The organism is Mesorhizobium sp. L103C119B0 (assembly GCF_000502235.1).
GTDB lineage: Bacteria > Pseudomonadota > Alphaproteobacteria > Rhizobiales > Rhizobiaceae > Mesorhizobium.
This window is the reverse complement of record NZ_AYXE01000015.1, coordinates 54,728-109,786: the sequence shown is the minus strand read 5'-3', so window position 1 is coordinate 109,786 and position 55,059 is coordinate 54,728. Positions and strand designations below refer to the sequence as shown.

At 64.0% G+C, this 55,059-nt stretch carries 57 protein-coding genes, 1 tRNA gene and 1 pseudogene (2 of these 59 only partly in view); 33 read left to right on the top strand and 26 right to left on the bottom strand.

The window, feature by feature from the left end:
* Positions 1-363, bottom strand: partial view of a DMT family transporter gene (locus X728_RS143560; RefSeq protein ID WP_023818505.1) — the 5' portion only. The gene continues 528 nt to the left of window position 1, outside the view; only the first 363 of its 891 coding nucleotides appear in the window; the start codon lies at positions 361-363; the stop codon falls past the left edge of the window.
* 101 nt (positions 364-464) lie between these two features.
* On the opposite strand from X728_RS143560, the gene X728_RS143565 reads away from it, so the two are divergent.
* Positions 465-950, top strand: a complete 486-nt coding sequence (locus X728_RS143565; RefSeq protein ID WP_023672979.1) for a MarR family transcriptional regulator — start codon at positions 465-467, stop codon at positions 948-950.
* Between the two features lie 4 nt (positions 951-954).
* Here X728_RS143565 and X728_RS143570 read toward each other — a convergent pair whose 3' ends face one another.
* The 4 genes from X728_RS143570 to X728_RS143585 form a co-directional block, all read right to left on the bottom strand.
* Positions 955-1,380, bottom strand: a complete 426-nt coding sequence (locus X728_RS143570) for a DUF1178 family protein (protein ID WP_023672980.1) — start codon at positions 1,378-1,380, stop codon at positions 955-957.
* Entirely contained in the window at positions 1,377-2,243 is an 867-nt protein-coding gene (locus X728_RS143575) for a carbon-nitrogen hydrolase family protein (RefSeq protein ID WP_023672981.1), read from the bottom strand. The genes X728_RS143570 and X728_RS143575 overlap by 4 nt, the downstream gene beginning before the upstream one ends.
* An 86-nt stretch (positions 2,244-2,329) precedes the next feature.
* Positions 2,330-2,611, bottom strand: a complete 282-nt coding sequence (gene grxC / locus X728_RS143580) for a glutaredoxin 3 (RefSeq protein ID WP_023672982.1) — start codon at positions 2,609-2,611, stop codon at positions 2,330-2,332.
* 22 nt (positions 2,612-2,633) lie between these two features.
* A complete protein-coding gene (locus X728_RS143585) occupies positions 2,634-3,392 on the bottom strand; it encodes a ComF family protein (protein WP_245259891.1) in 759 nt (252 codons plus the stop codon).
* A 99-nt stretch (positions 3,393-3,491) separates the two neighbouring features.
* On the opposite strand from X728_RS143585, the gene X728_RS143590 reads away from it, so the two are divergent.
* The gene (locus X728_RS143590; RefSeq protein WP_023832520.1) at positions 3,492-4,364 is read left to right on the top strand and encodes a methyltransferase domain-containing protein; all 873 of its coding nucleotides are present in this window, start codon (positions 3,492-3,494) and stop codon (positions 4,362-4,364) included.
* 12 nt (positions 4,365-4,376) lie between these two features.
* Here X728_RS143590 and X728_RS143595 read toward each other — a convergent pair whose 3' ends face one another.
* The 5 genes from X728_RS143595 to argJ form a co-directional block, all read right to left on the bottom strand.
* Positions 4,377-4,559 carry a Flp family type IVb pilin gene (locus tag X728_RS143595; RefSeq protein ID WP_023672984.1) on the bottom strand — a complete coding sequence of 61 codons (183 nt, stop codon included), beginning with the start codon at positions 4,557-4,559 and terminating at the stop codon, positions 4,377-4,379.
* Positions 4,560-4,686: 127 nt separating this feature from the next.
* On the bottom strand, positions 4,687-4,995 hold the full coding sequence (locus tag X728_RS143600) for a hypothetical protein (protein WP_023694000.1): 309 nt from the start codon (positions 4,993-4,995) through the stop codon (positions 4,687-4,689).
* Positions 4,996-5,092: 97 nt separating this feature from the next.
* A complete protein-coding gene (mutT, locus tag X728_RS143605; RefSeq protein WP_023685791.1) occupies positions 5,093-5,509 on the bottom strand; it encodes an 8-oxo-dGTP diphosphatase MutT in 417 nt (138 codons plus the stop codon).
* Entirely contained in the window at positions 5,506-6,255 is a 750-nt protein-coding gene (locus X728_RS143610; RefSeq protein WP_031195769.1) for a GNAT family N-acetyltransferase, read from the bottom strand. The genes mutT and X728_RS143610 overlap by 4 nt, the downstream gene beginning before the upstream one ends.
* A gap of 29 nt (positions 6,256-6,284) precedes the next feature.
* Positions 6,285-7,526 carry a bifunctional glutamate N-acetyltransferase/amino-acid acetyltransferase ArgJ gene (gene argJ, locus X728_RS143615; protein WP_023822807.1) on the bottom strand — a complete coding sequence of 414 codons (1,242 nt, stop codon included), beginning with the start codon at positions 7,524-7,526 and terminating at the stop codon, positions 6,285-6,287.
* Positions 7,527-7,695: 169 nt separating this feature from the next.
* On the opposite strand from argJ, the gene X728_RS143620 reads away from it, so the two are divergent.
* Positions 7,696-8,925 carry a caspase domain-containing protein gene (locus X728_RS143620; protein WP_023832519.1) on the top strand — a complete coding sequence of 410 codons (1,230 nt, stop codon included), beginning with the start codon at positions 7,696-7,698 and terminating at the stop codon, positions 8,923-8,925.
* 139 nt (positions 8,926-9,064) lie between these two features.
* The gene (locus X728_RS143625; RefSeq protein WP_023694003.1) at positions 9,065-9,652 is read left to right on the top strand and encodes a TetR/AcrR family transcriptional regulator; all 588 of its coding nucleotides are present in this window, start codon (positions 9,065-9,067) and stop codon (positions 9,650-9,652) included.
* Between the two features lie 46 nt (positions 9,653-9,698).
* Here the strand turns inward: X728_RS143625 and X728_RS143630 are convergent, their stop codons facing one another.
* On the bottom strand, positions 9,699-10,619 hold the full coding sequence (locus X728_RS143630; protein ID WP_023686683.1) for a peptidylprolyl isomerase: 921 nt from the start codon (positions 10,617-10,619) through the stop codon (positions 9,699-9,701).
* Positions 10,620-10,863: 244 nt separating this feature from the next.
* On the opposite strand from X728_RS143630, the gene secA reads away from it, so the two are divergent.
* On the top strand, positions 10,864-13,596 hold the full coding sequence (gene secA, locus X728_RS143635; RefSeq protein ID WP_023672992.1) for a preprotein translocase subunit SecA: 2,733 nt from the start codon (positions 10,864-10,866) through the stop codon (positions 13,594-13,596).
* A gap of 223 nt (positions 13,597-13,819) precedes the next feature.
* On the opposite strand, the gene X728_RS143640 is transcribed toward secA, so the two are convergent.
* Entirely contained in the window at positions 13,820-16,408 is a 2,589-nt protein-coding gene (locus tag X728_RS143640) for a LuxR family transcriptional regulator (protein WP_031195767.1), read from the bottom strand.
* Positions 16,409-16,651: 243 nt separating this feature from the next.
* Here X728_RS143640 and X728_RS143645 point away from each other — a divergent pair, with 243 nt between their 5' ends.
* From X728_RS143645 to X728_RS143675, 7 genes are all read left to right on the top strand, one after another.
* Positions 16,652-16,924 (top strand): DUF4242 domain-containing protein, encoded by a 273-nt coding sequence (locus X728_RS143645; protein WP_023685308.1) that lies wholly within the window; start codon positions 16,652-16,654, stop codon positions 16,922-16,924.
* Entirely contained in the window at positions 16,902-17,207 is a 306-nt protein-coding gene (locus tag X728_RS1000000169365; protein WP_081732473.1) for a hypothetical protein, read from the top strand. The genes X728_RS143645 and X728_RS1000000169365 overlap by 23 nt, the downstream gene beginning before the upstream one ends.
* A gap of 163 nt (positions 17,208-17,370) precedes the next feature.
* Positions 17,371-17,871 (top strand): hypothetical protein, encoded by a 501-nt coding sequence (locus X728_RS143655; protein ID WP_023731048.1) that lies wholly within the window; start codon positions 17,371-17,373, stop codon positions 17,869-17,871.
* 260 nt (positions 17,872-18,131) lie between these two features.
* Positions 18,132-19,535, top strand: coding sequence for a lipopolysaccharide biosynthesis protein (locus X728_RS143660; RefSeq protein WP_023818495.1), 1,404 nt, complete (start codon positions 18,132-18,134; stop codon positions 19,533-19,535).
* The gene (locus tag X728_RS143665) at positions 19,535-20,815 is read left to right on the top strand and encodes a GNAT family N-acetyltransferase (RefSeq protein ID WP_023731050.1); all 1,281 of its coding nucleotides are present in this window, start codon (positions 19,535-19,537) and stop codon (positions 20,813-20,815) included. Before X728_RS143660 ends, X728_RS143665 begins: the two co-directional genes overlap by 1 nt.
* A 76-nt stretch (positions 20,816-20,891) precedes the next feature.
* Positions 20,892-22,043, top strand: coding sequence for a YncE family protein (locus X728_RS143670; RefSeq protein ID WP_023686687.1), 1,152 nt, complete (start codon positions 20,892-20,894; stop codon positions 22,041-22,043).
* Between the two features lie 139 nt (positions 22,044-22,182).
* A complete protein-coding gene (locus X728_RS143675) occupies positions 22,183-22,758 on the top strand; it encodes a cation transporter (RefSeq protein ID WP_023704303.1) in 576 nt (191 codons plus the stop codon).
* A 187-nt stretch (positions 22,759-22,945) separates the two neighbouring features.
* Here the strand turns inward: X728_RS143675 and X728_RS143680 are convergent.
* A tRNA-Leu gene (locus tag X728_RS143680) sits at positions 22,946-23,030 on the bottom strand.
* A 205-nt stretch (positions 23,031-23,235) separates the two neighbouring features.
* On the opposite strand from X728_RS143680, the gene X728_RS143685 reads away from it, so the two are divergent.
* Positions 23,236-23,820 (top strand): YqaA family protein, encoded by a 585-nt coding sequence (locus X728_RS143685; protein ID WP_023673756.1) that lies wholly within the window; start codon positions 23,236-23,238, stop codon positions 23,818-23,820.
* Between the two features lie 62 nt (positions 23,821-23,882).
* Positions 23,883-24,401: a disulfide bond formation protein B gene (locus tag X728_RS143690; protein ID WP_023832516.1), complete on the top strand. Its 519-nt coding sequence runs from the start codon at positions 23,883-23,885 to the stop codon at positions 24,399-24,401.
* 266 nt (positions 24,402-24,667) lie between these two features.
* Here the strand turns inward: X728_RS143690 and X728_RS143695 are convergent, their stop codons facing one another.
* Entirely contained in the window at positions 24,668-25,225 is a 558-nt protein-coding gene (locus X728_RS143695; RefSeq protein ID WP_008874122.1) for an HNH endonuclease, read from the bottom strand.
* A gap of 128 nt (positions 25,226-25,353) precedes the next feature.
* Entirely contained in the window at positions 25,354-25,995 is a 642-nt protein-coding gene (locus X728_RS143700; protein ID WP_023711735.1) for a DNA-3-methyladenine glycosylase, read from the bottom strand.
* Between the two features lie 74 nt (positions 25,996-26,069).
* On the opposite strand from X728_RS143700, the gene gluQRS reads away from it, so the two are divergent.
* The gene (gluQRS, locus tag X728_RS143705) at positions 26,070-26,945 is read left to right on the top strand and encodes a tRNA glutamyl-Q(34) synthetase GluQRS (protein ID WP_023832515.1); all 876 of its coding nucleotides are present in this window, start codon (positions 26,070-26,072) and stop codon (positions 26,943-26,945) included.
* Here gluQRS and X728_RS143710 read toward each other — a convergent pair whose 3' ends face one another.
* A complete protein-coding gene (locus X728_RS143710; RefSeq protein WP_023671677.1) occupies positions 26,946-27,233 on the bottom strand; it encodes a hypothetical protein in 288 nt (95 codons plus the stop codon).
* A 218-nt stretch (positions 27,234-27,451) separates the two neighbouring features.
* On the opposite strand from X728_RS143710, the gene X728_RS0135935 reads away from it, so the two are divergent.
* Positions 27,452-28,327, top strand: a complete 876-nt coding sequence (locus X728_RS0135935) for a DMT family transporter (RefSeq protein ID WP_031195766.1) — start codon at positions 27,452-27,454, stop codon at positions 28,325-28,327.
* On the opposite strand, the gene X728_RS0135930 is transcribed toward X728_RS0135935, so the two are convergent.
* Positions 28,324-29,175 (bottom strand): YihY/virulence factor BrkB family protein, encoded by an 852-nt coding sequence (locus X728_RS0135930; protein WP_023671675.1) that lies wholly within the window; start codon positions 29,173-29,175, stop codon positions 28,324-28,326. The two genes, X728_RS0135935 and X728_RS0135930, sit on opposite strands and share 4 nt — an antisense overlap.
* Before the next feature lie 60 nt (positions 29,176-29,235).
* Here X728_RS0135930 and X728_RS143715 point away from each other — a divergent pair, with 60 nt between their 5' ends.
* The 7 genes from X728_RS143715 (at position 29,236) to X728_RS143745 (ending at position 34,662) form a co-directional block, all read left to right on the top strand.
* Positions 29,236-30,102 (top strand): SDR family oxidoreductase, encoded by an 867-nt coding sequence (locus tag X728_RS143715; RefSeq protein ID WP_081732471.1) that lies wholly within the window; start codon positions 29,236-29,238, stop codon positions 30,100-30,102.
* A gap of 24 nt (positions 30,103-30,126) precedes the next feature.
* Entirely contained in the window at positions 30,127-30,318 is a 192-nt protein-coding gene (locus X728_RS143720; RefSeq protein WP_023671673.1) for a twin transmembrane helix small protein, read from the top strand.
* Positions 30,319-30,337: 19 nt separating this feature from the next.
* A complete protein-coding gene (locus X728_RS143725) occupies positions 30,338-30,919 on the top strand; it encodes a cob(I)yrinic acid a,c-diamide adenosyltransferase (protein ID WP_023671672.1) in 582 nt (193 codons plus the stop codon).
* 29 nt (positions 30,920-30,948) lie between these two features.
* Positions 30,949-31,749: a rhomboid family intramembrane serine protease gene (locus X728_RS143730; RefSeq protein ID WP_023832514.1), complete on the top strand. Its 801-nt coding sequence runs from the start codon at positions 30,949-30,951 to the stop codon at positions 31,747-31,749.
* A 214-nt stretch (positions 31,750-31,963) separates the two neighbouring features.
* On the top strand, positions 31,964-32,713 hold the full coding sequence (locus X728_RS143735; protein WP_023685322.1) for an electron transfer flavoprotein subunit beta/FixA family protein: 750 nt from the start codon (positions 31,964-31,966) through the stop codon (positions 32,711-32,713).
* Between the two features lie 20 nt (positions 32,714-32,733).
* Positions 32,734-33,663, top strand: a complete 930-nt coding sequence (locus tag X728_RS143740; RefSeq protein WP_023685323.1) for an electron transfer flavoprotein subunit alpha/FixB family protein — start codon at positions 32,734-32,736, stop codon at positions 33,661-33,663.
* A gap of 120 nt (positions 33,664-33,783) precedes the next feature.
* Positions 33,784-34,662: a 3-hydroxybutyryl-CoA dehydrogenase gene (locus X728_RS143745; protein WP_023671668.1), complete on the top strand. Its 879-nt coding sequence runs from the start codon at positions 33,784-33,786 to the stop codon at positions 34,660-34,662.
* Between the two features lie 27 nt (positions 34,663-34,689).
* Here X728_RS143745 and X728_RS143750 read toward each other — a convergent pair whose 3' ends face one another.
* From X728_RS143750 to X728_RS143760, 3 genes are all read right to left on the bottom strand, one after another.
* Positions 34,690-36,624, bottom strand: coding sequence for a PAS domain S-box protein (locus X728_RS143750; RefSeq protein WP_050589957.1), 1,935 nt, complete (start codon positions 36,622-36,624; stop codon positions 34,690-34,692).
* A gap of 201 nt (positions 36,625-36,825) precedes the next feature.
* Complete coding sequence (locus tag X728_RS143755) at positions 36,826-37,464, bottom strand: NrsF family protein (RefSeq protein WP_023671666.1); 639 nt, start codon at positions 37,462-37,464, stop codon at positions 36,826-36,828.
* Position 37,465: 1 nt separating this feature from the next.
* Complete coding sequence (locus tag X728_RS143760) at positions 37,466-38,017, bottom strand: sigma-70 family RNA polymerase sigma factor (protein ID WP_023832512.1); 552 nt, start codon at positions 38,015-38,017, stop codon at positions 37,466-37,468.
* A 204-nt stretch (positions 38,018-38,221) separates the two neighbouring features.
* On the opposite strand from X728_RS143760, the gene X728_RS143765 reads away from it, so the two are divergent.
* The 3 genes from X728_RS143765 to X728_RS143775 all read left to right on the top strand — a co-directional run bounded on the left by X728_RS143765 (position 38,222) and on the right by X728_RS143775 (position 42,034).
* Complete coding sequence (locus X728_RS143765; RefSeq protein ID WP_023698702.1) at positions 38,222-39,229, top strand: iron ABC transporter substrate-binding protein; 1,008 nt, start codon at positions 38,222-38,224, stop codon at positions 39,227-39,229.
* Positions 39,230-39,383: 154 nt separating this feature from the next.
* Complete coding sequence (locus X728_RS143770) at positions 39,384-40,955, top strand: iron ABC transporter permease (RefSeq protein WP_023685328.1); 1,572 nt, start codon at positions 39,384-39,386, stop codon at positions 40,953-40,955.
* Positions 40,952-42,034: an ABC transporter ATP-binding protein gene (locus tag X728_RS143775; protein ID WP_023686694.1), complete on the top strand. Its 1,083-nt coding sequence runs from the start codon at positions 40,952-40,954 to the stop codon at positions 42,032-42,034. The genes X728_RS143770 and X728_RS143775 overlap by 4 nt, the downstream gene beginning before the upstream one ends.
* Before the next feature lie 35 nt (positions 42,035-42,069).
* Here X728_RS143775 and X728_RS143780 read toward each other — a convergent pair whose 3' ends face one another.
* The 4 genes from X728_RS143780 to ugpB form a co-directional block, all read right to left on the bottom strand.
* On the bottom strand, positions 42,070-43,131 hold the full coding sequence (locus tag X728_RS143780; protein ID WP_023832511.1) for a sn-glycerol-3-phosphate import ATP-binding protein UgpC: 1,062 nt from the start codon (positions 43,129-43,131) through the stop codon (positions 42,070-42,072).
* A 7-nt stretch (positions 43,132-43,138) separates the two neighbouring features.
* Positions 43,139-43,987 carry a sn-glycerol-3-phosphate ABC transporter permease UgpE gene (ugpE, locus tag X728_RS143785; RefSeq protein WP_023694018.1) on the bottom strand — a complete coding sequence of 283 codons (849 nt, stop codon included), beginning with the start codon at positions 43,985-43,987 and terminating at the stop codon, positions 43,139-43,141.
* 9 nt (positions 43,988-43,996) lie between these two features.
* Entirely contained in the window at positions 43,997-44,881 is an 885-nt protein-coding gene (gene ugpA / locus X728_RS143790; RefSeq protein ID WP_023685330.1) for a sn-glycerol-3-phosphate ABC transporter permease UgpA, read from the bottom strand.
* Positions 44,882-44,951: 70 nt separating this feature from the next.
* Positions 44,952-46,262, bottom strand: coding sequence for a sn-glycerol-3-phosphate ABC transporter substrate-binding protein UgpB (gene ugpB, locus X728_RS143795; RefSeq protein ID WP_023685331.1), 1,311 nt, complete (start codon positions 46,260-46,262; stop codon positions 44,952-44,954).
* A gap of 185 nt (positions 46,263-46,447) precedes the next feature.
* Between ugpB and X728_RS1000000170500 the strand changes: the two genes are divergently transcribed.
* Together X728_RS1000000170500 and X728_RS01000000167125 are read left to right on the top strand one after the other, a co-directional pair.
* The gene (locus tag X728_RS1000000170500) at positions 46,448-46,594 is read left to right on the top strand and encodes a hypothetical protein (protein ID WP_023685332.1); all 147 of its coding nucleotides are present in this window, start codon (positions 46,448-46,450) and stop codon (positions 46,592-46,594) included.
* Positions 46,595-46,741: 147 nt separating this feature from the next.
* Positions 46,742-49,145 (top strand): annotated as a pseudogene (locus X728_RS01000000167125) (EAL domain-containing protein).
* Positions 49,146-49,244: 99 nt separating this feature from the next.
* Here X728_RS01000000167125 and X728_RS143800 read toward each other — a convergent pair.
* Entirely contained in the window at positions 49,245-49,937 is a 693-nt protein-coding gene (locus X728_RS143800; RefSeq protein WP_023734604.1) for a TlpA disulfide reductase family protein, read from the bottom strand.
* A gap of 34 nt (positions 49,938-49,971) precedes the next feature.
* On the opposite strand from X728_RS143800, the gene argH reads away from it, so the two are divergent.
* From argH to lysA, 3 genes are all read left to right on the top strand, one after another.
* Positions 49,972-51,372 (top strand): argininosuccinate lyase, encoded by a 1,401-nt coding sequence (argH, locus tag X728_RS143805; RefSeq protein ID WP_023735182.1) that lies wholly within the window; start codon positions 49,972-49,974, stop codon positions 51,370-51,372.
* Between the two features lie 68 nt (positions 51,373-51,440).
* Positions 51,441-51,647, top strand: a complete 207-nt coding sequence (locus X728_RS143810; protein ID WP_023673325.1) for a hypothetical protein — start codon at positions 51,441-51,443, stop codon at positions 51,645-51,647.
* An 80-nt stretch (positions 51,648-51,727) separates the two neighbouring features.
* Complete coding sequence (gene lysA, locus X728_RS143815) at positions 51,728-52,996, top strand: diaminopimelate decarboxylase (RefSeq protein WP_023832510.1); 1,269 nt, start codon at positions 51,728-51,730, stop codon at positions 52,994-52,996.
* Between the two features lie 20 nt (positions 52,997-53,016).
* On the opposite strand, the gene X728_RS143820 is transcribed toward lysA, so the two are convergent.
* Complete coding sequence (locus X728_RS143820) at positions 53,017-53,319, bottom strand: metalloregulator ArsR/SmtB family transcription factor (RefSeq protein ID WP_023694025.1); 303 nt, start codon at positions 53,317-53,319, stop codon at positions 53,017-53,019.
* Positions 53,320-53,369: 50 nt separating this feature from the next.
* On the opposite strand from X728_RS143820, the gene X728_RS143825 reads away from it, so the two are divergent.
* Positions 53,370-54,311: a threonine/serine dehydratase gene (locus tag X728_RS143825; protein WP_023832509.1), complete on the top strand. Its 942-nt coding sequence runs from the start codon at positions 53,370-53,372 to the stop codon at positions 54,309-54,311.
* Positions 54,312-54,447: 136 nt separating this feature from the next.
* Positions 54,448-55,059 carry the beginning of a TIGR02302 family protein gene (locus X728_RS143830; RefSeq protein WP_023832508.1) on the top strand. The gene runs 1,977 nt beyond the window's last position, so only the first 612 of its 2,589 coding nucleotides appear in the window; it begins with the start codon at positions 54,448-54,450; its stop codon lies beyond the right edge, outside the window.

Below are 55,059 nucleotides of genomic sequence, written 5' to 3'. Positions count from 1 at the left end.
CCGTCGAACGCCGAGCAGGATCGAAAACACCAGTGTGATGACCGGCGACAGCGTGAACATGATGCCGGTATAGCCGGCGCCGAGATGCGGGATAGCCGAAAACATCAGCAGATTGGGCACGGCGTAGGACACGGCGGCGGTGATGAAGAAATAGCGCAGTCTGTGCGAGGTGAGCCGCATGCGCTCGCCGTTCGCGAGCAACGCGCACAGCAGCACGCCCCCGGCGCCGAACGAGATGACGAAGGCCCAGACCATGGCCGGAACGCCGACAGCCGTCGCCAGCTTGCCGAACGGCAGGGTCAGGCCGAGCAGGCCGCCGGTGACGACCAGCAGGCCAAGCGCCGATTCCCAGAGAAATTTCATCGGATGGTCCCGTCACTCACTTGCGGCACTGGGTCGAAACTGTATCTTTAGGTAGCATACCACAAAGATTCTTAACGTCAAGATACTTAGCGGTGAGACAGATGGATCGCGCGGCAAAGGCGGTGGAGCAATGGAAGCGGGAACGGCCGGACCTGGAGGTGTCGCCAATGCTGGTGCTTGGGCGGCTGAACGAAGCCTCGTCGCTAATCGCCCGCGAGCGCCTCGCCCCGCTGTTTGCCCGTTTCGGACTGCAGGCCGGCGAATTCGATGTGCTGGCGACGCTGCGCCGCTCCGGCCAGCCCTACGCGCTGACACCGACCGCTCTATACGAGGCGACGATGGTGACCTCCGGCGCCATGACCAACCGGCTCGACCGGCTTGAGAAGGCCGGACTGATCCTGCGCGGCCCGCACCCCAACGACCGGCGTGGCATTGTCGTGCAACTGACCGAAAAAGGTCTGGCCTTGATCGACGAAGCCCTGACCGCCCACGTCGCCAACGAGCATGAAATCCTCGCCGGGCTCACCGGCACGGAGCGGGGGGCACTGGCTCAGTTGCTTGGCAAATTGATCGATAGCGCCAGCTGATCGCTCAATTGCGCTCCTCGGGAAAACTCGGGATCGGCATGAAATCGATGCCATCCTCGGCCAAGCTCTTGGCTTCGTCCAACGTCGCCTCGCCATAGATGCCGCGCGCATCGCTCTCGCCGAAATGGATCTTGCGCGCTTCTTCGGCAAACTTGTCGCCGACATAGTCGGCATTCTCGCGCACCTTCTCGGCCATCGCCTTCAGTTGCGCCAAAGCCTGCTTCTGGGTTTCGCCCATGGCCAGCGCAATTGTTTCCTGCTTCCGCGCGGTGGAGACGGCTGGCGCCATCAGCGCCTTTTGCACCTTGTGCGAGCCGCAGCTCGGGCAATCGACGAAGCCGCGCTTCTTCTGCGTGTCGAAATCGTCATTGCTGCGAAACCAGCCCTCGAATTCGTGCTCGTGCTCGCAGATCAGGGCAAAGCGGATCACGAAGCCGCGCCCCTGAGCCGCGGCGCTTCCACTGCGCCGGCATTGACGGCAAAATCACGCGCGTTCTTGAGATTGGGGATTTTCTTACGCGCGGCCGACGACTGCGCCGTGTCGATCTCGGCGATGATCACCTCCGGATCGTCATGGTCGGCCTCGGCGAGAATTCGACCCCATGGGTCGACGATCAGCGAATGGCCATAGGTTTCGCGGCCATCCTCATGCAGGCCACCTTGTGCTGCAGCAACCACATAGGCGCCGTTCTCGATGGCACGGGCTCGCAGCAGCACATGCCAGTGCGCCTCGCCGGTCTGGCGGGTGAAGGCGGCAGGCACCGACAAGAGGTCGGCGCCGGCCATCGCCTCGGCGCGGAACAGCTGTGGAAAGCGTAGATCGTAGCAGACGGCAAAGCCGAGACTAGCGCCGTCGATCTCGGTGACGACGGCCTCGGTGCCCGGCTCATAGGCGGCGGATTCGCGCCAGCTCTCGCCATTGTCGAGGTCGACATCGAACATGTGGATCTTGTCGTAGGTGGCAAGGGTGGCGCCGTCCGGCCCAAACAGCAGCGCCCGGTTGGCGAGCTTGCCGTCGGTGCGCAGGATGGCGGTCGAGCCGATGTGCAGGAAGACGCCGAGTTCGCTGGCGAGCTTGCGCGCGGCCGCCACGACGATGTCCTTGTCTTCCAAGGTGAAGGAAGCAGCCCTGGCTTCCTTGTCGCGGATCAGCGCACCGGTCATTTCCGGGGTCTGGATGTAGGTTGCACCGAGGCCTGCCGCTTCGCGCACCAGCCGTTCGAGATCGACCGCGTTGCGCTCGGGGCTCTCGCCCGAACGCATCTGAATCGCCGCCGCCTTGAAAATACCCATCGTCACGTCCTCTTTGAGCAATTCCAGGAAAAGTGTGTAACGGTTTTCCGTCCGGAATTGCGTAAAAACAAAGACATAGAGCGGCGCTACGAACCGCTCTTTGTCGTCGAGCCGTTGGCAAGCAGCCTATCCAGCTGCCCCCGTGCCTCCAACTCGTGGAGGTCGTCGGAGCCGCCGACATGCGTGTCGCCGATGAAAATCTGCGGAAAGGTCGAGCGGCCATGCGCCCGCGAAATCATTTCCTGGCGCAATTCCGGCGAAAACGAAGCGTCATGCTCGGTGTAGGCGACGCCCTTGCGGTCGAGCAACCGCTTGGCCGCTGCGCAATAGCCGCACATCATACGGGTGTAAATCGTCACATCGAGCATCGGTCCGTGCCTTTCTTTGACCTTATATAGTCGCGGACTCGTCGGCCCGAAAGTCCCCCGGCAGGACACGCGCAAAGGTCAGCACATCGACCGCTCCGGCGCCGCCCTTCTTCAGCGCCTTGGCGACCGAGCGCACGGTAGCGCCGGTGGTGTAGACATCGTCGACCAGAAGCACGCGGCGCCCAGTGATCTCGATTTCGGCTTCCGCAGGCACACGGAAGGCGGCGCGCACATTGTCCTCGCGCTCCTGCCGCTCCAGCCCGACCTGCTGGCGCGTGAGCTTGACGCGCCGGACCGCCGAGGGCGAGAAAGGCAGCCCGCTAAGCTGCGCAACCGCCCTTGCCAACTCCGCCGACTGGTTGAACTGCCGCCGAAAGAAGCGCCGCCAGTGCAGCGGCACCGGTACGACGACATCGGCGTCTGCAATTACCTCAGCGCCGGCGCGCAGCATCCAGCGCGCCATCCACGGCGCCAGATCGGTGCGATCCTGGTATTTCAGACCTTGCACCATCTGGCGGGCGACACCTGAATAGGCCACGGCCGCCCGCGCCCGCTCGAACGGCGGCGGATCGGCGATCGCCTCGGCCGACAGGAATCCCTCGCCCATATCGTGCGTGAATGGCGTGCCCATCACCGCGCACCATGGCCGCTCCAGCAGCCTGAGTTTCGGCCAGCAGGCACCGCACAAAACGCCGGGTTGCGAGACGTGCCTGCGACAGCCGGCACAGACCGGCGGGAACAGCATCCGCGCCGGCCAGTCCAACATGGCCAGTTTCAACATGGTTTGAGCGAGGCTCTTGATCTCCATCACCGGATCGGCCACGTGGTTTTGTCGTCCGCGCCAGGATATCACTAGACGGACAAACAGGGATGTCTACCGTTGCCGCCGATCATCGATACTGAACTTTGGCTGGTGCGCAAGCGCAGGGCGCTGGCCCACCCCGTAGCCGGCGCGGATTTTCTGATGCGGCGGGCGGCGGAAGACCTTGCCGACCGGCTCGGCGCGGTCGAGCGGAAATTCGGCAAGGCCGCGGTGCTGTTTTGCCAGACGCCGGACGCAACGGACGTGGTCGCTGCAAGCGGCAAGGCAGCGGAGATCGTGCGCGTCGAGGCAGATCCAGCGTTTCTGGACGGCCGGCCAGGGCTGATAGCACCGCTGGAAACAGTGCCGTTCCAGCCGGAAAGCCTCGACCTCGTCGTTTCACTTCTGTCGTTGCAGGCGATGAACGACATTCCCGGCATGCTGGTGCAGATCCGCCGCGCTCTGCGGCCCGACGGGCTTTTCCTCGGCGCCTTTGCCGGCGCCGGCACGCTTTCCGAATTGCGCGAAAGCCTGCTCGCCGCCGAGACCGAACTCTGTGGCGGCGCCAGCCCGCGTGTCATCCCCTTCACCGATGTTCGCGACGCCGGCGCACTGCTGCAGCGCGCCGGACTGGCGCTGCCGGTGGCCGACGTCGAAACGGTGACCGTCCGCTACGATACCCTCTTCGACCTCATTGCCGATCTCAGGGCGATGGGCGAAACCAGCGCGCTGACTGATCGCAGCCGGCGACCGGGAGCGCGAAAGCTTTTTACCCGTGCCGCCGAAATCTATGCCGAACGCTTTTCGGACGCTGATGGCCGCATCAGGGCAAGCTTTTCCATCGTCTGGATGTCGGGCTGGGCGCCCGATGCCTCGCAGCAAAAGCCCTTGAAACCGGGTTCGGCGAAGGTCTCGCTGAAGACGATACTGGAAAACCCCGGCGGGCGGTGACGGCGCTCCGGATCAGTGCTCGGCGAAGGCGTTTGCGAGCCTGCTGTTGTTGTCGCTGAACAGAAACTGGATCGCATTGCTGGCCTTGCCGACACCCCCGACGATGGCAAGCGACAGCACCGCAACGATCAGGCCATATTCAATGGCCGTGGCGCCTGTTTCGTCCTGCAAAAATCGGCGCAGCAATGGCTTCATGATCGTCGATCCCTCTCATCCCCGACCATATCGCCGACCTGTTAAGAAAGGTTAACGGCACAAGCTTAACAGGCTGTGAAATGGGCCTGCGTTGAGGAAGTTCTCAAGCTGGTGTCGACCTTGTTGGTCAGCAGTCGCCGCTGCGTTGGCCGTCGGCGCGGATGATGCAGACTGAGCTCGGTGAGGGCTGCAGCACGCTTCTGCGCAGAGTATAGGTGGCCCGCGAGCCGATCGAACCCGTGCTCATCGGGTCGAGACCGCCTGCAAGAGCATCGCGGCTGGATGATCGCGTCTGGTTGTCCAGCACGGGGACCGCGATCAGCGCCAGCGCCACTGCGGCCGAGCCGAACAACAGCGTGACGCGCAATAAGCCGACGCCGGCGGCGCGAAAGCTGCGATCTGGCCGGATCGAGTCCCATTCCCTGTCGAGGCTCATGCAATCGCTCCCCGCGAACCCGCTTTGCCGCAATTTTTCACGACGAGATAAATCTTCCATTAACGCTGGCTAGATCAGACCGCGAAATGGCTTTGTATCACAACAGGTCGATGAGGAACTGGATTAGCGGCGCGTCGGCCGGCGGCATGGGATAGTCGCGCATCTGCTTTGGCCGCACCCATTTCAACGCCTGCCCTTCCCTGGGCTGCGCGATGCCGCGGAAGCGGCGGCAGACGAACAGGGGCATCAGGAGATGGAAATCATCATAGGAATGGCTGGCGAAGGTGAGCGGCGCCAGGCAAGGAATGTCGGTCTCGATGCCGATTTCTTCCTGCAGTTCGCGGATCAGGCATTGTTCCGGCGTCTCGCCTGGCTCTACCTTGCCGCCGGGAAATTCCCACAGGCCGGCAAGCTGTTTGCCCTCGGGCCGCTGCGCCAGAAGCACGCGGCCATCGGTATCGACCAGCGCGCACGCGGCGACCAGCAGCAGGCGTTTGCCGGTGATCTCGCTCATGCGCCCGGCGGCCGGCGATAGTGGTAGCGATAGACTTCGTCGAAGCCCAGCGAGTGATAGAGCGCCAGCGCCGGCGCATTGCTGGCCTCGACCTGCAGCCAGGCTTCGCGAGCGCCACGCAGCCTCGCCCACTTCAGCGCCGACAGGATCAGGTTGCGGCCATGGCCCTGATTGCGCGCCGACTTGGCGGTGGCGATCTCAAACAGGCCGGCAAGATCGCCGTCATGGACGCAGATCAGCACCGCCAGAGGGTCGGCCCCTTCCTCCAGCGCAAACAGCCCGACTTCGGGTTGGATAGCGCCGATGATTTCCGAAAGACCGGGCCGCAGCGATGCATCCGAGCCGCTGACCTTGAGCGACGCGCCGAGAAAGCGGCTGATATCCTTCAGCGGAATCTGGTCCATGGCCGGCGCCAGTTGCGCGTCCGCCAGCGGCAGCCGCATCACCAGGGATTCGTCGAATGTGCTCCAGCCCTCATTGTCGAGATGCTTGGCCAGGTCCGGCCCCGACAGCGGCGAGATGCGGAAGGTCAGCGGCCTGCCATAGGCGTCGAAGCGCCGGCTGGCGCGGCCGATGCGCTCGGCAATGTGCTGGGTGTCGCCGGGATCGAGCGGGTTGACCGAGTTCAGCCGCTTGGCCGGATGGCCGGCTGTCAGCCGCACCACCCAGGTGCCGTCATAATGCACGGCCGCCGCCGGCCAGGCGCGAAACCCCGCAGCCTCGTAGCGGCGCACGATGGCCAGCATGCTTGCCGGATGCCTGGAAGCCAACTCCATCAGCTCCGGTAATCGCCATTGATGGCGACATATTCCTTGGTGAGGTCGCAGGTCCACACCGTCGCCTTGCCGCGGCCGATACCGATATCGGCGCGGATGCGAATGTCGTCGCGCTTCATATAGGCCGAGGTCGCTTCCTCGGAGTAGCCCGGGTCGCGTTCGCCCTCATGCGCCAGACGGTTGTCGCCGAACCAGATCGACAGCCGGTCGCGATCGGCCGGCTCGCCGGCCTTGCCGACGGCCATGACGACGCGGCCCCAATTGGCGTCCTCGCCGGCAACCGCCGTCTTGACCAGCGGCGAATTGGCGATGGACAGCGCGATGCGCTTGGCCGAGCGCGCCGATTTGGCGCCGGTAACGGTGACTTCGACCTGCTTGCGGGCGCCCTCGCCGTCGCGCACCACTTGCAGCGCCAGCGATTTGAGCACCTTGCCCAGCGCCCGGCGGAACGCGCCGAGACGCGCATCCTTGGGATCGCTGATGGCGGGCGCGCCGCGCTCGGCAGCGGCTCCGGTGGCGAACAACAGCAGCGTGTCGCTGGTCGAGGTGTCGCTGTCGACGGTGACGGCGTTGAAGGTCTTGGCCGTGCCGCGCGACAACAAGTCCTGCAGCACGGGGGCGGCGATCGGCGCATCGGTGGCGATGAAGGACAGCATAGTCGCCATATCGGGCGCGATCATGCCGGCGCCCTTGGAGATGCCATTGATGATGACGTCGGTGTCGCCAAGCTTGACCGTCGCTGTCGCCACTTTCGGATAGGTGTCGGTGGTCATGATGGCCTTTGCCGCCTCGGTCCACAGATCCGGCTTGCCGTCCTTGACCAGTCCGGCCAGCAAATGGCTGAATTTGGTGGTGTCGAGCGGCTCGCCGATTACCCCGGTAGAAGCGAGGAACACTTCGCCTGGCGTGCAGCCTGCGGCCTTGGCCGCGGCCTCGCCGGTCAGTTGGGTGGAGGCGCGGCCCTTCTTGCCGGTGAAGGCGTTGGCGTTGCCGGAATTGACCACAAGCACCCGCGCCTTGCCGGCGCCAAGGTTCTCGCGGCAGAAGTCGACCGGCGCCGAGGGGCATTTCGACTTCGTGAACACGCCGGCAACCGCTGTGCCGGCATCGAAGACCATGGCCAAGAGGTCGGTACGGTTCTTGTACTTGATCCCGGCCTCTGCGGTGGCGATGCGCACGCCCTCAATGGCAGGCATTTTGGGATATTTCTTCGGCGCGAGCGGCGAAATCGTTGCGGACATTGGGGACCTCGGGCGACGGAAAAACGCTAGGCGAAGGCCGGTTTGCCCGATAGCACGGCCCGGCGCAAGGGCGTTTTCTTGGCCGCCGCTGTGGGCAAGCCACCAGGGATTAAGCTTGCATTTCAAATCCGTTGGCGTCGGCGGGGCCCATGGCGTTATGATATCGGCCATGGGCAGGCTGGTGATCTTGGCGGTGGCGTTTATGGGGCTTTTGCTCCTGAGCGCCGATGCGCAGCCGGAACGGCGCGTGGCGCTGGTCATCGGCAATGGCACCTATGCCGAAGCCGGCACGCTCACCAATCCGGTCAACGATGCGCTCGATATTGCCGGCAAGCTGCGCTCGATCGGCTTCCACGTCATCGAGGGCAACGATCTCGGCAAGCGCGAACTCGAGCGCAAGATCGGCGAATTTTCCGATGCGCTGGAAGGTGCGGGCGTCGGGCTTTTCTATTACGCCGGCCACGGCCTGCAGGTGGAAGGGCGCAACTACATCGTGCCGGTCGACGCCCGGCTCGACATGCCGGTCAAGCTGCAGCTCGAAGCCGTGCCGATCGACGAAGTCCTCGACATCATGGAGCAGCAGACCAAGGTCAGCCTGGTTTTCCTTGACGCCTGCCGCAACAATCCCTTTGCCCGCAGCCTGAGCCGCACCGCCACCACGCGCTCGGCAACGGCGCTTGCCGGTCTGGCGCAGTTCGATTCGACGCGCGGCTCCTTCATCGCCTTCTCGACGGCGCCAGGCGCTGTCGCCATGGACGGCACCGGGCGCAATTCGCCGTTCGCCGCCGCCCTGCTGCGACACATGGCCGAGCCCGGCCAGAGCATCAACGACATGATGATCGCGGTGCGCCGCGACGTGGTCTCCGAAACCCGCGAGGGACAGCGCCCATGGGAACAGGGTTCGCTGCTCGAACGGTTTGAGTTTGTGCCCGGCGGCGAAACGGTTGCACAGCCGAAGCCCGCCGTCCCCCCGGCGCCCGAAACAAAGGTTGCGGCACTCGAACGGTCTGTAGGCGACGACAAGACCGCAATCGAGAAATTCCTGCGCGACGACTATCTTGCGCCCGATGCCGCGGCGATCGGCGAGACCGTCAAGCGGCTCTATGCGCCTTCCGCCACCATCTTCGGCACGCGCTATGACAGCGACGCCGTCGTCAAGCTCAAGACGGACTGGTTCGCGCAATTTGCATCCTGGTCGTTCAGTCTCGAGCCCGGCAGCCTCAATGTGACGCGGCAGGGCGAGAACCGCGCCGAAGCCGTGTTCGCGATGAGCTACGACTATATGTCGAAAGACAAATCGGCGGCGCGCATGACCGGCAAGGCACGCGTCACGCTTGGGCTGGTGAAGAGCGACGGCCAGTGGCGGATCGCCTCGGAAACCTCGCAAGCGATGAACTGAAAATCCCCGCGCAGGGCGAACGTGAGGCCTGCTTCTACAAGCGCTGGAAACGGGCCGTTTCGTTTGCCTGCCAGCTCACCTATATTGCCGGCGAGATTGTTGGCCAGGATTGCCGGCGAGATTGTTGGCGAGGACAGACATGGGCGAGGATCCGGCGCGCAGATCGATCGGGGCGCGGCGCAACCCAGACAGCGCCGAGGCCATTCTCGAGGCCGCGGAGGCGGTGCTGGTCGAGGCCGGCTATGCCGGCTTCTCCATAGAGGCCGTGGCGCGGCGGGCGCGCGCCGGCAAACCCACGATCTATCGCTGGTGGCCGAGCAAGGCGGCCTTGCTGTTAGAGGTCTACAAGCGGCAAAAGCGTGTCGACGTCCCCGATACCGGCAGTCTCGAAGACGACCTCGTCGGTTTCCTGAGGAACCTCTTCGCGCATTGGCGCGACACATCCTCGGGCAGCGTATTCCGCTCGCTGATCGCCGAGGCCCAGTCGGACGAAGCGGCGGCCGCGGCCCTGACTGGCTATGCCGATGGGCGCGTGTCCCACACCGCTCGGATCATCGAGCGCGCCAAGGCGCGCGGCGAGGTTGCGGCCGATATCGACGCAGCGCTGGTCGCCGACCTCATCGCTTCCTATGCCTGGAAACACCTTTTGACCAACCGGCTGGACGAAGATGAGGCGACAATCCGTGCCACTGTCCGCTATGTGATGTCAGGCATCTCCCGCAATTGAAAAGGGCGCCGAACGGCGCCCTTTGCATGTTTTTTCGGTGCCGGCCTTACTTGCCGGCTTCCATCGTGTCGACGGCCTTCTTCAGATTGGCGTCGGGGATTTCGACCTTGGCGGCGCCGCGCAGCTGCTTGACCAGTGCGAAATACTTGTCGCGGATCACCGCCTGCTTGGCCTGGTCCTTGACGTCGTCGAAGGCCGGCGGCTGTTTGGTGCGCTTGTCCTCGAGCTTGATGACATGCCAGCCGAATTGCGTTTGCACCGGCTCCTTGGTGTATTTGCCGATTTCGAGCGCAACTGCCGCCTTGTCGAATTCCGGCACCATCTGCCCCGGGCCGAACCAGCCGAGATCACCGCCATTGGTCTTGCCCGAGGGATCGCTGGTATGCTCGTTGGCGAGCTTCTGGAAGTCTGCGCCGCCATCGAGCTGCTTGATGATCGCCTCGGCCTCTTCCTTCGTCTTCACGAGGATGTGACGGGCATGAATCTCATTGACCGGCGGCGTGCTGGCGATTTCCTGGTCGTAGCGGGCGCGCACCTCGGCATCGGTAACCTTGTCGACGACGCCCTTCTCGACCATCTCGCCATGCAGCGCGCGCTGCTGCAGGAACGCCATGCGGCGCTGGAATTCGGGATCCTTGTCGAGCCCGGTAGCGACCGCCTGGGCGGCCATGACGCGGATTTCGATGGCCGCCGAAAGGGCGGCGGCGCGGCGCTGCTCGGGTGGCAACTGCGAGAACTGCTGCGACAGCTCGCCCTCGGCAAGCCCAAGGTCCGCCTCGGTCAGCTTCTGGCCATTGACGGTAGCGATGACGGCGTTCGGATCGACGGGGGCTGCCGCCGGCGCTGCTGCGGCATCGGCCGGGGCGGGAGCGGCTTCCTGGGCCATCAGCGGAGACAGCGACAGGGCCGACAGGCCGAAAGCCAAGCCAAGGCTGGCGAGCGACGCACGGCGAAACAGTAAGGACATCAAGATTAACTCCAAGGGGGGATTGGTAGGGCTTGCAGATCAGCCGGATTGTGGCGGAATTTGGCGCTGCCCATAGGGCTAACGCGGCGTTGACATCAGTTGAGCCCCCTCTTATCTGTCCAACGACTTTGCGTCCAGAACCGTTTTCCGGGCGCTTTTTGTGTTTGTCCGCGTTTCACGCGGAATTGATGGGGCCGGCCGGCGCTCATCTCAAAATTGAGAATTCTATCGAAAGGACCATCGGATGGTCAGTCTCGGCGGTCTCGCCCGTAAGGTTTTCGGTTCCTCCAACGATCGTCGCGTAAAATCGACCCGGCCGCGTGTCGAGGCGATCAACGCCATGGAAAACGAGATGCGGGCGCTGTCCGACGCCGAGCTTCAGGCCCGCACGGAAAAATTCCGCCAGGATATCGCCAACGGCGCTACGCTCGATGACCTGCTGGTGCCGGCCTTCGCCACCGTCCGCGAGGCATCCCGCCGCGTGCTCGGCATGCGCCCCTTCGATGTGCAGCTGATCGGCGGCATGGTGCTGCACAATGGCGGCATCGCCGAAATGCGCACGGGCGAGGGCAAGACCCTGGTCGCCACCCTGCCCGTTTATCTCAACGCGCTTGCCGGCAAGGGCGTCCATGTCGTCACCGTCAACGACTATCTCGCCACCCGCGACTCCGAATGGATGGGCCGCGTCTACAAATTCCTCGGCCTTTCGGTCGGCGTCATCGTCCATGGCCTGTCCGACGAGGAACGCCGCGTCGCCTATGCGTCCGACGTTACCTATGCCACCAACAACGAGCTCGGCTTCGACTATCTGCGCGACAACATGAAGTATGAGCGCGCGCAGATGGTGCAGCGCGGCCACAATTACGCGATCGTCGACGAAGTCGATTCCATCCTGGTCGACGAGGCGCGCACGCCGCTGATCATTTCCGGTCCGCTCGAGGACCGTTCGGAAATGTACAACACCATCGACGCCTTCATGCTGCAGCTCGGCCCGGCCGACTACGAGATCGACGAGAAGCAGAAGACCTCGATCTTCACCGAGGAAGGCACCGAGAAGCTGGAAAACCTGCTGCGCGCGGCCGGCCTGCTCAAGGGCGAGTCGCTCTATGACGTCGAGAACGTCGCCATCGTCCACCACGTCAACAACGCGCTGAAGGCGCACCGGCTGTTCCAGAAGGACAAGGACTACATCGTCCGCAACGACGAGATCGTCATCATCGACGAATTCACCGGCCGCATGATGCCGGGACGCCGCTATTCGGAAGGCCTGCACCAGGCGCTCGAAGCCAAGGAGCATGTGGCGATCCAGCCGGAAAACCAGACGCTGGCCTCCGTCACCTTCCAGAACTATTTCCGCCTCTACAAGAAGCTGTCCGGCATGACCGGCACGGCGCTGACCGAGGCCGAGGAGTTCGGCAACATTTACGGCCTCGAAGTCACCGAGATCCCGACCAATCTGCCGGTCATCCGCAAGGACGAGGACGACGAGGTCTACCGGACGGTCGAGGAGAAGTACAAGGCGATCGTCAAGGAGATCAAGGAAGCGCGCGCCAAGGGCCAGCCGACGCTGGTCGGCACCACCTCCATTGAAAAATCCGAGCAACTGGCCGAGCGCCTGCGCAAGGAAGGGTTCAAGGATTTCGAAGTGCTGAACGCCCGCCATCACGAGCGCGAAGCGGCCATCGTCGCCCAGGCCGGCAAGCCCGGCGCCATCACCATCGCCACCAACATGGCGGGACGCGGCACCGACATCAAGCTCGGCGGCAACGCCGAGATGCGCATCGAGGACGAACTGGGCGACATGCCTGCTGGTCCCGAGCGCGAGGCGCGCGAAAAGGAAATCATTGCCGATGTCGAGCGCCTGAAGGAAAAGGCGCTGGCCGCCGGCGGCCTCTACGTGCTGGCCACCGAGCGCCATGAATCGCGCCGCATCGACAACCAGCTCCGCGGCCGCTCCGGCCGCCAGGGCGACCCCGGCCGTTCGAAATTCTTCCTGTCGCTGCAGGACGATCTGATGCGCATCTTCGGCTCCGAGCGCATGGACGGCATGCTGCAGAAGCTTGGCCTCAAGGAAGACGAGGCCATCATCCATCCGTGGATCAACAAGGCGCTGGAAAAGGCGCAGAAGAAGGTCGAAGCGCGCAACTTCGACATCCGCAAGAACCTGTTGAAATACGACGACGTCTCGAACGACCAGCGCAAGGTGGTGTTCGAGCAGCGCATCGAATTGATGGACGGCGAAGGCCTGTCCGAGACGATCGCCGAGATGCGCGAAGGCGTCATCGAGGAGATCGTCACCAAGAACATCCCCGAAAACGCCTATGCCGAGCAGTGGAACGTCGCCGGCCTCAAGGCCGAGGTCGCCGAATTCCTCAATCTCGACCTGCCGGTCGAGGACTGGGTCAAGGAAGAAGGCATTGCCGAGGACGACATCCGCGAGCGCCTGACCAAGGCCGCCGACGCCGCCGCCAAGGAGCGCGCCGAGCGCTTCGGCCCAGACGTGATGAGCTATGTCGAACGCTCGGTGGTGTTGCAGACGCTCGATCATCTGTGGCGCGAGCACATCGTCAACCTCGACCATCTGCGTTCGGTCGTCGGCTTCCGCGGCTACGCCCAGCGCGACCCGCTGCAGGAATACAAGAGCGAGGCGTTCGAGCTGTTCCAGGCGCTGCTCGGCAATCTGCGCCAGGCCGTCACCGCGCAATTGATGCGCGTCGAACTGGTCCGCCAGGCCGCCGAAGCACCGCCGCCCGAAGCGCCTGAAATGTTCGGCAGCCACATTGACGGCACCACGGGCGAGGACGATTTCGAGGGCGGCGAGACCGCACTTCTGGTCCGCCAGGAGAGCAACGCCATCGTCGCTCCCGAAGACCGCGATCCGAACAACCAGGCGACCTGGGGCAAGATCGGCCGCAACGAAGCCTGCCCCTGCGGCTCCGGCAAGAAATACAAGCACTGCCACGGCGCGTTTGCCTGATTTCGACGGCTAGGTCGGCGGGACAGCACCCCCCTCTGGCCTGCCGGCTATCTCCCCCTCAAGGGGGGAGATTACGCAGTTGCGGGCCCCACTTCCTTTTCAACTTCGACAATTGGCGAAAGCCTTGATCACAGCCAATCTCCCCCCTTGAGGGGGAGATGTCCGGCAGGACAGAGGGGGGCGCGAAGGATCGCGACCTCTCGGTCCAACCCTCGTCAAAACCTCACAACAACCCCGAATCGCGCGCGGTCGCTGTCGCCTCGCCGCGCGACACCGCATCCAGCTTGCCCAGCACCGCCGAGACATGGTGATCGACCGTCTTTGGCGAAATCGTCAATTGCTCGGCGATCCGCTTGTTGGAGAGGCCGCGTTCGATCAGCTGCAGCACCTGCATCTGGCGCAAGGTGAGGCCGGCGAGGTTGGCGCGCGTCGAGCGGCGCGGGCCGCGGGCGATGCCGCCAACGCCGTTCTTGCGCATGATATCGCGCAGGCGCTGGGCTGCCGGCCTTGCCCCCAGGCCGTCGAAAATATCCAATGCCAGCCGCTGCCCCTCGTCGTCGCCGAGGATGAGCGCCAGTCCGCGCTCGTATGGCGCATTCAATTCGGCCCAGAGTGCCGAAGCCGAACGCCAGTCGCCGGCTAGAAGCAGCCGGTATGGTGTCGCCATGTCGGCGGTGTCGCCGGCCGGCATATCGGGAGAGAGCAATGTTCGCCACAGCGCCAGCTCCCCGACATGGGCACGCGAGCGCACCGGCGTTTCGGCGCGGGTGATCAGCGCCAGCGCCTCTTGCCTGTCGGCCAGGCCCAGCCATGCCTGCTCCGCCATCAGCGCCGCGTAAGAGCTCAGCATCTGCAGGTCGCCGCCGCTTCCGGCCAGACGCGCCATTTCGGCGAACAGCGGCTCGGCCGAGGGATCGCCGCGCCTCAGGCGCAGTTTCGCCAGTGCCAGCAGCGCCGGAAACCGGCCCACGGTGGTTGTCCGCTCATTGTCGATGACATCGCTTGCCGTCGCGGCGGCCTCATCCCATTGGCCCTGGCGCAGTTGCACATCGGCCAGCATGCCCCTGAGATAGTCGCGCCAGGTGCCGAGGTCGTTTTCGGTGCAATAGTGGATGCCGCTCTCAAGCACCGGCCGCGCCGCGTCGTAGCTCATCTGGGTGATCTCGAAACAGGCGCGGTTGGTGAAGGCGCGCGCGGCATGTTCCTGGAAATTGCCTTGGAGCGCAATTTCAAGGCTTTGGTCGAGGCGCAGGCGTCCGGCGGCCGGATTGAGCCACTGCTCGACGCAGCCGACATTGTTGAGGGCATGCGAGGCGATGTCGGGACGGTTCATGCGCGCAGCCAGCGCCGCTGCCTTCTCGCCATAGAACAGCGTGTCTTCCACCCTCTCCGAAAGCATCGCCAGATGCGAAAGGTTCGAATAGGCCATGGCGAGTTCGGGACCGGCGGGAGCCGCTTCCAGCATCGCCACAGCCTCGGCGCCGAAGGCGGCCGCCGCCTCGCGGTCATCGCCCATTTCGCTCAGCCGGGAGAGCCATCTCAGGCTGTCGCCCTCCTTCAGCCTGTTGCCGTCTGCCTGATGCAACCGGCGCGCCTGTCCCTGCGCTGCAAGCGCGTCGTCGATCTTGCCGATGAGATGGCACTCGAAGGCATGACTTTCGTAGAGCGCGGCGCGCTCGATCACCGGCAGGCTGTCGGCCTGCCGCAAGGCGATCTCGTAATAGCCGGCGGCATCGCGATGGGCGCCGACGCGCGACGCCTCGCGCGCGGCGATTGGCGCAAGTTCGCGCACCGCCGCCAGATTATGCGCCTCGACCGCATGATGCACCAGGCGGCCTGTGGAGACGTCGCCATTTTCGAGCAGTGCCGCCAGCGCACGCTGGTTGAACTGCCGCCTGTGCGACGTCGTCAGCATCATTTCGATGGCGCGTCGCGCGATGTCGTGGCGGAAGGCGTAGCCGTCGCCCAGATCGTCGAGCAGGCCGTTGGCGACACACTCGGCCAACTGGCCGGCGCTGGCGACGCCGCACAGGCCCTGCAGGGCCCAGGCGTCGGCCCGGCGCGGAAACACCGACACCGCGTCGAGCATGGCCCGGGCGCCAACCGACAGCCGCTCGGCCCGCGCCAGCACCGCGTCGCGCACGCTTGCCGGCAGTGCCATTTCGTTTTCGGCCGACAGCAATTCGGTGACGAAGAAGGCATTGCCGGCGGTCGCCCGGTAGATGGCGTCGCCATCGCGGCCGGCCGCATCGGCGAGCGACAGCACGGCCGCCTCGCTGAGCAGCGGCACGTCGATGCGCGCCACGCTGCCGGCCGGGATTTCGCCCAAGGCGCGGCGCACCCGCATCTGTCCCTCGCTGCGGTCGGTGCGCGCCGTGAGCAACAGCAGGATGTGGGTGTTGGCGATACGCCGGCCGAGGAAGCGCACGAAATCGAGCGTCGCATCGTCGGCCCAGTGCAGGTCTTCGATCACCAGCAGGCTCGGTCCCTTGGCCGCAAAGGCGTCGAGCGCATCGGAAAACAGCGGCAGTCTCTGCCCATGCCGGGCGTCGATTGCGCGCGGCAGCGCCCATTGCGCCTCACGGGCCAGATCGTAAAGCGGCCCCAGCGGATCGGGGATCGACAGATCCTCGCAAGCGCTGCGCAACATTGCCGCGCTCTGCCCGACACGGGCCGCGAACGCCTCGACAATCGCCGTCTTGCCGGCGCCGGCCTCCCCCGCCAGCACCGCGACGCGGCCATGGCCGCCTATTGCATCGCCAAGCAGTGTCTCCAGCTGCTGCAGCTGCGTCTGCCGTTCCAGAAGCATCATTGTCATCGTCTCACAGGATCGGAGTTTTCCCACCATGGCGGGCCGCTCACGACTAGCCCGTGAAGAAAGCGCGGCAATGTGACTTTGCACACATTGCCGTGCCTCTTTCCACAAAGAACGACGCCAATATAGGGAATCGTCCCGTCCAATATGGGGAATCGTTCCGATGCGCGGGCTGGGCCGGCGTGGTCAACGTCCAGCCGCGCTCCGATCGAGCGTGAACCAATGGAAAGGAAGCCTTCCATGCCTCGCTATCTGATTGAACGCACATTTCCGGACGGCCTCAACATTCCGATGACCGACATCGGCGCCACTGCGGTGGGCGGCGTCGTCATGCGCAATGCCGAAAAGGGCGTCACCTGGATCCAGTCCTTCGTCACGCCCGACAAGAAGCACAGCTTCTGCATCTACGACGCGCCGACGCCCGAAGCTATCCGCAGCACCGCTCAGAAAAACTCGCTGCCGGTCGACAAGATCACGGAGGTGCGGGTTCTTGACCCTTACTTTTACCTCTGATCCTGCGTCCGGTCGCCACGATGATGAGCATCAAACTGTCCTTCGCGGCCATGGCGAACTGCCTGATGGCCTGCCGCTCGGCGGAATCGGACCTGTCCTGGGAAAGACCGGCCGGCCAACCTCCGTGCTCGGCCGTCTATGGCGGTTCGCGTCGAAGCTGCCTGCGTATCTGTCTGAAAGGCGGCGCCTGCCCCCGGAAGGCGACTATCTGAGGCGCGACATCGGGCTCTCGGAGCGGGAAGCCCCGCAGGAATATTGGCAATATTACTTTTTGGATCGTTGATTTTGCTGAATTTTTTAGCGCGGAGGTCAAAGCTCGGCAACCGAAGCGGCATATCCATCGCACAGCCGGCAGGGACAAAACTGTCCCCAATTCTTAAACCACGCCACCGGCGTTTCGGCATCGGCCGCCGTCGCCTCAAGCGTCAACAAACGAACGGAAGACCATGACCATAATTCTTTGGAAGACACGCTTCGCGGCCTTCGCCGCCATCTCGATCGCGGCCGGTGCGGCGCAGGCACACGACGCCAATCCGCTGGCCGAAAAGGTGCGCGCAGCCAACAGCCGCTTCGAAAATGTGGCAGCCGCCACCGCCGAAGGCTATGCCCCCATCCCTTGCGCCAGCGGCATCACCGGCGGCGCCATGGGCATCCACTATGTCAACGGCGCCTATCTCAAGGACGATGCCGTCGATGTCGCCAAGCCCGAAGCGGTGATGTACGAGCCGACGGCCGACGGCAGCCTGAAGCTGATAGCGGTCGAATACATCACCTCGAAGGGCCCGGCCTCGCTCGAAGGCCAGCTGTTCAACTTCAACAGCGCCCCCAATCGCTACGGCCTCGGCCCGTTCTACGAACTGCACGTCTGGGCATGGAAACAGAACCCGACGGGCGCCTTCGCCGACATGAACCCGAACGTGTCGTGCGACGCCATGAAGGGGATGTAACGCTCCGACACCTCCGGCACCGGACACACCCGGTGCCTGGCCATCCCCCTTGGCGGGGGAGGGGCGAGCGAAACGCCGACCGGCTCCCCAGTCTTCCCCGGCGTTCGCTCGCCTTTTATTATGCCCCGGCATACGATGACGCACCTTGCACACGCGGCCGTCCTTGGCCCCTCGGCGCACCCGCACCTGCCCACCCTTTCTTAAGGTGTTTCGGATACATCGAAAGCTTGAAAAGAGGCGGAAAACGGAGAGACATCGGGGTGCGGTTTTCCGCGGCGACGACGGCCGGGCGGTTCTTGCCGCAGCGCTTGGCGCTGCGCATGGGGCCGCTGCTTGGCCGGATCGATGCGGTGCTGTTCACCGCCGACGAGCGCGGCGAAGCCGGGCGCATGTCGCTGATCGCCTTTGCCATCCGCATCGTCAGCGCCGTCATCGCCTTCATCAGCCAGGTGCTGATGGCGCGCTGGATGGGCTCGTTCGAATACGGAATCTTCGTCCTCGTCTGGGTGACGATGGTCATCGTCGGCAACCTCGCCTGCCTCGGCTTCCACACTTCGGTGATCCGCTTCATCCCCGAATACCGCGAACGCAACATGCTCGCCGAACTGCGCGGCATCGTGGTCGCCAGCCGCCTGTTCGTGCTGATTGCCTCGACCGCGATCGCCGGGCTTGGCGCACTGGGCGTCTGGCTGTGCGCGAACTGGATCGAGAGCTACTATGTAATGCCCTTCATCCTCGGCCTGTTCTGCCTGCCGATGATCGCCATGGGCGATCTGCTGCAAGGCCAGTCACGCGCCAATTCCTGGGCGTTGTTTGCGTTGTCGCCGACCTATCTGGTGCGGCCGGTGCTGATCCTGGCGCTGATGGCGCTGATGCTGGCAATGGGCTATGCGCCCGACGCCAGGACAGCGATCTTCGCCTCGATCGCCGCCACCTACGCCACCACGCTCGGCCAGCTCATCGGCGTGACCACGCGCATGGGCAGGAATATCCCGTCCGGGCCGATGAAGGTGCATTTCGCCGAGTGGTTCATCGTCTCGCTGCCGATCTTCCTGGTCGAAAGCTTCTTCTTCCTGCTCACCAACGCCGACGTGCTGATGGTCGGCGCCTATCTCCAGCCCAATGACGTCGCCGTCTATTTCGCCACCGTCAAGACGCTGGCGCTGGTGCATTTCGTCTATTTCTCCGTCAAGGCCGGCGTTGCCCAGCGTTATGCGCAGTTCACCCATGGCGAACCGGAAAAGCTCGCCGCCTTCGCCCGCGAGACCGTGTCGTGGACGTTCTGGCCGTCGCTGTTGATGGCGCTGCTGGTGCTGGCGCTCGGCGAACCGATGCTGGTTCTGTTCGGCCCGGAATTCACCGCCGGCTATCCGCTGTTGTTCCTGCTGGTGTTCGGCGTCGTGGCGCGCGCCGCCGTCGGCCCGTGCGAAAGCCTTCTGACGATGAGCGGCAACCAGAACATCTGCGCCGCCGTCTATGCCATGACGCTGGCCTTCAACATCGGTCTCAACGTGGTGCTGATCCCGTTCTTCGGCCTGTGGGGGGCGGCGATCGCCACCAGCCTCGCCATGGTCTTCGAGGCCAGCGCCCTGTCCTTCACCGTCTGGCGCAAGCTCGGCATCGTCATGCTGATCTTCGTGCCCGCCGCCAAGGGAGATGCCTGATGGCCGCCATCCCGCTGATCGAGGAAACCAGCGGCGGTCCGGCCGGCGCCATGGTGTCCGGCCTTGCCGGCCTGGCGCGCGACGCCGATCCGGCGCATCTCGAGATCCTCGCCAGCAACCGGCCGCTGCGCAAGCTGGCGATCTATCCGGCTTCGGCCGGCTTCGAGCTGGTCGAGGAACTCGACTTTCTGTGCACCCGCACGATCGAGCCCAACGTCTTCTTCAACCCGCGCTTTCTTGCGCCGGCCATGCCCCGGCTGGAAGATCGCGAGGTCAAGCTGGCGGTGATCCGCGACGGCGACGAATACCGCAACCGGCTGCGCCTGCTGGTGCCGTTCTCGGTCGAAAGGCCGGCCGTGCCGCTCGGCGTTCCGGTGATGCGCACCTGGTCGAGCCCGTTCGGCCCGATCGGCACACCGCTGGTCGACCACGACGACCCGATCGGCGTCGTCGAGGATTTCTTCGGCATGCTGTCGCGGCCGCATCTCAAGCTGCCGAAGGTCTTCGTGCTGCCCGACATGCGCCTCGACGGCCCATTGGCCAGCGTGCTGGCCACCGTTGCCGAGACGCGCGGCCTGACGATGGTCACCACCGGCAAGGCGGACCGGCCGGTGCTCGAAAGTACGCTCGACGGCGAGGCGTATCTGAAGGCATCGCTGCGCGCGCACCACTACCGCGAATTCCGCCGCCTAAAGCGGCGCCTGGGGGATCTCGGCAGGCTGGAACATGTCGTGGCGCGGGGACCGGACGAAATCCGCCACGCCATCGAAAGTTTTTTGACGCTGGAAGCCGCCGGCTGGAAGGGCCGCGAGCGCACCGCCATGGCCATCGACCGCTACCGCGCCGCCTTTGCCCGCGAAGCCGTGCACCGGCTGGCCGAGCACGACATGTGCCGCATCCATTCGCTGACGCTGGACGGCCGCACGATCGCCTGCCTGGTCGTCTTCGTCGAGGCCGGCGTCGCCTACACCTGGAAGACCGCCTATGACGAGACGCTGGCGACCTATTCGCCGGGCACGCTGTTGATGATCAAGGTGACCAGGCAGCATCTCGACGACCCCAACATTATGATGACCGATTCCTGCGCCGTGCCCGACCATCCGGTGATGAGCCGGCTGTGGAGCGAGCGCAAGCCGATGGGCTCGCTGGTGATCGGGCTGACTCCGGATGCCGACCGCCTCGCCCGCCAGGCAGCCTCGCAGTTGCATCTCTACCGCGAGACCCGCAACATGGCCCGCCTGCTGCGCAACCGCGTGAAGAGTTTGCTGGGACGGCGATAGCCCCTGGATCAACGGCAAGACACCAGCTATGGGTCGGCGCGGCAATTTCGGCCGGCCTTCACGACAAGCCATCCTGATGATCAGAACCTTTTTGCGTCACGCCGGTCCCCGTGCGGCCTTTTTGCTGCTTGCGCTGCTGCCTGTCCGCGCCTGGGCCGATAGCTGTCCCGAGGATTGCAGCGAGCCCGCGCCGTCCATCAACATCTACAGCCACACCGCCGCCAGCCATCTCGGCCCGGCCACGCTGGGTGCACTGCCGCGCGTCTATGTGCCGAACCGCTCCTCCAACAGCGTCACGGTGATCGACACCATGACACTCAAGGAAGTCGACAGGTTCCCGGTCGGCAGCAAACCGCAGCACGTCGTGCCGTCCTGGGACCTGAAGACGCTCTGGGTCGCCAACAATGGCACCGGCAAGAACGGCAGCCTGACGCCGATCGACCCGATGACCGGCAAGCCCGGCCCGCAGATCGCCGTGGACGATCCCTACAATTTGTATTTCATGCCGGGCGCGGCCATCGTCGTCGACGAAGCCCTGGAGCGGCTCGATTTCCGCGATCCTCACACCATGGCGCTAATGTCGAGCCTGCCGACGCCCACTTGCCCCGGCATCAACCACGCCGAATTCTCGGTCGACGGGGCCTACGCGATCTTCACCTGCGAATACGGCAATGGCGGATTGGCAAAGATCGACCTGAAGAACCAGAAGGTGCTTGGCCATCTCGACTTCTCGAAAATGGGCATGCCGCAGGACATCCGCCTCTCGCCCGACGGCAAGGTTTTTTACGTCGCCGACATGATGAATGACGGCGTGTTCCTCGTCGATGGCGACAGTTTCAAGGAGATCGGCTTCATCCCGACCGGCATCGGCGCCCATGGCTTCGTCGTCAGCCGCGACGGCAAGCGGCTCTATGTCTCGAACCGGGGCTCGCACAAGATGGAGCAGGGCCAGGCAAAGGGACCGGGCAGCGTGACGGTGATCGACTTCGCCACCCGCGCGGTCGTCACGCAATGGCCGATCCCCGGCGGCGGCAGCCCCGACATGGGCAATGTCAGCGCCGACGGCAAACAACTATGGCTGTCCGGCCGCTTCGACAGTGCCGCCTACATGATCGACACGACATCGGGCGCGGTGACCAAGTTTCGGGTTGGCTCAGAGCCGCACGGCCTGACGGTGTGGCCGCAACCGGGACGGTATTCCCAAGGCCATACGGGGAATATGCGCTAAGTCCGTGTTCGAGGCGCGGCTCGAACGCAAAAGGTCGCAAGGGCAACCGCCCATCGGCCGGGACCCGGAACGAGCAGGGGCTTTCCTTGGAAACCGCGAAGCTGTAGCTCCACACACTGGTTTCGGATACTGCCAGAAGATGAACCTTCGCCGCATCGTCCTCATCGTCGCGCTTCTCAATCTTGCCTATTTCGGGATCGAGTTCGCTGTGGCGCTCGCCATTGGATCAGTGTCCCTGTTCGCCGACAGCATCGACTTTCTTGAAGATGCTTCCGTGAACCTCCTTATCCTGCTCGCACTTGGGTGGTCTGTGCGCTCCCGTGCGCGGGTGGGGATGGCATTGGCGCTCATCCTTCTCATGCCGGGTCTGGCAACGCTCTGGACGGCTTGGGAGAAGTTCAACGTGCCGGTGCCGCCGCAGCCCATCGCCTTGACCTTGGCGGGACTTGGCGCCCTCGCCGTCAACCTGTCCTGTGCCTACATGCTGGCCGCGCACCGGCATCGTGGCGGCAGCCTCACAAAGGCGGCCTTCCTGTCGGCCCGCAACGACGCCTTGGCCAACATCGCCATTATTGCCGCAGGGTTCGTCACGGCCTTGCTCTGGCATTCCGCGTGGCCCGATTTGGCGGTGGGATTGGGGATCGCGGTCATGAACGCCGACGCGGCCCGCGAAGTGTGGGAAGCTGCCCGTGAAGAACACCGTGCGGCGGCCTGAGAGCACGTAGAGCGGGGCTACCGGCCGCCGCTGATTGGCGCTATCGCTGTCATTCGCAGCAGCCGCCGCTGGGTCTTTGTCGAGGCACTGTTCGAACCCGGAGGGTTCGCAAGGGCGACCGCCCGTCGGCCGGTCAGGCCGCCCCATCGGAGCCCGTGAGCGAAGCGAACTGGCGTGAGATCAAAAATGGTGCCCCTAGCCGGAATCGAACCAGCACTCCTTGCGGAACTCGATTTTGAGTCGAGCGCGTCTACCAATTCCGCCATAGGGGCTCAGGCCCAAAGGCCTGGATGGGCGCGGACTATACGGTTGGAGGCCTGTTCGTCAACTGGCCAAATGCGCCGCCGTGCCCTGCTTGCGGCAAAAGCCCGCCTTTCTGTTTCGTGAAGCTCCTGCCATTGTACGGCGCGGAAAATCTTTCTAGACAGACGCGCATCAAAGCGCGTTGCGTGTGGCAACCTGCATCCAGGAGAGCCGATGCTTCGCGGACTTTACGACTGGACCTTGTCGCTGGCGGCCCGCAAATCCGCCGAATGGTGGCTGGCCTTCATCGCCTTCGTCGAAAGCTCGGTGTTTTTCATACCTGCCGACGTCTTGTACCTGCCCATGGCGTTGGCGCGGCCCGAACGCGCCTATCGCTACGCGCTGACCGCCACCGTTGCGTCCGTGCTGGGCGGCATTGCCGGCTGGCTGATCGGCTACTATGCCTACGACACGATAGCACGGCCGATGCTGGAGCACTTTGGCGGCCTTGACGCGTTCGAGAGGTGGCAGTCGGCCGGCACCGGGCTGATGCTGGTGCTGCTCGTCACATCGGGTGCCGCCCACCTGCCGCCGATCAAGGTGGTCACCATTCTGGCAGGCGCCCTCCACGTCAATCTTTTCGTCTTCATCGTCTCCGCCATCCTGGCGCGTGGCGCTCGTTTCCTGCTTCTTGCCTGGCTGCTGCGCCGCTATGGCGAAGAGATCAAGGAATTCATCGAGAAGCGTTTGGGATTGATCGTCGGCGCCGGCGCCGCTGCCCTGATTTTGCTCTATATCGTCGTCAAATACGCCTTCTGACCGCCCAAGGCGGGCGGTGGGTCAGGACTATGCCGGCGGACGGCGAATTCAACGGACGAAACATGACAGCCACGATGACAGCCGATACCGGACGCCAGCGGACGCGCACCGCTTTGTTTCTCGCCGTCGCCATGGCCGCCACGGTCGGCTCCGCGCTCGCCTTCCAGCACATAGGCGGCTACATCCCCTGCCATCTGTGCCTGGAGCAGCGCGCGCCCTATTATATCGGCGCCCCGCTGATGCTGCTGGCGGTGATTGCCTCGATGCTTAGCGCGCCCGCATGGCTGACGCGCGGCCTGCTTGCCGTCGGCGGCCTGCTGATGCTCTATGGCCTCTATCTCGGCGTCTATCATTCGGGCGTCGAATGGGCCTGGTGGCAGGGCCCGGCCGATTGCACGGCCGGCGCCGGCCCGGTCGACACCGGCGGCAAGGGCGTGCTCGACGCGCTCGACAAATTCGTGCCGCCATCCTGCGACAAGGCAGCCCTTCGTATCCTCGGCCTGTCGCTGGCCGGCTGGAACGCCATCGCCAGCTTCATCCTCGCCGCCATCGCCTTCCGCGGCGCGCTGGCGCGCGACTAATCAAGTGCGAGGTCGCGCCATGCGGCCAGTCTCTAAATGTTGGCACCGCCCCTCATTGCCCTGCCGGGCATTTCTCCCCGTGTAGTGACGGGGAGAAAGACGCAGTCATCGATGGTTTCGCCAATCCCGAACGCTGAAAAAAGGGCGCCAGATTTGCAGCCAATTCCCTTCTCCCCGTCACAATACGGGGAGAAGGTGGCGGCAGCCGGATGAGGGGCAGCACCTGACATCGGCGATTGCCCTGGCAAGGCCGATCGGGCCAATCCCTACGGCTCCAACTCCACATCCCAGTAGAGATAATCCATCCAGCTTTCATGCAGATGGTTGGGCGGGAACAGCCGGCCATTGTTGTGCAGGTCGTGCACGGTCGGCTGGTAGGGCTTCTGCAGCGGCCACATCTTGGCGTGCGCCGGCATCATGCCGCCCTTCCTCAGATTGCAGGGTGAACAGGCGGCCACGACATTCTCCCACGTCGTCGCCCCGCCGCGATGGCGCGGGATGACGTGGTCGAAGGTCAGATCCTCGGGCGTGCCGCAATACTGGCACTGGAAGCGGTCGCGCAGGAACACGTTGAAGCGGGTGAATGCCGGGTGCCTCGACGGCTTCACATAGGCCTTCAGGCTGACGACGCTGGGCAGCTTCATCGAAAAGGTCGGCGAAGACACCGCATGCTCGTATTCGGCGACGATGTTGACCCGGTCGAGGAACACCGCCTTGATGGCGTCCTGCCAGGACCAGAGCGACAAGGGGTAATAGCTGAGCGGACGGTAATCCGCATTCAGCACCAGCGCAGGAAGCCCATCCGGAGATACGGCAACCGTCACCTTGTTGACCTCCTCGTTCTAGAACCGATCGGCGCGGATACTGTAAGCCCGACATGACAGGGATGTGAAGCGGATTGTCATCAGCCAAACGCGGCAAAAATGCAGGATTTTCATGCTTTTTTACGGTTTCAGGCCGGAGGTGCTGCGTCCCGGCCCCTGGTTTCGCGATAATAGGACCAGAAAAGCCGCGATGCGACGCCTCGCCACGGGCTCCATGATTCGGCCAGGGCGATCAGCGTTTTCTCCGGCGGACGCGGCTCTATGCCGAGCGCGTGGCCAACCGCGCTCTGCAGCGCGACGTCGCGCGCGGGGAAAATATCGGGGTGGCCGGCGGCAAACAGGAGATAGACTTCCGCCGTCCACGGGCCGATGCCCGGCACCGCGATCATAGCCGCGATCGCCTCTTCGGCGTCGAGCGAACAGAGGTGATGCAGGTCGAGCCCCTCAACCACGGCCTGCGCAACCGCGATCAGACCGCGCTGCTTCGGCCGCGACAGCCCAGCCTCACGAAACATGTCCTCGCCGGCGGCAAGGATCGCCTGCGGCGTTAGCGGATCGACCAGTTTCACCAGCCGGCCGAAAATGGAATCGGCGCTCGCACGGGATACTTGTTGCGAAACGATAATGGAGGCCAGGCTTCGAAAGCCGGGCTCCGACAGCCGCAGCGGCACCTCGCCGGCCATGCCGCGCACCTTTTCCAGGCGCGGATCGATTGCGCAAAGCGCATCCAGCCCGCGCGCAATATCGTCCAGTGTCGCGATGCGTTGCATGTTTTCTTGTTCCTGAACCGACCTCACGGTAGCAATTGGCAAAACCGCTGCACAACCCGATTGCCGCTTGTGAGATGACGCTCCTGACATTCCGCTTCGCGCCGAGCCCGAATGGCGAACTGCATCTCGGCCATGCCTATTCGGCACTGCTCAACCAGCAACTGGCGCGTGCGGCCGGCGGCCGCCTGCTGCTGCGCATCGAGGACATCGACACGATCCGCTGCACGCCTGAATTCGAGGCCGGCATCTTTCGCGACCTCGAATGGTTAGGTCTCGAATGGGAACAGCCGGTGCGGCGCCAGGCCGAGCATTTCACCGACTATCAGGCCGTGCTCGACCGGCTGGTCCGCGAAGAACTCGTCTACCCTGCCTTTATGAGCCGTGGCGAGATCAGGGCCTTCATCGCCGACAGCGAAAAGCGCGGCCGCGACTGGCCGCGCGACCCGGACGGCGTGCCGCTTTATCCCGGCGCCGACAAGGCGCTGCCGGTCAGCGAACGCAACCGCCGCATCGCCGAAAATGCGCCCTTCGCCTGGCGCCTCGACATTGATGCAGCGCTGGCGCGCGTCGGCACGGATTTGTCCTGGCGCGAATTCACCAACGAGACGCTTTCGGCGACGCAGCGAGTCGAGGCGCGTCCGCAGGACTGGGGCGACGTCATTCTGGCGCGCCGCGACATCCCGACCAGCTATCACTTGGCCGTCGTCGTCGACGACGCTCTGCAAGGCGTCAGCCATGTCGTGCGTGGCCGCGACCTTTATTCCGCGACCGGCATCCAGCGCCTGCTGCAGGAACTGCTCGGCCTCGGCCAGCCGCAGTATTTCCACCACCGTCTCATACTCGGACCGGATGGGCGCAAACTGTCGAAGAGTTTTGCTGATACCGGCCTTGCCGCGCTGAGGCAGGCAGGCATGTTGCCGGACGATGTCAGGCGGCTGGTCGGGCTCTGACTAAAGCCGGGCCAGCCCCGCCTTGAGCAGCGCCAACGCGCCTATAAACGCGAAGGCGCCGCCCAGTCCCCAGGCAACCGCGAGCTTCAGATCTCTCAGGACGATGCCATGTTCGTTCGCGGCCATGACCGCGGCGAAAAAGCCGAGCGTGAACAGCAATGTGTTGCCGGTCGACCCAAAACCGTCCTCCTGCATGATGGCGTCGAGCGCTGAACCGAAGAAGAAGCCAAACACGGCCACACTGGCCACCGTCATCAAAAGCCAGCTTGTATCGAGATGCAACAGCATGCGCGCTCCCTGTCGAAGCCAAAACGCCATGTCGCCGGATCGATCGACAGAAGTCGATTGCCCTGACGCCGCCCTTTGAATTCGGCCACCTCCTACATCAGGATGAGCTTATGTACCAATTGTTTCACTTTGCTTGCCGGATTGAACCGCATTAGAGCAATTGCCGTATTTGTCTCTTCACCGAATCGGACCTCTCCACCGGAAACGGCTTCCCCGAAATGCACAGTCTCAAGCGGTTCATCCCCGCCTCGTTTGTCGTCCTGTGGGCGACAGGTTTCATCGGCGCGCGCTACGCCATGCCCTGGGCGGAGCCCTTCACCTTTCTGGCAGCCCGCTTTGTCATCGCCGCCTTGCTGCTTGCCGGGCTGATGCTCGTGCTTGGCTCGAAGCGAGCCACAAGGGCAGAAGCGCTTCACGCCACGGTCGCCGGCATCCTCATGCATGGCATCTATCTCGGCGCCGTGTTCTGGGCGATCCACAGGGGCATGCCCGCCGGGCTTTCGGCGCTGATCGTCGGCCTGCAACCGCTGATCACCGCCGTGCTTGCCGGCCGGTTCCTCGGCGAGGACATCCTGCCGCGCCACTGGGCCGGCCTTGCCGTCGGCCTTGTGGGAGTGATCATCGTGCTGTGGCCGAAGCTCGGCGCTCTCGGCGGCGGCGTTACGCCCGAAACCCTGACGGCGTCGCTGGTCTCGGTGCTGGGCATGAGCGCCGGGACCATCTGGCAGAAGCGCTATGCCTCGGGTGGCGACCTGGTGGCGGCGACGATGTGGCAATATATCGGCGGCGGCTCGCTGATGATCCTGGCTTCGCTGGCACTGGAGACCCACACGGTGATCATCAACGGCGAACTGATCTTCGCCATGGCCTGGCTGGTCCTGGTGCTGTCGATCGGCGCCATCTTCCTGCTGATGGTGATGATCCGCGACGGCGAGATGTCGAAGGTCGCGTCGCTGTTCTACCTGGTGCCGGCCGTCACCGCTGTCATCGCCTGGGCGCTGTTCGGCGAACAGCTCAGCCTCGTGCAGATCGTCGGCATGGCAATCGCGACGCTCGGCGTCGGGCTGGCCACGGCTCGGCCAGCCAAAACCTAGCTGCCGACCCGTGCGCGCGCTTCGAGAAAGCGGCTGATCGCCGCATTGAGTTCGCCGCCGAGGATGAAGATCGCCGACAGCATATAGAGGAAAACCACGGCGATCATGATCGAGGCGAGGCCGGCATAGGTCGTCACATAGGACGAGAAATGGTCGAGGTAGGTCGCGAACATCGTCGAGCCGACAAGCCACGCAGCCAGAGTGAAGATGATGCCAGGCACCAGCGAGACAAAGCGGCGCTTGCCCGCCGGCAGCCAGTAGTGGACGGCAAACAAGCCACCAATGATGACGGTTGAGGCGATGACGTAGCGCCACAGCGTGATCGTGCCCGTATAGGGTTTGATCCACTCGAAATGAGCTTCCGCCAGCCGCGCCAGCAAAGGCGCAAAGACCAGGAGCACGCTGATCGCCAGGAAACCGGCCGTCGCGATCAGCACGAAGAAAATGCTCTGCACCCGGCGGTAGATGATGCCGCGCGTTTCGGCGACGCGGTAGGCGCGGTTGAGCGAGGTGCGCAGCGCCTCGATGCCGTTGGAGGCGAAATAGGCCGCCAGAAGCACGCCGTAGGTCAAAAGATCGGTGCGCCGCACGGTCAGCACGTTGAGCACCTCGCGCGCGATAGGCTTGGCGATCTGTTCGGGCCAGGTGTCGAAGACCAGGTGCACGGCAGTATCGGCGAACGCCTGCGCGCCGAGGAAGCTCGCCAGCGTGGTGGCGAAGATCAGGAACGGGAACAGCGCCATGAGCGAAGTGATCGCCAGATGGCTGGCCATGGCCCAGCCGTCATCGGTGTTGAAATGGCCAAGCGCGTCATAGAGCACGCGGCGCAGCACGACGATATTCCGCATCAAGAGCCGCGTTCCCTTCGATTGTCTCGACGCCGCGAATATGGGAAGGGATTGTGGCAAATGGCAACCCTTGCTCAAACCACGATGCCGCCTGCCAAAGAGTTGCGCACCATCATCGTCACCGGCGCCTCGTCCGGGATAGGCGCCCACTGCGCCCGTGCGCTGAAGGCGGATGGCTGGCGCGTGTTTGCAACGGCGCGCAAGCCGGATGACATAGCCGCACTTGAAGCCGACGGCATCGAGGCCTTTTATCTCGACTACCGTGAGCCGGATTCCATCGCAGCACTTGCGGCATCGGTGCTGGAGCGGACAGGCGGGCGCCTCGACGCCCTGTTCAACAACGGCGCCCATGCACAGCCCGGCGCCGTGGAAGACCTGCCGGTTGCGGCATTGCGCGAGCAGTTCGAGGCCAATTTCTTCGGCTGGCACGACCTCACCCGACGCATCGTACCGGTAATGCGTCGCCAGGGACATGGCCGCCTCGTTCATTGTTCCTCGATCCTTGGGCTAGCGCCGGTGCCTTTTCGCGGCGCCTACTCAGCCTCCAAGCACGCGCTCGAAGGCCTGATGCTGTGCATGCAGCAGGAACTCAGGGGCAGCGGCATCCATGTCTCGCTGATCGAACCGGGGCCGGTGACCTCGAAAATCGCCAGCAACGGGCTGTTCTGGTTCCTGAAAAACATCGACCACGAGAATTCCGTCCACCACGTCGCCTATGCCGCGCAGCTGGCGCGGCTTCGGGCCGGCGGCAGCTCATCACGGCTGAAAAAGGGGCCGGAGGTGGTCTATGCGGCCTTGCGCCATGCACTTCTGTCGCGGCGCCCGCGCCCGCACTATGTGGTAACAGTGCCGGCCAGGATTGGCGTGATGCTCAAGCGCATCCTGCCGGCATCGATGCTCTACCGCGTTCTGGCCGGACGCGCCTGATCGCAACAGAACTGGGAACAGATCATGGCAACCGTCATCAAAGTCCTCCTCGTCCTCGTCATGGTCGCCGTGGTGATCGTGCTTGTCCGCGGCCTCATCAACATGATGCGCGGCGGCTCCGGTGTGAGCTCGAACAAGCTGATGCAGGCACGCGTGCTGCTGCAGGCGCTGGCGTTGGCACTGATCCTGCTGGTGGTGTATTTCACCCGCAAGTGACGGCCGTTCGGGAGGCGACGTGGTCAAGCTCAACAAGATCTACACCCGCACCGGCGATGACGGCACCACTGGCCTCGGCACCGGTGAACGCAGGCTGAAATCCGACCTGCGCGTCGATGCCTACGGCACCGTCGATGAAGCCAATGCCTGCATCGGTATCGCCCGCCTGCACACAGCGGCAAGTTATCCCGCCATCGACGCCATGCTGTCCCGCATCCAGAACGATTTGTTCGACCTCGGCGCCGATCTCGCCGTGCCCGACGACGGCAAGCCGCTGGGCTACGAGCCGCTGCGCATCATCGCCTCGCAGACCGACCGCGTCGAAAAGGATATCGACCTTCTCAACAAGGATCTGCAGCCGCTCAAATCCTTCGTGCTCAATGGCGGCACGCCGGCGGCGGCAGCACTTCATCTTGCCCGCACCGTGGCGCGACGGGCCGAGCGGATCATGGTGGCGCTGGCGCAGGACCCGGCCGAACATGTCAATCGCGAGGGGCTGAAATACATAAACCGCGTCTCGGACTTTCTGTTCGTCGCCGCTCGTGCGGTCAATGACAACGGAAATGCCGACGTGTTATGGGTGCCCGGCAAGAACCGCTGAATTTTCGAAGGCGGGAAAGGGCTTGGGGCATGTTCATCCCGCTTTACGACTCCAACAGGTTGCGCCACATCCGGCTGCAATATGTGACGATCGGCCTGATCGCGGTCAACGCGCTTGTGTTTCTCATCACCACGATCGGCGGCGAAAATTTCAACAACGCAGCCGTGCTCGGCTTCGGCTTCATTCCTTCGGTTGTCCACGACACGGCAGAACTCTCGCCCCAATTCGTCGTCATTCCCGAGAGCCTGAGTTACCTTACCTATGCCTTCCTGCATGCCGATATCTTTCATCTCGGCGGCAACATGCTGTTCCTGTGGGTGTTCGGCGATAATGTCGAGGACGCACTCGGCCACATCCGCTACCTCATCTTCTACCTGCTTTGCGCCATCGCCGGCGCCTTCTTCCAGGGGCTCGTCGCCTGGAGTTCGGAGGTTCCGCTGATCGGTGCCTCCGGCGCCATTGCCGGCGTCGTCGCCGCCTATCTGGTCCTCTACCCCCGGGTGAAAGTGTGGGTGCTGGTCTTTGCCCGGATTCCGCTGCGTATCCCGGCCTTCATCCCGCTGATCCTGTGGATCGGCTTCCAGGTGGTGATGTTTGCCGCCGGCGGCGAAAACCAGATATCCTGGGCCTGCCATATTGGCGGCATCATTGCCGGTGGCGTGCTGGTGCTCATTATGCGCAGCCGCGGCGTGCCGCTGCTCGCCGGTGGCGACGGCGAGCCGCAACCCGTCGATCAGCCAGCCGCTTCTACTGGGCCGGCGCCAGCCGGTCCCGCTCCCGTGCAACCTGAGACGCGTTGGGGCCGGGGTGGCGCTTCCGGTCACAAGTGAACCGATTTGGGTGGTTTGGCCGCTGCCGTGGCATATTGACGTGTTGCGTCGCCACAACTACGGAGAGCGCCACCGCTAGGCGGCAGAAGACCAGAATTCGTCCGGCCAGGATTCCGTTTGGCCGGAATTCAGTCAGGAATGTCGGCTTTCGACAACTCTGCGGAGGCGCACGCTGCTATAGCGCGCCCGGATATCTCAGGAGAGGTGACAGACAATGAAGATCCTTGTGCCCGTGAAGCGGGTTGTGGATGCGAACGTCAAGGTTCGCGTCAAGGCCGATGGTTCGGCGGTGGAACTCGCCAACGTCAAGATGGCGATGAACCCGTTCGACGAGATCGCGGTGGAAGAGGCGCTCCGGCTGAAGGAAGCCGGCAAGGCCGAAGAGATCATCGTCGTTTCGGTCGGCCCGCAGCAGGCGCAGGAAACGCTCCGCACCGCGCTCGCCATGGGCGCCGACCGCGCCATCCTGGTCAAGACCGACGAGCAGACCGAGCCGCTCGGCGTCGCCAAGGTGCTGAAGGGCGTCGTTGACGCCGAACAGCCCGGTCTCGTGATCCTCGGCAAGCAGGCGATCGATGATGACTCGAACCAGACCGGCCAGATGCTGGCCGCCCTGCTCGGCTGGGCACAGGGCACTTTCGCCTCCAAGGTCGTGATCGACGGCGACAAGGCCAAGGTGACGCGCGAAGTCGACGGCGGCCTGCAGACGGTGGAACTGAAGATGCCGGCGATCATCACCGCCGATCTTCGCCTCAACCAGCCGCGCTATGCCTCGCTGCCCAACATCATGAAGGCCAAGAAGAAGCCGCTCGACGAAAAGAGCCCGGCCGATTACGGCGCCGACGTCAAGCCGCGCCTGAAGGTGCTCAAGACCGAGGAGCCCAGCGGCCGCAAGGCGGGCGTGAAGGTCAACAGTGTCGCCGAACTGGTCGACAAGCTCAAGAACGAAGCCGGCGTGCTCTGAGACTGGAAGGAACAGATAAAATGACCATTCTCCTCATCGCAGAACACGACAACGCCAGCCTTTCCGACCAGACCGCGAAGGCGCTCTCGGCGGCGCTGCAGATCGGTTCGGACGTGCATGTGCTGGTCGCCGGCAAAGGCGCCAAGGGCGCGGCCGACGCCGCTGCCAAGCTCGAGGGCGTGAGCAAGGTGCTGCTGGCCGAGGCCGACGAACTGGCCGAGCGCCTCGCCGAACCGCTCGCCGCACTCGTTGTCTCGCTGGCCGGCGCCTACGACACCATAATCGCGCCGGCGACCTCGTCGGGCAAGAATGTCGCGCCGCGCGTGGCGGCCCTGCTCGATGTCGCGCAAGTCTCCGAGATCATCGAAGTGGTTTCACCAGACACGTTCAAACGGCCGATCTATGCCGGCAACGCCATCCAGACGGTGCAGTCGAGCGACGCCAAGAAGGTCATCACTGTGCGCACCGCCTCCTTCCAGGCTGCCCCGGAGGGCGGCTCGGCAGCTGTCGAGACGGTCAAGGCCGCGGCCAATCCCGGCCTCTCCACTTTCGTCGAGAACAAACTCTCGGAAACCGACCGTCCGGAGCTGACCTCGGCCAAGATCATCATTTCGGGCGGCCGCGCGCTCGGTTCCTCGGAAAAGTTCCAGGAAGTCATCCTGCCGGTCGCCGACAAGCTCGGTGCAGCCGTCGGCGCCTCGCGCGCTGCCGTCGACGCCGGCTACGCCCCGAATGACTGGCAGGTCGGCCAGACCGGCAAGGTCGTGGCGCCTGACCTCTATATTGCCGTCGGCATTTCCGGCGCCATCCAGCACCTTGCCGGCATGAAGGATTCGAAGGTCATCGTCGCCATCAACAAGGACGAAGAGGCGCCGATCTTCCAGGTTGCCGATTATGGCCTGGTCGGCGACCTGTTCGTCATCCTGCCGGAACTGCAAAAGGCGCTTTGACGCTTTCTGCCAAAGCGTATTAAATTGTGAAAGGGTGGGGTAGACGAAGCTGCCCCACCCTTTTAGTTTGCACTGCACAAAAAGCAGGCCGCAAAGGCCTTTTCGACGGGATCGCTGCAAATGGCCAAGATCGAGACGATCGGCATCATCGGCGCCGGCCAGATGGGCGGCGGCATCGCGCATGTATCAGCACTTTCGGGTTTCAAGGTGCTGATCTACGACGTCTCGCCCGACCGTATCGAGAAGGGTATTGCCACGGTCAGCGGCAACATGGCCCGCCAGGTCGGCTCCGGCAAGCTTGAGGAAAAGCTGCGTAACGAAGCGATGGCGCGCATTTCCGCAGCCCCCACCATGGCTGATCTCGCCGGTGCCGATCTGGTTATCGAGGCGGCGACCGAGGACGAGACGGTCAAGCGCAAGATTTACGCGCAGCTCTGTCCCCAGCTCAACCCGGAAGCCATTCTGGCGACCAACACCTCGTCGATTTCGATCACCCGGCTTGCCGCGCAGACCGACCGTCCCGAGCGTTTCATCGGCATACATTTCATGAACCCCGTGCCGCTGATGAAGCTGGTCGAACTGGTGCGCGGCATCGCTACCGAGGATCAGACCTTCGAGGCGGCCAAGGCCTATGTGAAACAGCTCGACAAGACGATCACCGTCTCTGAAGATTTTCCGGCCTTTATCGTCAACCGCATTCTGTTGCCGATGATCAACGAGGCGATCTACACGCTCTATGAGGGGGTCGGCTCGGTCGATGCCATCGACACCGCCATGCGGCTCGGCGCCAACCATCCGATGGGACCGCTGCAGCTCGCCGATTTCATCGGCCTCGACACCTGCCTGTCGATTATGCAGGTGCTGCATGACGGCCTGTCGGATTCGAAATATCGCCCCTGCCCGCTGCTGGTGAAATATGTCGAGGCCGGCTGGCTCGGCCGCAAGACCGGGCGCGGCTTCTACGACTATCGCGGCGAGCATCCGGTTCCGACGCGCTAACCACCAGAACGAAAGTTCCGTGCTCCCTCAGGACGCCGCTGCAAGCGGCGGCTCTGCTTGGCCTCTTGACCCGGTATCGTCAGGCGCCACGGAAACACAGCCGCGGCCGGCGGCCTTGGCCGCATAGCAGGCAGCATCGGCCCGGGCGATGATCTCGTCGACTTCACCGCTGTTGCTGTGGATTGGCGCCAGCCCGATGCTGGCATCGATCGCATGCGGCCGGCCGTCCCAGCTGAACTGCAGGCCGCGGATGGCGTCGATGACAGAGCGTGCGGCAATCCTGGCGCCGGCGCTCGGCCCGGCTTTCAGGATGACCGCGAATTCGTCGCCGCCGAGGCGGGCCACGATATCCTCCGGCCCAAGCGCACCGCGAATGGCCTCGGCAACCCGCTTCAGCAAGGCGTCGCCGGCGGCGTGCCCGCCAGTGTCGTTGACCAGCTTGAAATGGTCCAGATCGATGAACATGAAATGATGTTCGCCCGCCGACCTGGCTGTGCCGGCCTTGCGGCTCCGGTCGACCAGTTCCTCCATGGTGCGGATAAAGCTCGAACGGTTGGCAAGGCCGGTCAGCGCATCATGCGCGGCGGCATAGGCGAGCTGGCGCTGCAAGGCGCGCGCATCGGTGAAGTCCTGGAAGACGATGACAAGACCGCAGAACTCCTGGCGGTCGTTCATGATCGGCGACACCACCTGGCGGATGCTGCAGCGTGTGTCGTCGCGACGGATGAGGACGGCGCGACTGTTCTGGTCGGCAGGGCTGGCGCTGCCGAGCGCCGGCCGCGTCATGCCGATCCTTTGCCCGGTTTCTTCGTCCACCGCCCAGTAGACATGGCCAAGCGTCTTGCCGAGCGCCTCCGCGCCAACAACGCCGGTGAGCTTTTCGGCGACCGGGTTCATGAAGGTGATGCGGTTGGCGGCATCGGTGCAGATGACGGCGTCGCCGATCGACTGCAGCGTCACCCTCAGCCGCTCCTTCTCGTCGGCCAGCATTGCCGCCGATACGATGAGGCTTTCCTCGGTTTGCTTGCGCTGGGTGATGTCGGTCAGGCTGCCGATGGCCCTGACCAGCCGTCCGTCGTTGTCGCGTTCGAGCGTCTTGCCGCGGTCGAGGATCCAGACCCAGTGGCCATCCTTGTGGCGCATCCGGAACTCGGCTTCGAAGAACGGTGTCCTGCCCTCCAGATGGGCACGATCGGCTTCGGCGACGTTTTCGCGATCGTCGGGGTGGATCATCGCCAGCCAGCGGTCGGGGTCGCCGTCCAGTTCGCCATCGGCATAGCCCAGCATCTTCACCCAGGTGGCGGAGTAGGTGGTGCCGCCCTTCCGCATATCAAGATCCCAGACGCCTTGTCCGGCGCTGGCCAGGGCAAAATTCCAGCGCGTTTCGGCTTCGGCTATGCGCGCCTCGGATTGCTTGCGCGCATCGATATCCTCGATCTGGGAGACCAGGTAGAGCGGGCTCCCGCTCTTCTCGTCGCGAATGACGGAACCGGCAAGATGGGCCCATACCGGCGTGCCGTCCTTCCTGAGGTAGCGCTTTTCGAAGTGGAAGGCGTTGACGGTGCCCGCCCGCATGCCGTCCATCGTCTCACGGCCGATCTGCACATCGTCGGGATGGGTGATCTGGAAGAAGGTCAGCGCCTCGATCTCCTGCTTGCTATAGCCGAGCATGGCGGCGAAGGCCGGGTTGGTTTCATGGATGCGGCCGTCGAGGCCGACAATGGCGATGCCGATCGCCGAATCCTCCATGGCGCGGCGGAAACGCTGCTCGCTTTCGGCGATCTGCCGGCGGTCGTCCAGTATCCGGTAAATGAACAGGGCGGCGAGAATCAGCGCAACGGCGGCGACCGGCACCGATATCTGCAGGCAGAGTTTCAGCACTTCGGCGCTGACATCGAGCCGCGACAGCAGGAGCGCGACCACGGCAGCGCAAAGCCCTCCGGCCGCAAGCACCAAAGCCACGTGACTGTCAGCCCGCAGGCTTTTTCGCTCTCGTCGCATCACTGTGCATGCCACCCCATGCGCAACACATTTCTGCAAAAAACACTGGATGATCGATTTTAAGGAAAGGTTGCGCCGGAGCCACCGGCAACACGGTGAACCCGCAAACAATTGCCGGCATGATTAAGGATCGGTGATTATTGGGCGATCTTGAACGGCCGGTCACCAGCGCACGAAGAACCGTCCCCCGAGCGCGCCCAGACCGGCGAGGACGGCGATGGCGAGCGTGTACCAGGTGGCGACGAAAAGCGGCGAATCGTCGAAGCAGTGCGCGGCGTAGAAGGTCGCCGCCAGGCCGCCGGCGAGCAGTCCCGCGACCGCCCCGGCCAACACCGGCCGCGTCGGCGCGCCATAGCGCAGCATCCACAGGAAGACGGCAAGCGGGCCGATGCCGATCAGCGGGATGAAGCCCATGCAGATCATCATGTTGGAGCCGACCATGCGCGTGCTCCACATCGGCTCCGGCACCATGAACAGTTCGAGAGCCACCGCCACGGCCACCAGCAGCGGCGCCGCCAGCATCCAGGCCGCGGCTCTTGCCGTCGAAGCGCCCGGCGTCGACAACGCCCGGACCAGGCCAAAGGCGGTGACGGCGAGCACGATGGTGAACACGAACTTCGCCAGGAACCGCATCGTGTGCATGGCGGTCATTATGTCGGGACGCGGGCCGATGGTGAGAAAGAAGACCAGAGCCGCGATCACCGCCGCGGCTGCCGCCGCCATCAACCAGGCCGAGCGCAGCGGCATCGCCTTGCTGCTTGTGTCGGCGTCGAGTGCCTTGATGAGATCCTCCGTCCTCATGTCACTGCCGCCCGAAGCGCCCCTGCCCAAATCGCTTGGCGATCGCGGCAAGCCCGCGATGCAGCGACACCCGCACCGCCGTCTCGCTGACGCCGAGCGTGGCCGCCGTCTCGCCGATGGAGCGGCCGTCGACCGAGATCGAAGAAACGACGGAACGCTGCCCAGCCGGCAGTCCGTCCAGCGCCCGGTTGATGTCGCGTTCGCTGACGGTCTCGGTTTCCGGCTCGGCAAAGGTCTCGGCGATCTCGTCGATCTCGATTTCGATGCGCCGTCCGCGCCGCCGGAAAGCATCGATCAGCTTGAAGCGGGCTATCGCATAGATCCATGGCAACACCGGCGCGTCCTGGCGCCAGGTATGCCGTTTCACATGAATAGCCAGCAAGGTTTCCTGCACAACATCCTCGGGATCGACCCCGCCCTGTACGATCTTGCGCCTCGCAAAGCCGCGAACCAGCGCGGCGATCCGGTGCAAAAAGTCGGCGTAGGCCCTTTCATCTCCCGCGATCGCGGCCCGCATCAGCCGGGAAAGCTCGGCCTCATCCTTGCCGCTCACAAGAGTTCACTCCCCGATCTTCGCGCCTCGGCACCGATTTGTTACGTGTCCGGCGAAATGATGTCCAAGCCAAAGTGCCGCAAAATCACGAAAGTTTGCGAGAGCGGCGACCGATTGAAGCAGCCGAGCAATGTTGACTACTGCTGTCAGGTATCGATAGGTGCAGCCTGCGAAACCAGAACCACCGAGATTGAGGATGACGCCATGAGATACACGCTCTCCACCCTAGCGGGGGCCACAGCGCTGGCCGTGAGCATGATCGCCGGGCCGGCGATGGCCGCGGATGCCGGCATCATCGTCTACAACGCCCAGCATGAGAGCCTGGCCAAGGAATGGGTCGAAGGTTTCACCAAGGAAACCGGCATCAAGGTCACGCTGCGCAATGGCGGCGACAGCGATTTCTCCAACCAGATCGTCGCCGAGGGCGCTTCTTCGCCGGCCGACGTGTTCCTGACCGAGAACTCGCCGGCCATGACTCTGGTCGAAGCGGCGGGCCTTTTCGCGCCGGTCGACGCCGACACGCTGGCGCAAGTCCCGGCCGAATTCCAGCCGAGCAGCGGCAAATGGGTGGGTGTCGCGGCGCGCAGCACCGTCTTTGCCTACAACAAGACCAAGCTCACGGCCGAAAAGCTGCCCAAATCGATGCTCGATCTCGCCGATCCCGCCTGGAAAGGCCGCTGGGCAGCCTCGCCTTCCGGCGCCGATTTTCAGGCCATCGTCAGCGCGCTGCTCGAGCTCAAGGGCGAAGCCGCAACCGCCGACTGGCTGAAGGCCATGAAGGAGAATTTCACCGCCTACAAGGGCAACGGCACGGTGATGAAGGCGGTCAATGCCGGCGAGATCGAAGGCGGAATCATCTACCACTATTACTATTTCGGCGATCAGGCAAAGACCGGCGAAAACAGCAAGAACGTCGAACTGCATTATTTCAAGAACCAGGATCCCGGCGCTTTCGTCTCGATCTCCGGCGGCGGCGTGCTCGCCTCGAGCAAACACCCGAAGGAAGCCCAGGCGTTCCTCAAATGGGTGACCGGCAAAGGCGGCCAGGACGTGCTGAAGACCGGCACGTCCTTCGAATACGCTATCGGCAAGGACGCGCAGTCCAATCCCAAGCTGGTGCCGCTGGCCGACCTGCAGGCGCCGAAGGTCGATCCGGCGACACTGAACTCCAAAAAGGTGACGGACCTGATGACGGCAGCCGGCTTGCTTTAGGCTGGGTTCGTCCTAAAAGGGCAACGATTGCGCTCCTGCCGGACTTTCCGCAGGAGCGCTCTGTTTTCGAGATGGCATTGTCCATGACGACACATTGCGTTTCCGGCCGCGCCTGCGGCGCCCCCGCCCCGGCGGCAGTGGCGCGGTCGAGCTGATGCAAACTGCGGTCGATCTCGCACGTTCAGGCCAGACAGTCGGGCGGTCCCGCCGGAAGCCCATGTCCTGGATCGCGCTTGTCGCCATAATTGTCTCGCTGCTGTCGCTGCTGCCGCTGGCGTTCATCATCTGGATCGGCGTGCAGATCGGCTGGGACACTGCTTCGGCCCTGGTCTTCCGGCCGCGCGTCGGCGAACTTCTGGTCAACACCGTGCTTCTGGTGGCGCTCACCGTGCCGATCGCCACCGTGCTGTCGGTGACGCTGGCATGGCTGACCGAGCGCAGCGACCTGCCAGGCGCCCGCCTCTGGGCCTGGCTGTCGGTAGCGCCGCTTGCCATCCCCGCCTTCGTGCACTCCTATGCCTGGATTACCCTGGTGCCGGGACTGCATGGCCTGTGGGCCGGCGTGCTGGTGTCGGTCCTTGCCTATTTCCCATTCCTCTATTTGCCACTAGCGGCCGCATTGCGCCGGCTGGATCCCGCCCTGGAAGATGCGGCCGCAGCGCTTGGCCTCGGACCATGGCGCGTGTTTTGGCGCGTCGTGCTGCCGCAGCTCAGGCTCGCCATTTGCGGCGGTGCGCTGCTGGTTGGACTTCATCTGCTTGCCGAATATGGCCTCTATGTCTTCATCCGCTTCGACACTTTCACCACCGCGATCGTCGACCAGTTCCAGTCGACCTTCAACGGCCCCGCCGCCAACATGCTGGCCGGCGTCCTGGTGACATGCTGCTTCGTGCTGCTCGCTCTGGAGGTGCTGGTGCGCGGCGAAGAGCGCTATGCCCGCGTCGGCTCAGGCGCGGCGCGCCACCGGCAGCGCTCGAGGCTCGGGCGCGCCACGCTGGCTTGCCTGGCTCTGCCTGCCGTCACCACGCTGCTCGCCATCGGCGTGCCCTTCGTCACCATCGGCCGCTGGCTGGTCGCCGGCGGCGCCGATGTCTGGCGTTTGGACGAGATCGGCCTGGCGCTTGGCCAGACACTGTTCCTGGCGCTGGCCGGCGCCTTGCTTGCGACCATCGCCGCCATGCCGATGGCCTGGATCTCGATCCGCGCGCCGGGACCGCTGCAGCGGCTGCTCGAAGGCTGCAACTACATTGTCGGTTCGCTGCCCGGCGTGGTCATCGCGCTGGCCTTGGTCACCATTACCGTGCGCATCGCCATGCCGCTCTACCAGACGCTGTTCACAATCCTGGTCGCCTATGCCCTGATGTTCCTGCCGCGCGCCTTGATCAGCCTCAGAGCCTCGATCGCACAGGCGCCGGTCGAGCTCGAACGCGCCGCCGCCAGCCTTGGCCGGCCGCCGCTGAAGGCGCTTTGGTCGACAACGATTCGCCTGTCGGCGCCGGGGGCTGCGGCCGGCATGGCGCTGGTCGCGCTCGGCATCATGAACGAGCTGACCGCCACCCAGATGCTGGCGCCCAACGGCACGCGCACGCTGGCCATGGCGTTCTGGTCCTATAGCGGCGAGATCGACTATGCCTCCGCCGCCCCTTACGCCTTCATCATGGTGGCGATGTCGCTGCCGCTGACCTGGCTGCTCTATGTCCAGTCGAAACGGATGGCCGGGCGATGAGCTTTCTCGAAATCAGTGGCCTCACCAAGCACTACGGCCCGGTCGCAGCCCTTGCCGGCATCGAGCTCAGCGCCGCAAGCGGCAGTCGCACCGCGATCGTCGGCCCGTCCGGCTGCGGCAAGACGACGTTGCTGCGGCTGATCGCCGGCTTCGAGGCGCCCGACCAGGGCCGCGTCGTGCTCGACGGCGAGGTGCTGGCCAATGGCGGCCATGCGGTGCCGGCGCACCGCCGCGGCATCGGCCTGGTGGCGCAGGATGGCGCCCTGTTCCCGCATCTCAGCATCGGCGACAATATCGGCTTTGGCATGGCCCGCGGCGAGGACCAGCGCGCCGAGCGCATCGCCGAGCTCGCCTATACCGTCGGGCTGGACAAGGCGATCCTCAAGCGCCGCCCGCACCAGCTCTCCGGCGGCCAGCAGCAGCGCGTGGCGCTGGCCCGCGCCATGGCGATGAAGCCCAGGCTGATGCTTCTCGACGAACCGTTCTCGGCGCTCGACACCGGTCTGCGCGCCTCGATGCGCAAGGCGGTCGCCGAACTACTCGAAGCCGCCGGCATCACCACCATCCTGGTCACCCACGACCAGGCCGAGGCGCTGTCCTTCGCCAGCCAGGTGGCGGTCATGCGCGACGGAAAGTTCTCTCAGATCGGCACACCGCGAGAACTCTATCTGCAGCCGAAAGACCGCATGGTTGCCGAGTTTCTTGGCGACGCCATCATCTTGCCGGCAAAGATTTCAGGCGGCTTCGCCACCTCCTCGCTTGGTCGCATAGCCGTCGACTCGAAGGAGCGGCGCGACATCGCCCGCATCATGCTGCGACCGGAGCAGGTGCAGGTAAAGCGCACGTCGCGCGAAGGCATGTCGGGTCCTGCGGGCACGATATTCGCCGAGGTGACGGACTCGGAATTCGCAGGCTCGATGTGCACCATTGCCGTGCGGCTGTTGAACAACCCCGATCCGCCGGACGCCGCGGCGATCGGCAGCACACCGCTGACCTTACGCAAGCCGGGAATCGACGCACCTGCCGTCGGCGAGATCGTGCGTCTGACAGTTTCCGGCAAGGCGCATGTCTTCGCCTGAACTGCCGATGCGTCGGATTGGCGCGAGCGGCTGCGTCAATCGACTCGTTTCCCAGCATTGTCGAACCAATGCAGCTTCTCGGCCCTGGCCACGACGCGCAGTTGATCGCCGGGTTTGGCCGTGGCGCGGCCGGCCACACGCACGGCGATGCGGTTGCCGCCGGCGGCACAGTGAAGAAAGCTTTCGGCTCCCACAGGTTCGACCGCCTCGACCGCCGCAGGCAGAATAAGCGCGCCGGATGATGCCTCGGCACTGAAGGTGACGTCGGCATCCTCAGGGCGGAAGCCAAGCGTGGCGGCGTTCGTAGGCGCGAAGTCAACCGTCTTGCCGTCGGTCAGCGCCGGACCAGCCGGTCCTTGCGAAAGAGGCAGAAGGTTCATCGGCGGCGCTCCGATGAAGGAGGCGACGAAGGTCGATGCCGGCTTCTCGTAGATGTCGAGCGGCGCGCCCGTCTGCTCGACCAACCCGCCATTCATGACGACGAGAATATCGGCCAGCGTCATCGCCTCAAGCTGGTCGTGGGTGACGTAGACCGAGGTGACACCGAGCGAACGCTGCAAATTCTTGATTTCGACCCGCATCTGGCCGCGCAGTTTGGCGTCGAGGTTGGAAAGCGGTTCGTCGAACAGGAAGACTTTTGGATTGCGCACGATTGCGCGACCCATGGCCACGCGCTGGCGCTGGCCGCCGGAAAGCTCGCGCGGGCGCCGGTCGAGCAGCGCCGTGAGCTCCAGCACCTTGGCGGTCGAGCGAACCCTGCTGTCGATCTCGTCCTTGGGAGTACCCCGGTTGCGCAACCCGTAGGCCATGTTGTCGTAGACCTTCATATGTGGATAGAGCGCATAGTTCTGGAACACCATGGCGATGTCGCGCTCGGTCGGACCGATCGTGTTGACGATCTTGCCGTCGATGGCGACGGTGCCGGAAGAAATGGTCTCAAGCCCGGCGATCATCCGCAGCAGCGTGGACTTGCCGCAGCCGGACGGCCCAACCAGCACGCAAAGCTCCTTGTCGGGAATGGCGATCGAGACACCCCTCACCGCCTCGACGCCGCCGGGATAGACTTTCTTCACATCCTTCAGATCGATGGTCGCCATCAGCTTCTCACTTTTCGGTATCGACCAGTCCGCGCACGAACCAGCGTTGCATCAGCACCACGATCAGGATCGGCGGCAGTATGGCCAGCATCGCGGTGACCATGACCAGATGCCATTGGGTATCGGCATCGGCGAAGGAGACCATCTTTCTAAGTGCGATGACGATGGTGTTCATGTCATTGCTGTTGGTGACGAGCAGCGGCCACAGGTACTGCGTCCAGCCATAAATGAAGAGGATGACGAACAGCGCCGCGATGTTGGTGCGCGACAGCGGCAGCAGGATGTCGAAAAAGAATCGCCATGGTCCGGCGCCGTCGACACGCGCCGCTTCCACCAACTCACCTGGGATGGTCATGAAGAACTGGCGAAACAGAAGCGTGGCGGTGGCCGAGGCGATCAGCGGAATGATCAGGCCGGCATAGGTGTCGATCATGCCGAGATCGACCATCACCTTGTAGGTCGGCAGGATGCGCACCTCGACGGGAAGCATCAGCGTGATGAAGATCAGCCAGAAGAAGACCATCCGAAGCGGAAAACGGAAGAACACGATCGCATAGGCCGAAAGGATCGAGATGAAAATCTTCCCCACCGCGATGCCGAGCGCCATGATCGTGGTGTTGAGCAGCAATCGGCCGACACTGACGCCGCCGATGCGGCCGACACCGCCGAACAGCGCCTCGCTGTAATTGTTCCAGACCTGGTCGCCGGGCAAAAGAGGCAATGGCGGCTTGAGGATGGTCTGCAGCGTCTGCGTGGAGGCAACGAAGGTGTAGTAGATCGGGAAAGCGACGATCAGGATGCCCAGGATGAGCACGGCGTGGGCGATGAGGGCGCGAAGCGGGGACTGACCAATCATCGCTCGCGCTCAACCGTAGTGGACTTTGCGTTCCACATAGCGGAACTGGATGGCCGTGAGTGAGATGACGATGACCATCAGGATGACCGACTGCGCGGCCGAATCGCCGAGGATCAAATTGACGAAACCGTCATTGTAGACCTTGTAGACCAGCGTCTCGGTGGCCTTGCCTGGCCCGCCGCCGGTGACGGCATGAACGATACCGAAAGTGTCGAACAGCGCATAGACAGTGTTGACGACCAGCAGGAAGAAGGTCGTCGGTGCGAGCAGCGGGAAGACGATGGTCCAGAAGCGCTTCGTCTCCCCGGCGCCGTCCATGGCCGCCGCCTCTATCAACGTCTTCGGCACCGCCTGCAGCCCGGCGACGAAGAACAGGAAATTGTAGCTGATCTGCTTCCAGGCAGCCGCAGATACCAGCAGGATCATGGCTTGGTTTCCGTTAAGCAAGGGATCCCAGGCGATGCCGAGACCTCTCAAGGCGTAGGCCAGCGAACCGATCGAGGGGTTGAACAGAAACAGCCACAACATGCCGGCAATCGCCGGCGCCACCGCATACGGCCAGATCAGCAGCGTGCGATAAAGGCCTTTGCCGCGCACCACCTTCTCGGCCATGACGGCAAGCAACAGGGCCACACCCATGGCGACCATCGCGGTCGCCAGAGAGAACACCAGCGTAACTTTGATCGAGTTGAGGTAGGCCGGGTCGGCCAGCACCTTGCGAAAATTGGCGAGCCCGACGAACTTGCTCTTCAGCCCGAACGGGTCTTCCCTAAGCATCGACTGGTAGAGCGCCTGCCCGGTCGGCCAGTAGAAAAAGATCAGCGTAATGGCGAGTTGCGGCGCCACCAGCAGGTAAGGCAGGGTCTTGTTGGGAAAGACGACGCGTGGAGACAGGGTGATTCCCTCGCTATTCAGGAAATCGTCCACGCGGGTCCGCGTGGACGAGGTTCAACTGACAATCGCTTCAGTTTCCGATCGCTTCCTGAATCGCCTTGTTGCCGCGTGCGACCGCGTTGTCGAGCGCCTGCTGCGCAGTCTGCTGGCCGGCCAGCATCTTCTCGAACTCCTCATTCTCGATGTCGCGCACCTGCGGCAGGTTGACGAGGCGCACGCCCTTCGAGTTCTCGGTCGGCGCCTTGCCCAGCATCTGCAGGATCGGCGTCTCACGGCCCGGGTTCTTGTCGTAGAAGCCGGACTTCTTGGTCGCCTCATAGGCAGCGAGCGTCACCGGCAGATAACCCGACTTCTGGTGCAGATACTCCTGCACTTCGGTCTTGGACAGGTAGGAGAAGAACGCCGCGACGCCCTTGTATTCCTCGTCCGATTTGTTGCCGAACACCCACAGGCTGGCGCCGCCCGGCGTGGTGTTCTGGGGCGCGCCCTTGGCGTCACTATCATAGGGAAGCTGGCCGATGCCGTAGTTCATGCCCGATTTGACGATGTCACCGAGACCCCCCGACGATTCGGTGAAGATGCCGCATTCTCCGGCAAGAAAGATCTGCTTGGCTTCGGATGTACGGCCGCCATATTTGAAGGTGCCGTCCTTGGCCAGGTCGGCGAGCGCCTGGAAATGATTGACGAAGATCGGCGCATTGATCTTGAGCTCGACGTCGGTTCCGGCAAGTCCGTTCTGGTTGGTGCCATAGGAAACGTCGTTCCAGGCGGCGAAGGCCTCAAGGTGGATCCAGGTCAACCACGTCGAGGTATAGCCGCAGGAAGCGGCGCCGCTCGCCTTGATCTTCTTGGCGGCTTCCCACACCTCGTTCCAGGTCTTTGGCGGATTGTTCACGTCAAGCCCGGCCTTCTGGAAGATATCCTTGTTGTAATAGAGGATGGGCGACGAGGAATTATAGGGGAAGGACAGCATGGTCCCGTCCGGCTTCGAATAGTAGCCGACGATGCCGGGCAAATACTGGCTCTTGTCGAAGGTCACGCCGGCGCTGGTCAGCACATCGGCCACCGGCTTGATCGCACCTTCGGCGGCCATCATGACGCCGGTACCCACGTCGAACACCTGGATGATGTCGGGCGCTTGCCCCGCACGAAAGGCAGCGATGCCGGCATTCAGCGTTTCGGGATAGGTGCCCTTGAAAACAGGGAGAATTTCATAGTCGCTCTGGCTGGCATTGAAATCCTTGGCGATCTTGTCGACCACCTCGGCATTGGCGCCGGTCATTGCATGCCACCAACTGATCTGGGTGGCGGCGAAGGCGGAGGTGGTGGAAAGCAGGGTCAAGGTGGCGGCAACACCGGCCGCAAAGCCGAACAACTTCATGTTTCATCTCCCGTTTGTCATTGGCGAAAGGGGCGCTCCCGCGAACGCAATATGTGTCGCTGATGACAATCGGACAACGGATTTGTTGCTGTTTCGTGAATTTCATACCCGGCTAACTTCGCGCCCCCTCGCCTTGCAACGAGGACAGAGAGAAATGCCAAGCCGGCTCAGCGATAGAATGGGGCATGGTGGGCCTGCAAGGATCGCCGACCGCCCAGCGATGCGTGAAGGGCCCGCGTGACAGCGCCACGCACCTGCACCGTGCGGCCGCCAAACCGGCGCTCGGCCAGATCGAGATCGGCCGAGCGGCATCGCGCCAGGCGCTGCTGTAACCGTGCGTCTGGAATGAGACAGGATCGCCGCAACGTACAACCCGAAAAACCCGCTGTAGTTGTAGTTCGCATAACCGATTCTTCGTCAAGCGTGGCATACTAATCAAGTGGACGGCTTGATTGCTGTGGGAGAGCAGGTGGGGCGAGATGCTGACGGTCTATAATTGTATCGTGCATGAGCACGATCTGAGACTGGTCGCACTGGCAGCGCTCATTTGCGGTATTTCTTCCTTCTCGGCGGTCAACCTGCTTCGCCATGTCGACCGCTCGAGCGAGCGCAACCGCTATACCTGGCTGATGATAGCAGCCACTTCCACCGGCTTCGGTATCTGGGCGACGCACTTCATCGCAATGCTTGCCTTTTCTCCCGGAATCCCCAACGCCTACAATACGGAAATGTCGGCGCTTTCGCTCGCCGGTTCCGTCGCCCTGACCGCTGCGGGCATGTGGATCGCCACCTTGCGCCGGGGCATCGACTACCCTCTGGTCGGCGGCGCGGTCCTCGGCGCTGGTATCGCCGCCATGCACTATATCGGCATGGCCGCCTTCGAGGTCGAAGGGCGCATCGTCTGGAACCCGCTGCTGGTCGGCGTCTCGGTGCTGACAGGCGTCACCCTCGCCGCGCTGGCGCTGCTGGTCGTGTTGCGACGGCCGTCCATGCAGGCCACAATCGCCGCCGCCATCCTGTTGACGCTGGCGATCTGCAGCCTGCACTTCATCGCCATGGGCGCGGTGTCGATCTTCCCGGACTCCTCCATCGAGATATCGCAGTTCACGGTCGAACCGGTGTCGCAGGCCTTCGCCGCCGCCGCAGTCAGCATGGCTATCCTGGTGCTTTCAGCCGCAGCATTGTGGATCGACCTTCGCTTCCGGCGTCACAAGCTCGAGGCCGAGCGCATGCACGGCCTCGCCAACGCCGCCGTCGAGGGGCTGATCGTCTGCGACGGCGCCCGCATCGTCAGCGCCAATGACAGCATCGCGGCACTCACCGGCATTGCGCCGGAAGTGCTGAACGCGATGCTGCTTGGCGACCTCTTCGGCGAACGCACCGCGGCCGGCATGTCCGACTGCAGCGGACAGGCACAGCAAGCCGAACTCAGAGCCCATGACGGCGCCACCTGGATCGACCAGGAGCTGGTATCAGCCCACCCTGAGTCCTNGGAAGGCCGAGCAGGAGATCCTGCGCCTCGCCCATTTCGACCCGTTGACCGGGCTCCCCAACCGCCGCAGTTTCTCCGGCCGGCTCGAGGCCGAAATTGCCGCAATGGATCGCGGCGGCAAGGGTGGGCATCTTGCGCTGCTGCTGCTCGACCTCGACCGCTTCAAGGAAGTGAACGACCTGTTCGGGCATGGCGCCGGCGATGCCATGCTGCAGAAGGTGGCGCTATGCGCCTCCGCCGTGCTCCGCCACGGACAGATGCTGGCGCGTCTCGGCGGCGACGAGTTCGCCATCATCGCTCCGAACCTTCCCGATCCGCAGGCGGCCGGCCGCATCGCCGAGGCGGTGCTGGCGGCCATGCGCGAGGAAAACCGGCTGTCGGTCGGTGGCGGGCTGGTGTCGGCCAGCATCGGCATTGCACTTTATCCGCTCGACGCCGATGAGCCGACACTCCTGGTCAGCCACGCCGACACCGCGCTCTACCGCGCCAAGGCCGAGGGCAAGGACACTTACCGTTACTTCGAGGCCTCGATGGGCGCCGAGGCGCGAGACCGGCGCGTGATGGAGCACGAACTGCGCCAGGCCATGGCGCGCGATGAGTTTCGCCTCGTCTACCAGCCACAAAAGGAGATCAGCAGCGGGCGGATGGTTGGGTTCGAAGCGCTGATCCGCTGGCGCCATCCGCAGCGCGGCGACGTGTCGCCGGCGACCTTCATCCCGGTGGCCGAAGACAGCGGCGTCATCATCCAGATCGGCGAATGGGTGCTGGCGACGGCCTGCGCCGAGGCAGCGCGCTGGAAGAACCCTCTCACCGTCGCGGTCAATGTCTCGGCGGTGCAGCTCCACAATCCGAATTTCAGCCGCAAGGTGCATGAAGTCCTGCTCGGCTCCGGCCTGACGCCCGGCAGGCTCGAACTCGAGATCACCGAAACGGCGCTGGTCAAGGACATGCCGCGCGCGCTGGCGACCTTGCGCCAGGTGAAGGCGCTTGGCGTGCGTGTGGCGATGGACGATTTCGGCACCGGCTACTCCTCGCTGTCCAATCTCCGCGCCTTCCCCTTCGACAAGATCAAGATCGACGGCTCATTCATCAAATCAGTCGACAGCAACGGCCAGGTGGCAGCCATCGTGCGCGCCGTTCTGGGGCTTGGCCGCGGTCTCGGCCTGCCGGTTCTGGCCGAGGGCGTCGAGACGCTGGGCGAGCTGAAATTCCTCGACGCCGAGGCCTGCGAGATCGGCCAGGGCTACTACCTAGGCCGGCCGAGCCCGATCGAGGCGTTCAGCGAACTGACCGGCGTCGCGGCGCCGGCGGCACAAGAGGACGCCAGCGTCAAACAACGCGGCGGCAGCATCTTGATGCTGCCGCCGGCGGCGGCCCTGCGCTCAGCCTAGAGCAATTTCAGGAAAAGTGTGAAACGGTTTTCCGTCCGAAATTGCGTCGAAACAAAAAAGTTAGCGCGGGTAGCCGTTTCGACGAAACGGTGAACCGCTCTAAGGGGCGAGTGCGGCCTCGACCAGGCGCTTGGCATCCGGTCCTGACCATTCGGCCGGTCCGTTCATATGCGCGATCAGGCAGCCTTCGCCATCGATCAGCATGGTGACGGGGAGGCCTAGCGCCAAGCCACGCGTCTTGACGTCGTTGAACAGCGCCAGCGTCGAATCGCGGTAGTAGCCGAGCGACCCGATGCCGATATCGGCGAGGAACTTCTTGGGCTTCACATCGTCGCCGGCATCGACATTGACCGCGACCACTTCGAAGGCATCGCTGCCCTTTTCCTTCTGCAAGGCGTCGAGCGCCGGCATTTCGGCGCGGCAGGGCGCGCACCACGTTGCCCACAGATTGAGCAGCACGGTCTTGCCGGCATGATCGGCGAGCGTCATCGGCTTGCCGTCGGGACCGTTGAAGGCGAGACTTTCCAGCGATTGCGGCGGATCGGCGGGCAGCAATGCCGCAACCTGGCCGGTGGCTGCGGCGGCAACTTTTTTGGCGCGGTCGCTCTTGGCGGCGCAGGCGACGTCGTCCTTGCTGTTGCCCGCGCCGGCCGCAGGTGCGCTGCCGGTGGCTGCGTTGTTGCCAGACCCGCTCTCGCTGACATATACCGCGACCGCGCCGGCCAGCACGCCCGCCAGCAAAGCGGCGAGGATCAGGCGCGGGGCCGGGAAGTATCTGTTACCGTCTGCCATTTTCTAAGACTGCTCCGGAGCACGGGTTATAGCGATGAGCGACAAGAAGGCCAGCAACCAGATGTGGGGCGGACGTTTTGCCTCGGGTCCGGCCGCGATCATGGAAGCGATCAACGCGTCGATCTCGTTCGACCGCAAACTTTATGCGCAAGACATAAGAGGTTCGGTCGCCCACAGCGAAATGTTGGCTGAAACGGGCATTATTTCGGCGGCCGATCAAGACAAAATCGCTCAAGGCCTGAACACGATCCTGAAAGAGATCGAGGCCGGCACGTTCGAGTTCTCGACCCGGCTGGAAGACATTCACATGAACATCGAGGCCCGCCTTGCCGATCTGATCGGCCCGGCCGCCGGCCGCCTGCACACAGCGCGGTCACGCAACGACCAAGTGGCGGTGGATCTCCGGCTCTGGGTCAAGGACGAGTGCTTTCGCGTCGCCGAGGCGCTGAAGGGGCTGATCTCAGCCTTGCTCGACCGCGCCGAGGAGCATGCGGCGACCGTGATGCCCGGCTTCACCCACATGCAGGCGGCGCAGCCGGTGACCTTCGGCCATCATTGCATGGCCTATGTCGAGATGTTTTCGCGCGACCTGTCGCGGACCCACGATGCCATCGAGCGGATGGATGAAAGCCCGCTCGGCGCGGCAGCGCTTGCCGGCACCAGTTTTCCGATCGACCGCCACAAGACCGCGAAGGCGCTCGGCTTTCGCGAGCCGATGCGCAATTCGCTCGACAGCGTCTCCGACCGCGATTTCGCGCTGGAGTTCTTGAGCCTGGCCGCGATCTGCGCCACGCATCTGTCACGGCTCGCCGAAGAAATCATCATCTGGTCGACGCCGCAATTCGGCTTTGTCAGGCTGTCGGATTCCTTCTCCACCGGCTCCTCGATCATGCCGCAGAAGAAGAACCCGGACGCCGCCGAACTGGTGCGCGGCAAGACCGGCCGCGTCACCGGCCATCTGGTCGGCCTTTTGACGGTGATGAAGGGCATGCCGCTGACCTACGGCAAGGACATGCAGGAAGACAAGGAATCGGTCTTCGACGCCGCCGAGACGCTCGATCTGATGCTGGCGGCGATGACCGGCATGGTGCGCGACATGACGGTCAATGCCGCCGCCATGAAAAAAGCCGCCGGCTCGGGCCACGCGACCGCGACCGACCTCGCCGACTGGCTGGTGCGCACGCTGGGCCTGCCCTTCCGTGAGGCACACCATGTCACAGGCCGCGCGGTGGCGTTGGCCGAAGAGAAGAAGGTGAGCCTTGAAAAGCTGGCGCTGGAGGATCTGCAGTCGATCAATCCCGGCATCACCCAGGACATCTTCTCGGTTCTGGCCGTGCAGAATTCGGTCAAGAGCCGCACCAGCTTCGGCGGCACCGCGCCGTCGGAAGTCAGGAAGCAGATCCGCAGCTGGAAAAAGCGCATCGCCAAGGCATGATGCCGGGGTGCAATGCGCCTAAAACTCGGTTAAAAGCGCAGCACATAAAGTTTCGGACGGATGGATCGATGACCGCAAGCAGGATTTTGGTGACGCTGACGCTGCTGACGGCGATGGCTGCCGTGACCGCTTGCGGCCGTAAGGCCGGTCTCGACACGCCCTATGAAGCGGCCGTCCAGGCCCGCAAGGACGCCGAGCGCGCCAAACAGCCGGTACCGCCGGAGCCGGAAAAACCGGTCGTGGACAAGAAGTTCATCCTCGACCCGCTGATCTAGAGCCGATGAGACCGGCTTGGTCTTTCTGACCAGGTCTCGTGCTAACCAGGTCTCGTGCTCCAACTTCCGGAAACACTCTCGTGAACCATTTCGATTACCGCGACGGCGTGCTCCATGCCGAGGACGTGGCGATACCAGACATCGCCGCAAGCGTCGGCACGCCGTTCTATTGTTATTCGACGGCAACCTTGACCAGGCACTACCGGGTGTTCGCCGGGGCCTTTGCCGGGCTCGACACGCTGGTCTGTTACGCCTTGAAGGCGAATTCCAACCAGGCGGTGCTGCGAACGCTGGCAAAGCTCGGCGCCGGCGCCGACACCGTCTCGGAAGGCGAAATGCGCCGCGCGCTCGCCGCCGGCATCCCGGCCAGCAAGATCGTATTCTCGGGCGTCGGCAAGACCGCGCGCGAAATGGATTTTGCGCTCGAGGCCGGCATTCTCTGCTTCAATGTCGAATCCGAGCCGGAGCTGGAGTTGCTGTCGGCCCGCGCCACCGCGCTCGGCAAGGTGGCGCCGGTGTCGCTGCGCATCAACCCGGATGTCGACGCCAGGACGCACAGGAAGATCTCCACCGGCAAGGCCGAGAACAAGTTCGGCATTCCATGGCAAAGGGCGCGCCAGGTCTATGCCCGCGCGGCCGGACTGCCGGGCACCAAGCCCATCGGCATCGATACCCATATCGGCAGCCAGATCACCGAGTTGCAGCCCTTTGATGATGCTTTCGCGCTTCTGGCGGAATTGGTCGGCGCGCTGCGCGCCGATGGCCACGCCGTCGAGCATGTCGATCTCGGCGGCGGCCTCGGCATCCCCTACCGCACCGACAACAGCCCGCCGCCTCTGCCCGATGCCTATGCCGAGATCGTCAGGAAGCACCTGACAAAGCTTGGAGTGAAGGTGATGTTCGAGCCGGGCCGGCTGATCGTCGGCAATGCCGGCATCCTGGTCTCGGAAGTGATCTTCGTGAAGGAAGGCGACGCCAAGAACTTCCTCGTCGTCGACGCCGCCATGAACGATCTGATCCGGCCGACGCTCTACGATGCCTTCCACGACATCAAGCCGGTGGTGCAGCCGCCGGCCGACACGCCGCGCATGGCGGTCGACGTCGTCGGCCCGGTCTGCGAGACCGGCGACTATCTCGGCCTCGACCGTGACCTGCCCCGGCTCAAGTCTGGCGACCTCATTGCCGTCACCACCGCCGGCGCCTATGGCGCGGTGCAATCCGGCACCTACAACACCCGCCTTCTGGTGTCCGAGGTTCTGGTCGACGGCGACCGTTTCCATGTCGTACGCCGGCGCCAGACCTATGACGAGCTGATCGGCCTGGATTCGGTGCCCGACTGGCTTGCATAGGAGCCGCCACGGCGGCTGCGCTACAGCCGGTTTTGGATGAGCATCCTTGTGTCGGCGATCCTGTCCTCGTCGCGGCGGTAGAACGTCCATTGCTTGATGCGCTTGGGGCGCAGCAGGCCCGCCTGGGTAAGCACGCGCATATGTTCGGAGAGCGTCGCCTGAGTAATGCCGAGCTTCTCCGCGATCAGCAGCGCGCAAACGCCGTCCTCGACCAGATCGCCGTCTGCCTGGGCCGGGAAATGCGCCTGCGGATCCTTCAGCCAGTCGAGGATCTGCAGCCTGCGTTCATTGGCGATCGCCTTGAAGACATCAACCTCTTGCATTTAGCCATTTTGCCAAGTTACTAATTGCTGTCAATCCCAAGGAGATGGTCATGACGAACGGCAACACCGTCACGCGCGAACGCATTGCCGCGATGGAACCGCGCATCCGCCGCTATATCAGGCACACGCCGGTGCTGCGCGTCGACATGGCCGATTTCGACCGGCCGCCGCTGGCGGTCGACCTCAAGCTCGAATGCCTGCAGCATTCCGGTTCGTTCAAAGCGCGCGGCGCCTTCACCAATCTGCTCGAACGGCCGGTGCCTGCGGCCGGCGTGGTTGCGGCTTCGGGCGGCAATCATGGCGCCGCGGTCGCCTATGCCGCCATGCGGCTTGGCCACAAGGCGACGATCTTCGTTCCCGAAGTCAGCCCACCGGCCAAGCTGCAGCGCATCCGCGGCTACGGCGCCGAACTGATGGTCGGCGGCGCCCGCTATGCCGAGGCGCTGGCCGCCAGCGAGGCTTTTGCCGAAAAGACCGGCGCGCTGCAGATCCATGCCTTCAACCAGGAGGAAACATTGGTCGGCCAAGGCACGCTCGGCCTCGAAATCGAAAACGATCTGCCCGACATCGACACGCTGCTGGTCGCTGTCGGCGGCGGCGGCCTGATCGGCGGCATCGCCGCCTGGTTTGCCGGCCGCATCAGGATCATCGCCATCGAGCCCGAAGGCGCGCCGACGCTGCATCACGCCTTCGAAGCCGGCCACCCCGTCGATGCGCCGGCCGAAGGCGTCGCCGCCGATTCGCTGGCGCCCAAGCGCGTCGGCGACATGATGTTCCCGATCGCCGAGGCCTTCGTCGAGCGCTCCATCCTGGTCACCGACGACGCCATCATTGCCGCGCAGAAGGCGCTGTGGGAGCGGGTGCGTATCATCGCCGAGCCGGGTGGGGCCGCTGCCTTTGCGGCTCTCTTGTCCGGCCGCTACACCCCGGCGCCGGGCGAACGGATCGCGGTCCTGGTATGCGGCTCGAACACCGATCCCACGAAATTCTAAACCTTGCTGCGACTGAAGTGGGACGCAAACCCGCCAAAGCTTTTCAAGTTTTCCGGAACCGCCTCGCCTTTGCCGTGTTTGCTGGTAAACTTCTGCTTGTTGAGTCCGGGCTATCCCGCCCGGGCAGGAAGGGCCAATGACGGAACGCCCCATTTCCAGTGGCGATCGCAGCCTGGCCGGGCGGCTTGCCCTGAGCCGGCTGGCGACACGGGTCTCGATGACGGTCGAGCGCGGCTGGCCGCTGCTTCTGCCGCTGCTCATCGTCGCCAGCCTGTTTCTCAGCCTCTCCTGGCTCGGCCTTTTCCCCCGGCTGCCTGACATTGCGCGCATTATCCTGGTCACGGCGTTCGGTATTGCCACGCTGGCGGCGCTCTACCCGCTGCGTTTCTTCAAGCTTCCATCCGCCGCTGAAATCGACCGCCGTATCGAGGCCGCCAACCAGCTGCAGCACAGCCCGGTGCTGGTGCAGACCGACCGTCCCAGCGGCAAGGAAAGCATCTTTTCCCAGGCGTTGTGGCGCGAACACCAAAAGCGCATGGCCGACAAGCTCGGCAGCCTTGGCGCCGACCTGCCGCGTACCCGCGTGCCGGAGCGCGATCCGTGGGCATTGCGTGCCGTGGCGGCGCTGCTGTTGGTCACCGCTTTTGCCTTCTCCTTCGGACCGTCCGGCGGCAGGCTGTCCGATGGTTTCAGTGCCCATGCGGCGCGCGACATCGTACCGCCGCGCATCGATGCCTGGGCGACCCCG

Bases quoted from the DNA above. Each gene is read 5' to 3' on its own strand.
- ugpE (WP_023694018.1), bottom strand. From the start codon at position 43,987: ATGATTGGTCAGTCCCCGCTTCGCGCCCTCATCGCCCACGCCGTGCTC.
- X728_RS143600 (WP_023694000.1), bottom strand. From the start codon at position 4,995: ATGAGCCTCGACAGGGAATGGGACTCGATCCGGCCAGATCGCAGCTTT.
- secA (WP_023672992.1), top strand. From the start codon at position 10,864: ATGGTCAGTCTCGGCGGTCTCGCCCGTAAGGTTTTCGGTTCCTCCAAC.
- X728_RS143720 (WP_023671673.1), top strand. From the start codon at position 30,127: ATGGCAACCGTCATCAAAGTCCTCCTCGTCCTCGTCATGGTCGCCGTG.
- X728_RS143780 (WP_023832511.1), bottom strand. From the start codon at position 43,131: ATGGCGACCATCGATCTGAAGGATGTGAAGAAAGTCTATCCCGGCGGC.
- X728_RS143740 (WP_023685323.1), top strand. From the start codon at position 32,734: ATGACCATTCTCCTCATCGCAGAACACGACAACGCCAGCCTTTCCGAC.
- X728_RS1000000170500 (WP_023685332.1), top strand. From the start codon at position 46,448: ATGGTGGGCCTGCAAGGATCGCCGACCGCCCAGCGATGCGTGAAGGGC.
- gluQRS (WP_023832515.1), top strand. From the start codon at position 26,070: ATGACGCTCCTGACATTCCGCTTCGCGCCGAGCCCGAATGGCGAACTG.
- X728_RS143825 (WP_023832509.1), top strand. From the start codon at position 53,370: ATGACGAACGGCAACACCGTCACGCGCGAACGCATTGCCGCGATGGAA.
- X728_RS143700 (WP_023711735.1), bottom strand. From the start codon at position 25,995: ATGCAACGCATCGCGACACTGGACGATATTGCGCGCGGGCTGGATGCG.
- X728_RS143770 (WP_023685328.1), top strand. From the start codon at position 39,384: ATGCAAACTGCGGTCGATCTCGCACGTTCAGGCCAGACAGTCGGGCGG.
- X728_RS143735 (WP_023685322.1), top strand. From the start codon at position 31,964: ATGAAGATCCTTGTGCCCGTGAAGCGGGTTGTGGATGCGAACGTCAAG.
- X728_RS143820 (WP_023694025.1), bottom strand. From the start codon at position 53,319: ATGCAAGAGGTTGATGTCTTCAAGGCGATCGCCAATGAACGCAGGCTG.
- argH (WP_023735182.1), top strand. From the start codon at position 49,972: ATGAGCGACAAGAAGGCCAGCAACCAGATGTGGGGCGGACGTTTTGCC.
- X728_RS0135930 (WP_023671675.1), bottom strand. From the start codon at position 29,175: ATGCGGAATATCGTCGTGCTGCGCCGCGTGCTCTATGACGCGCTTGGC.
- X728_RS143810 (WP_023673325.1), top strand. From the start codon at position 51,441: ATGACCGCAAGCAGGATTTTGGTGACGCTGACGCTGCTGACGGCGATG.
- X728_RS143715 (WP_081732471.1), top strand. From the start codon at position 29,236: ATGGCAACCCTTGCTCAAACCACGATGCCGCCTGCCAAAGAGTTGCGC.
- X728_RS143610 (WP_031195769.1), bottom strand. From the start codon at position 6,255: ATGCTGGCCATCGTGCGCCGCTACGAGGCTGCGGGGTTTCGCGCCTGG.
- X728_RS143665 (WP_023731050.1), top strand. From the start codon at position 19,535: ATGGCCGCCATCCCGCTGATCGAGGAAACCAGCGGCGGTCCGGCCGGC.
- X728_RS143630 (WP_023686683.1), bottom strand. From the start codon at position 10,619: ATGTCCTTACTGTTTCGCCGTGCGTCGCTCGCCAGCCTTGGCTTGGCT.
- X728_RS143730 (WP_023832514.1), top strand. From the start codon at position 30,949: ATGTTCATCCCGCTTTACGACTCCAACAGGTTGCGCCACATCCGGCTG.
- X728_RS143685 (WP_023673756.1), top strand. From the start codon at position 23,236: ATGCTTCGCGGACTTTACGACTGGACCTTGTCGCTGGCGGCCCGCAAA.
- mutT (WP_023685791.1), bottom strand. From the start codon at position 5,509: ATGAGCGAGATCACCGGCAAACGCCTGCTGCTGGTCGCCGCGTGCGCG.
- X728_RS143625 (WP_023694003.1), top strand. From the start codon at position 9,065: ATGGGCGAGGATCCGGCGCGCAGATCGATCGGGGCGCGGCGCAACCCA.
- X728_RS143765 (WP_023698702.1), top strand. From the start codon at position 38,222: ATGAGATACACGCTCTCCACCCTAGCGGGGGCCACAGCGCTGGCCGTG.
- X728_RS143620 (WP_023832519.1), top strand. From the start codon at position 7,696: ATGGGCAGGCTGGTGATCTTGGCGGTGGCGTTTATGGGGCTTTTGCTC.
- X728_RS143585 (WP_245259891.1), bottom strand. From the start codon at position 3,392: ATGTTGAAACTGGCCATGTTGGACTGGCCGGCGCGGATGCTGTTCCCG.
- X728_RS143655 (WP_023731048.1), top strand. From the start codon at position 17,371: ATGACCATAATTCTTTGGAAGACACGCTTCGCGGCCTTCGCCGCCATC.
- X728_RS143775 (WP_023686694.1), top strand. From the start codon at position 40,952: ATGAGCTTTCTCGAAATCAGTGGCCTCACCAAGCACTACGGCCCGGTC.
- X728_RS143690 (WP_023832516.1), top strand. From the start codon at position 23,883: ATGACAGCCACGATGACAGCCGATACCGGACGCCAGCGGACGCGCACC.
- ugpB (WP_023685331.1), bottom strand. From the start codon at position 46,262: ATGAAGTTGTTCGGCTTTGCGGCCGGTGTTGCCGCCACCTTGACCCTG.
- X728_RS143565 (WP_023672979.1), top strand. From the start codon at position 465: ATGGATCGCGCGGCAAAGGCGGTGGAGCAATGGAAGCGGGAACGGCCG.
- grxC (WP_023672982.1), bottom strand. From the start codon at position 2,611: ATGCTCGATGTGACGATTTACACCCGTATGATGTGCGGCTATTGCGCA.
- X728_RS143745 (WP_023671668.1), top strand. From the start codon at position 33,784: ATGGCCAAGATCGAGACGATCGGCATCATCGGCGCCGGCCAGATGGGC.
- X728_RS143575 (WP_023672981.1), bottom strand. From the start codon at position 2,243: ATGGGTATTTTCAAGGCGGCGGCGATTCAGATGCGTTCGGGCGAGAGC.
- X728_RS143595 (WP_023672984.1), bottom strand. From the start codon at position 4,559: ATGAAGCCATTGCTGCGCCGATTTTTGCAGGACGAAACAGGCGCCACG.
- X728_RS143640 (WP_031195767.1), bottom strand. From the start codon at position 16,408: ATGATGCTTCTGGAACGGCAGACGCAGCTGCAGCAGCTGGAGACACTG.
- X728_RS143675 (WP_023704303.1), top strand. From the start codon at position 22,183: ATGAACCTTCGCCGCATCGTCCTCATCGTCGCGCTTCTCAATCTTGCC.
- X728_RS143645 (WP_023685308.1), top strand. From the start codon at position 16,652: ATGCCTCGCTATCTGATTGAACGCACATTTCCGGACGGCCTCAACATT.
- X728_RS143800 (WP_023734604.1), bottom strand. From the start codon at position 49,937: ATGGCAGACGGTAACAGATACTTCCCGGCCCCGCGCCTGATCCTCGCC.
- X728_RS0135935 (WP_031195766.1), top strand. From the start codon at position 27,452: ATGCACAGTCTCAAGCGGTTCATCCCCGCCTCGTTTGTCGTCCTGTGG.
- argJ (WP_023822807.1), bottom strand. From the start codon at position 7,526: ATGTCCGCAACGATTTCGCCGCTCGCGCCGAAGAAATATCCCAAAATG.
- X728_RS143755 (WP_023671666.1), bottom strand. From the start codon at position 37,464: ATGAGGACGGAGGATCTCATCAAGGCACTCGACGCCGACACAAGCAGC.
- X728_RS143710 (WP_023671677.1), bottom strand. From the start codon at position 27,233: ATGCTGTTGCATCTCGATACAAGCTGGCTTTTGATGACGGTGGCCAGT.
- X728_RS143670 (WP_023686687.1), top strand. From the start codon at position 20,892: ATGATCAGAACCTTTTTGCGTCACGCCGGTCCCCGTGCGGCCTTTTTG.